General features: G+C 61.1%; 48 protein-coding genes, 2 tRNA genes and 1 pseudogene (1 of these 51 cut by a window edge). 32 read left to right on the forward strand and 19 right to left on the reverse strand.

The features are described 5' to 3' along the window. A pseudogene (locus C4J88_RS27985) lies at positions 1-19 on the forward strand (hypothetical protein); its annotated part reaches 35 nt to the left of the window's first position; the annotation flags it as partial. Positions 20-220: 201 nt separating this feature from the next. Beyond that, entirely contained in the window at positions 221-925 is a 705-nt protein-coding gene (locus C4J88_RS27990; protein ID WP_372238008.1) for a methyl-accepting chemotaxis protein, read from the forward strand. A gap of 81 nt (positions 926-1,006) precedes the next feature. On the opposite strand, the gene C4J88_RS02630 is transcribed toward C4J88_RS27990, so the two are convergent. The 3 genes from C4J88_RS02630 to C4J88_RS02640 form a co-directional block, all read right to left on the reverse strand. Beyond that, the gene (locus C4J88_RS02630) at positions 1,007-2,560 is read right to left on the reverse strand and encodes an iron ABC transporter permease (RefSeq protein WP_124406148.1); all 1,554 of its coding nucleotides are present in this window, start codon (positions 2,558-2,560) and stop codon (positions 1,007-1,009) included. Then, positions 2,560-3,585 carry an iron ABC transporter substrate-binding protein gene (locus tag C4J88_RS02635; RefSeq protein WP_124369395.1) on the reverse strand — a complete coding sequence of 342 codons (1,026 nt, stop codon included), beginning with the start codon at positions 3,583-3,585 and terminating at the stop codon, positions 2,560-2,562. The genes C4J88_RS02630 and C4J88_RS02635 overlap by 1 nt, the downstream gene beginning before the upstream one ends. 141 nt (positions 3,586-3,726) lie before the next feature. After that, a tRNA-Leu gene (locus tag C4J88_RS02640) sits at positions 3,727-3,813 on the reverse strand. Between C4J88_RS02640 and C4J88_RS27340 the strand changes: the two genes are divergently transcribed. After that, a complete protein-coding gene (locus C4J88_RS27340) occupies positions 3,788-3,958 on the forward strand; it encodes a hypothetical protein (protein ID WP_164485227.1) in 171 nt (56 codons plus the stop codon). The two genes, C4J88_RS02640 and C4J88_RS27340, sit on opposite strands and share 26 nt — an antisense overlap. An 8-nt stretch (positions 3,959-3,966) precedes the next feature. On the opposite strand, the gene C4J88_RS02645 is transcribed toward C4J88_RS27340, so the two are convergent. Continuing rightward, a tRNA-Leu gene (locus tag C4J88_RS02645) sits at positions 3,967-4,053 on the reverse strand. 225 nt (positions 4,054-4,278) lie between these two features. Between C4J88_RS02645 and rnr the strand changes: the two genes are divergently transcribed. From rnr to dnaB, 7 genes are all read left to right on the forward strand, one after another. Then, complete coding sequence (gene rnr, locus C4J88_RS02650) at positions 4,279-6,912, forward strand: ribonuclease R (RefSeq protein WP_124402897.1); 2,634 nt, start codon at positions 4,279-4,281, stop codon at positions 6,910-6,912. Then, the gene (gene rlmB / locus C4J88_RS02655) at positions 6,909-7,670 is read left to right on the forward strand and encodes a 23S rRNA (guanosine(2251)-2'-O)-methyltransferase RlmB (protein ID WP_124365632.1); all 762 of its coding nucleotides are present in this window, start codon (positions 6,909-6,911) and stop codon (positions 7,668-7,670) included. Before rnr ends, rlmB begins: the two co-directional genes overlap by 4 nt. A 309-nt stretch (positions 7,671-7,979) precedes the next feature. Beyond that, positions 7,980-8,402 (forward strand): 30S ribosomal protein S6, encoded by a 423-nt coding sequence (gene rpsF, locus C4J88_RS02660; RefSeq protein ID WP_003236224.1) that lies wholly within the window; start codon positions 7,980-7,982, stop codon positions 8,400-8,402. 28 nt (positions 8,403-8,430) lie between these two features. Further along, positions 8,431-8,661 carry a 30S ribosomal protein S18 gene (gene rpsR, locus C4J88_RS02665; RefSeq protein WP_002551829.1) on the forward strand — a complete coding sequence of 77 codons (231 nt, stop codon included), beginning with the start codon at positions 8,431-8,433 and terminating at the stop codon, positions 8,659-8,661. Positions 8,662-8,697: 36 nt separating this feature from the next. Continuing rightward, positions 8,698-9,591: a hypothetical protein gene (locus C4J88_RS02670; protein ID WP_124406149.1), complete on the forward strand. Its 894-nt coding sequence runs from the start codon at positions 8,698-8,700 to the stop codon at positions 9,589-9,591. A gap of 18 nt (positions 9,592-9,609) precedes the next feature. Continuing rightward, positions 9,610-10,056 (forward strand): 50S ribosomal protein L9, encoded by a 447-nt coding sequence (gene rplI / locus C4J88_RS02675; RefSeq protein ID WP_003171376.1) that lies wholly within the window; start codon positions 9,610-9,612, stop codon positions 10,054-10,056. 111 nt (positions 10,057-10,167) lie between these two features. Further along, positions 10,168-11,565, forward strand: coding sequence for a replicative DNA helicase (gene dnaB / locus C4J88_RS02680; protein WP_003188079.1), 1,398 nt, complete (start codon positions 10,168-10,170; stop codon positions 11,563-11,565). 6 nt (positions 11,566-11,571) lie between these two features. Here the strand turns inward: dnaB and C4J88_RS02685 are convergent, their stop codons facing one another. After that, positions 11,572-15,528, reverse strand: coding sequence for a dermonecrotic toxin domain-containing protein (locus tag C4J88_RS02685; RefSeq protein WP_124406150.1), 3,957 nt, complete (start codon positions 15,526-15,528; stop codon positions 11,572-11,574). A gap of 217 nt (positions 15,529-15,745) precedes the next feature. On the opposite strand from C4J88_RS02685, the gene C4J88_RS02690 reads away from it, so the two are divergent. From C4J88_RS02690 to C4J88_RS02725, 7 genes are all read left to right on the forward strand, one after another. Next, positions 15,746-18,049 carry a YgiQ family radical SAM protein gene (locus tag C4J88_RS02690; protein ID WP_012721927.1) on the forward strand — a complete coding sequence of 768 codons (2,304 nt, stop codon included), beginning with the start codon at positions 15,746-15,748 and terminating at the stop codon, positions 18,047-18,049. A 209-nt stretch (positions 18,050-18,258) separates the two neighbouring features. Continuing rightward, on the forward strand, positions 18,259-19,191 hold the full coding sequence (locus C4J88_RS02695; protein ID WP_124406151.1) for an NAD synthetase: 933 nt from the start codon (positions 18,259-18,261) through the stop codon (positions 19,189-19,191). Then, the gene (locus C4J88_RS02700) at positions 19,188-19,637 is read left to right on the forward strand and encodes a hypothetical protein (protein ID WP_124406152.1); all 450 of its coding nucleotides are present in this window, start codon (positions 19,188-19,190) and stop codon (positions 19,635-19,637) included. The genes C4J88_RS02695 and C4J88_RS02700 overlap by 4 nt, the downstream gene beginning before the upstream one ends. Positions 19,638-20,830: 1,193 nt before the next feature. Continuing rightward, positions 20,831-21,280, forward strand: a complete 450-nt coding sequence (locus tag C4J88_RS02710; protein ID WP_124406153.1) for a hypothetical protein — start codon at positions 20,831-20,833, stop codon at positions 21,278-21,280. 187 nt (positions 21,281-21,467) lie between these two features. Continuing rightward, complete coding sequence (locus C4J88_RS02715; RefSeq protein ID WP_124406154.1) at positions 21,468-24,758, forward strand: DUF2126 domain-containing protein; 3,291 nt, start codon at positions 21,468-21,470, stop codon at positions 24,756-24,758. Positions 24,759-24,918: 160 nt separating this feature from the next. Next, positions 24,919-27,405: a circularly permuted type 2 ATP-grasp protein gene (locus C4J88_RS02720; RefSeq protein WP_124406155.1), complete on the forward strand. Its 2,487-nt coding sequence runs from the start codon at positions 24,919-24,921 to the stop codon at positions 27,403-27,405. Then, on the forward strand, positions 27,405-28,295 hold the full coding sequence (locus C4J88_RS02725) for a transglutaminase family protein (protein ID WP_124406156.1): 891 nt from the start codon (positions 27,405-27,407) through the stop codon (positions 28,293-28,295). The genes C4J88_RS02720 and C4J88_RS02725 overlap by 1 nt, the downstream gene beginning before the upstream one ends. Positions 28,296-28,410: 115 nt before the next feature. Here C4J88_RS02725 and C4J88_RS02730 read toward each other — a convergent pair whose 3' ends face one another. Then, positions 28,411-28,593, reverse strand: a complete 183-nt coding sequence (locus C4J88_RS02730) for a hypothetical protein (protein WP_057724239.1) — start codon at positions 28,591-28,593, stop codon at positions 28,411-28,413. 89 nt (positions 28,594-28,682) lie between these two features. Further along, positions 28,683-28,856 carry a hypothetical protein gene (locus C4J88_RS27345; protein ID WP_164487707.1) on the reverse strand — a complete coding sequence of 58 codons (174 nt, stop codon included), beginning with the start codon at positions 28,854-28,856 and terminating at the stop codon, positions 28,683-28,685. 69 nt (positions 28,857-28,925) lie between these two features. Here C4J88_RS27345 and azu point away from each other — a divergent pair, with 69 nt between their 5' ends. Then, positions 28,926-29,372, forward strand: a complete 447-nt coding sequence (gene azu, locus C4J88_RS02740; protein ID WP_124406157.1) for an azurin — start codon at positions 28,926-28,928, stop codon at positions 29,370-29,372. A 125-nt stretch (positions 29,373-29,497) separates the two neighbouring features. On the opposite strand, the gene nadE is transcribed toward azu, so the two are convergent. The 3 genes from nadE to C4J88_RS02755 all read right to left on the reverse strand — a co-directional run bounded on the left by nadE (position 29,498) and on the right by C4J88_RS02755 (position 32,597). Further along, the gene (gene nadE / locus C4J88_RS02745) at positions 29,498-30,325 is read right to left on the reverse strand and encodes an ammonia-dependent NAD(+) synthetase (protein ID WP_124402907.1); all 828 of its coding nucleotides are present in this window, start codon (positions 30,323-30,325) and stop codon (positions 29,498-29,500) included. Positions 30,326-30,328: 3 nt separating this feature from the next. Continuing rightward, positions 30,329-31,543, reverse strand: coding sequence for a nicotinate phosphoribosyltransferase (gene pncB, locus C4J88_RS02750; protein WP_124361042.1), 1,215 nt, complete (start codon positions 31,541-31,543; stop codon positions 30,329-30,331). 166 nt (positions 31,544-31,709) lie between these two features. Continuing rightward, a complete protein-coding gene (locus C4J88_RS02755) occupies positions 31,710-32,597 on the reverse strand; it encodes a LysR family transcriptional regulator (protein WP_124406158.1) in 888 nt (295 codons plus the stop codon). A gap of 154 nt (positions 32,598-32,751) precedes the next feature. On the opposite strand from C4J88_RS02755, the gene C4J88_RS02760 reads away from it, so the two are divergent. The 9 genes from C4J88_RS02760 (at position 32,752) to C4J88_RS02805 (ending at position 43,806) form a co-directional block, all read left to right on the forward strand. Then, entirely contained in the window at positions 32,752-34,242 is a 1,491-nt protein-coding gene (locus tag C4J88_RS02760; protein WP_124406159.1) for an aldehyde dehydrogenase family protein, read from the forward strand. Positions 34,243-34,397: 155 nt separating this feature from the next. Beyond that, positions 34,398-35,681, forward strand: a complete 1,284-nt coding sequence (locus C4J88_RS02765) for an FAD-binding oxidoreductase (RefSeq protein ID WP_124406160.1) — start codon at positions 34,398-34,400, stop codon at positions 35,679-35,681. Positions 35,682-36,055: 374 nt separating this feature from the next. Next, complete coding sequence (locus C4J88_RS02770) at positions 36,056-37,192, forward strand: branched-chain amino acid ABC transporter substrate-binding protein (protein WP_124361046.1); 1,137 nt, start codon at positions 36,056-36,058, stop codon at positions 37,190-37,192. Between the two features lie 205 nt (positions 37,193-37,397). Further along, positions 37,398-38,312, forward strand: a complete 915-nt coding sequence (locus C4J88_RS02775) for a branched-chain amino acid ABC transporter permease (protein ID WP_048727385.1) — start codon at positions 37,398-37,400, stop codon at positions 38,310-38,312. Between the two features lie 2 nt (positions 38,313-38,314). Further along, the gene (gene livM / locus C4J88_RS02780) at positions 38,315-39,592 is read left to right on the forward strand and encodes a high-affinity branched-chain amino acid ABC transporter permease LivM (protein ID WP_124361047.1); all 1,278 of its coding nucleotides are present in this window, start codon (positions 38,315-38,317) and stop codon (positions 39,590-39,592) included. Next, positions 39,589-40,464, forward strand: a complete 876-nt coding sequence (locus C4J88_RS02785; protein WP_124361048.1) for an ABC transporter ATP-binding protein — start codon at positions 39,589-39,591, stop codon at positions 40,462-40,464. The genes livM and C4J88_RS02785 overlap by 4 nt, the downstream gene beginning before the upstream one ends. Beyond that, a complete protein-coding gene (locus C4J88_RS02790; RefSeq protein ID WP_124361049.1) occupies positions 40,461-41,177 on the forward strand; it encodes an ABC transporter ATP-binding protein in 717 nt (238 codons plus the stop codon). The genes C4J88_RS02785 and C4J88_RS02790 overlap by 4 nt, the downstream gene beginning before the upstream one ends. Before the next feature lie 772 nt (positions 41,178-41,949). Further along, positions 41,950-42,714 carry an SDR family oxidoreductase gene (locus tag C4J88_RS02800; RefSeq protein WP_124365649.1) on the forward strand — a complete coding sequence of 255 codons (765 nt, stop codon included), beginning with the start codon at positions 41,950-41,952 and terminating at the stop codon, positions 42,712-42,714. 186 nt (positions 42,715-42,900) lie between these two features. After that, positions 42,901-43,806, forward strand: coding sequence for a cation diffusion facilitator family transporter (locus C4J88_RS02805; RefSeq protein ID WP_124406161.1), 906 nt, complete (start codon positions 42,901-42,903; stop codon positions 43,804-43,806). A 109-nt stretch (positions 43,807-43,915) separates the two neighbouring features. Here C4J88_RS02805 and C4J88_RS02810 read toward each other — a convergent pair whose 3' ends face one another. The 5 genes from C4J88_RS02810 to ureE form a co-directional block, all read right to left on the reverse strand. Next, on the reverse strand, positions 43,916-45,016 hold the full coding sequence (locus C4J88_RS02810; protein WP_124406162.1) for an AGE family epimerase/isomerase: 1,101 nt from the start codon (positions 45,014-45,016) through the stop codon (positions 43,916-43,918). Between the two features lie 156 nt (positions 45,017-45,172). Further along, positions 45,173-45,745 carry a HupE/UreJ family protein gene (locus C4J88_RS02815; protein ID WP_124406163.1) on the reverse strand — a complete coding sequence of 191 codons (573 nt, stop codon included), beginning with the start codon at positions 45,743-45,745 and terminating at the stop codon, positions 45,173-45,175. Between the two features lie 20 nt (positions 45,746-45,765). Beyond that, the gene (ureG, locus tag C4J88_RS02820) at positions 45,766-46,380 is read right to left on the reverse strand and encodes an urease accessory protein UreG (RefSeq protein ID WP_017849719.1); all 615 of its coding nucleotides are present in this window, start codon (positions 46,378-46,380) and stop codon (positions 45,766-45,768) included. A gap of 22 nt (positions 46,381-46,402) precedes the next feature. After that, the gene (locus C4J88_RS02825; RefSeq protein WP_124406164.1) at positions 46,403-47,077 is read right to left on the reverse strand and encodes an urease accessory protein UreF; all 675 of its coding nucleotides are present in this window, start codon (positions 47,075-47,077) and stop codon (positions 46,403-46,405) included. Further along, on the reverse strand, positions 47,074-47,574 hold the full coding sequence (gene ureE, locus C4J88_RS02830; protein WP_124365654.1) for an urease accessory protein UreE: 501 nt from the start codon (positions 47,572-47,574) through the stop codon (positions 47,074-47,076). The genes C4J88_RS02825 and ureE overlap by 4 nt, the downstream gene beginning before the upstream one ends. Positions 47,575-47,913: 339 nt before the next feature. Here ureE and C4J88_RS02835 point away from each other — a divergent pair, with 339 nt between their 5' ends. Beyond that, on the forward strand, positions 47,914-48,411 hold the full coding sequence (locus C4J88_RS02835) for a C40 family peptidase (RefSeq protein WP_124406165.1): 498 nt from the start codon (positions 47,914-47,916) through the stop codon (positions 48,409-48,411). 4 nt (positions 48,412-48,415) lie between these two features. Here C4J88_RS02835 and C4J88_RS02840 read toward each other — a convergent pair whose 3' ends face one another. Both C4J88_RS02840 and C4J88_RS02845 read right to left on the reverse strand, forming a co-directional pair. Beyond that, positions 48,416-49,048: a TetR family transcriptional regulator gene (locus tag C4J88_RS02840; RefSeq protein ID WP_057702615.1), complete on the reverse strand. Its 633-nt coding sequence runs from the start codon at positions 49,046-49,048 to the stop codon at positions 48,416-48,418. A gap of 151 nt (positions 49,049-49,199) precedes the next feature. Further along, positions 49,200-49,571, reverse strand: coding sequence for a hypothetical protein (locus C4J88_RS02845; RefSeq protein WP_124361058.1), 372 nt, complete (start codon positions 49,569-49,571; stop codon positions 49,200-49,202). Positions 49,572-49,928: 357 nt separating this feature from the next. On the opposite strand from C4J88_RS02845, the gene C4J88_RS02850 reads away from it, so the two are divergent. Continuing rightward, positions 49,929-51,995, forward strand: coding sequence for an AsmA family protein (locus C4J88_RS02850; protein ID WP_124406166.1), 2,067 nt, complete (start codon positions 49,929-49,931; stop codon positions 51,993-51,995). 118 nt (positions 51,996-52,113) lie between these two features. On the opposite strand, the gene C4J88_RS02855 is transcribed toward C4J88_RS02850, so the two are convergent. Beyond that, a complete protein-coding gene (locus C4J88_RS02855) occupies positions 52,114-52,644 on the reverse strand; it encodes a bacterioferritin (RefSeq protein WP_124406167.1) in 531 nt (176 codons plus the stop codon). 236 nt (positions 52,645-52,880) lie between these two features. Here C4J88_RS02855 and C4J88_RS02860 point away from each other — a divergent pair, with 236 nt between their 5' ends. Continuing rightward, on the forward strand, positions 52,881-53,180 hold the full coding sequence (locus C4J88_RS02860; RefSeq protein ID WP_124361061.1) for a PsiF family protein: 300 nt from the start codon (positions 52,881-52,883) through the stop codon (positions 53,178-53,180). A 177-nt stretch (positions 53,181-53,357) separates the two neighbouring features. Next, entirely contained in the window at positions 53,358-54,371 is a 1,014-nt protein-coding gene (locus C4J88_RS02865) for an AI-2E family transporter (protein ID WP_124361062.1), read from the forward strand. Positions 54,372-54,495: 124 nt separating this feature from the next. On the opposite strand, the gene C4J88_RS02870 is transcribed toward C4J88_RS02865, so the two are convergent. Then, positions 54,496-55,764, reverse strand: coding sequence for an Hsp70 family protein (locus C4J88_RS02870; RefSeq protein WP_124406168.1), 1,269 nt, complete (start codon positions 55,762-55,764; stop codon positions 54,496-54,498). Positions 55,765-56,000: 236 nt separating this feature from the next. On the opposite strand from C4J88_RS02870, the gene C4J88_RS02875 reads away from it, so the two are divergent. Beyond that, positions 56,001-56,939, forward strand: coding sequence for a DnaJ C-terminal domain-containing protein (locus C4J88_RS02875; protein ID WP_124365658.1), 939 nt, complete (start codon positions 56,001-56,003; stop codon positions 56,937-56,939). Positions 56,940-57,038: the final 99 nt, after the last annotated feature.

Here is a 57,038-nt window from a genome sequence, read left to right on the forward strand (position 1 = left end):
CAAGCGGGTGCAAATCAGCAGCAAGGATGAGATCGGCGACATGGCGTCGGCGGTCAATCGCTTTGTGGATAAGTTGCAGCCCATCGTGCGCGAAGCGGGTGAGGTGGCCCAGCGCACCGGTGTGGAAATCGGCGCGATGACCTTGCGCAATGCGGGTGCCGACAAGGCTGCCGGTTTGCAGCGTGATGAAGTCGCCGAGAGCCTGCGCGCACTGTCGCAGATGGCCGATGAGGCCCAGGCCGAAAGCCATGCCATGCAGGCGGCGCTGCAACAGGTGGTGGAGATTCGCCAGGCGACGGATGAGAACTCACGCACGTCGGCCGAAGTTGGCAGTTTGATCGAAGCGTTGGCGGGGCAGGTGCAGGCGGGGTCCCAGGTCATTGAGCGCCTGGCCCAACAGAGTGAGCAGATTGAAGTGGTGCTGACGGTGATCCATGGGATCGCCGAGCAAACCAACCTGCTCGCCCTGAACGCCGCCATCGAAGCGGCGCGCGCCGGTGAAACGGGGCGCGGTTTTGCGGTGGTTGCAGACGAAGTGCGCGCACTGGCCAGTAAAACCCAAAGCTCCACCGGTGATATCCAGGCGCATATCGTGGCGTTGCAGCAGGGCGCGCGTGAGGCGGTGGACACCATCGGCAAAGCCGGGCGCCAAGCCAGTGAGGGCTTGCTGGTACTGCGCGAGAGCGTGCGTTTGCAGCAGACGGTGCAGGCTTCGGTGGAGCAGGTGCATGCGGCAATCGGCCTGGCGACACGCGCGGCCGAGCACCAGGCCCAGGGCGCGCATGCGGTGCGTGGGCGCGTCGAGGTGATCCACGCCCAGGCCGAGCGTGCTGCGCAGGCGGTGGTGGAAACTACGGCCAGTGGCAAGGTGCTGGACGGGTTGGCGGCGCAGTTGAAGGCGAGTTTGGGGCAGTTCAGGGCTTAGTGTTGCCTGTTCTGGCCAAGCCCCCTCCTACAGGTGAAATGCATTCAAAATGTGGGAGGGGGCTTGCCCCCGATAGCGGTCTCAGCGACTCAGATACATCCGCGTCGTCAGCAAATAAACCGGCAACCCCGACACCAGGATCAACAATGCCGCATAAGGCGCCGCCGCCGCAAACTCCACATTCGACGTATGCGCCCACACAGCAGTCGCCAAGGTGTTCAACCCAGTCGGACTCAGCAGCAAGGTCGCCGTCAATTCCTTCATCGCATCCAGAAACACCAGGGCAAACGCCGCACCCAATGCCGGGAAGATGATCGGCAGTGTCACCCGGCAAAACGCACTGAAGGGCGATGCCCCCAGCGTCCGCGCTGCCTCTTCCAGTTGGGGCGCGGCCTTGTTCAATGCCGTGCGTATCGGCGCCTGGGCCAGCGGCAGAAACAACAGCGCGTAGGCGATCAGCAGCAGCGCCGACGTTTGATACAGCGCCGGCACGTAATGCAGGGCGAAATACACCAGAGTCAGTGCAATCACCAGGCCGGGCAGGGCGTGCAGCAGGTAGGGCAGGCGTTCAGCCCAGATCGCCAGTCGGCCTTTATAGCGCACCACCAGCAAGCCTACCGGCACCGCCAACGCCAGGCACACCGCTGCGCCACCCAGGGACAGCGCCAGGGACGATAACAACGCTTCACTGATCTCGGCCACCGGAAACGCCGCCGATGAGCCCACGGCCAGCCAATAACCGAGCATCCCCAGCGGAATGCCGCTGCCGATGACTGCCAGCGCCAGGCAATACAGCTGACCGAGCGGCGCCCACTTGCCCAATTTCACCTGTTCGGCATGCCGCGCCGCGCCCTGGCCAATACGTACATGGCGGCCCTTGCCACGCATGCACAGTTCCAGCCACAGCAGGGTCAGGCACATCGCCAGGAGCACCGCCGAGAGCATCGCCGCATTGGCGTTGCTGAACTCCAGCTCGAATTGCTGATAGATCGCGGTCGTGAAGGTCTGCAAGCCGATGATCGACAAAGCCCCGAACTCCACCAGCATGTGCAGCGCAATCAGCAGCGCGCCGGCCACCAGCGAGGGCCACAACAGCGGCAAGGTGATGCGTCGAAACACGCCCCAGCGATTCAGGCCCAGGGTGCGCGCTGATTCTTCCAGGGCGGGATCAAGATTACGCAGTGTCGCGGCCACCGGCAGAAACACCAGCGGGTATTTGGACAGGCTCATCACCAGGATCGCGCCGCCGAGGCCTTCGAAGTTGGCGCTCAGCGACACCCAGGTGAAGCTGCTGACAAACGCCGGCACCGCAAACGGCAGACACAGGATCACCCCCCAGAGGCGCCGTCCAGGCAGGTTGCTGCGCTCCAGCAACCAGGCCAGGGACAGGCCGACCACGCCGCACACCACCGTCACGCCCACCATCAGCGCCAGGGTGTTGCGCAGCAGCCCGAAGACATAAGGTCGCCACAGCAGATGCACCGCCTGCGCCCAGCCAGCCTGCCAGGTCTTGAGCCCGACATAGGCCAGCGGCAACAGACTCAGGCCTACCAGGAATAGCACCGGCAACAGCAGCCAGATCGAAGGGCGTTTGCGCCGGGGGCGAAAACCTGCGGCGCTGAGCGATGGGTTCATCAGTTCAAGCCAACGTCACGTTCCAGGTCCAGGGCCTCTTCGGCATTGCCCAGGTCGGCGGGGGTGACTTTCGGCGGCTGCAGTTCGTTGAAAGGCTTGAGGCCGCGATTGGACTGCATGCCTTTGCGCAGCGGGTATTCAGCCGAGGTGTTGGTGATCACGCGCTGGCCTTCTTCACTGGCCATGAACGCCAGCAGTTGCTGGGCTTCCTTGGGGTGTTTGCTGGATTTCAGCGCGGCAGCCGAAGACACGGTAATCAGGCCGCCGGCATCGCCGTCGGTGAAATAGTGCAGTTGGGAGTCGAGGTTGGTTTTCTCTTTCTTCAAGGCAAACCAGTAATAGTTGTTCACCAGCACGGTGGCGACTTCGCCGTTTTCCACGGCTTTGAGCGCAACCATATTGTTGCTGTACACCTTGCCGAATGCGCGCAGGCCGGTCAGCCATTCTTCTGCGGCTTCACGCCCGTGCAGCTTGATGATAGCCACCGCCTGCTCCTGGAACGCACCGCTGGTGGGCACGAAGCCAACCTTGCCTTGCCACTCGGGACCGGCGAAATCCAGCACCGATTTGGGCAGGTCTTTTTCGGCAATCAGCTTGGGGTTGAAAGCGACGACGCGGGTGCGTGCGGTCACGCCCATCCAGTCACCGTTACTGCCGACATAGTCCTTGGGCAATACATCGAGGGTGCTGGCGTCGATCCTGGCCAGCAGGCCTTGCTCGCCCAGCTTGTTCAGCGGCGGTGATTCTTCGGTGTAGATCACGTCGGCAGGCGAGCGGTCGCCTTCTTCGACGATTTGGCTGGCCAGTTGATTGCTGCTGCCTTTGCGTACATTGACGTGAATGCCGGTCTTGGCTTCGAAGGCTTTGGCGAGTTCATCGCCGACTTCCTTGTGCTGGCCGTTGTACAGGGTCAGGGAGATCTTTTCGGCGCTATGGGCGGCGGGCGAGAGCAGGGTCAGGCCGAGCAGAGTGATGGTCAGGCCACGCAGAAGGGAGGTCTTGAGACGGGTATCGCGGATCATCATCCGGGGTTTTCCTCACTTGTAAGCTACAAATTCTTACAAGGATAAACGATAAACCTTCTCAAGTGCGCATGAGCAGGCCCCACCACCAAGTTTTAAACCCCAGAAACGAAAAAACCCGCTTTCGCGGGTTTGATCTGAATTTGGTGCCCAGGAGAAGACTCGAACTTCCACGACCTTGCGATCACCAGCACCTGAAGCTGGCGTGTCTACCAATTTCACCACCTGGGCATTATCAAGCAACGTTGCCGCTGTTGATGGGGCGAACTATACGGCGGGCTTTTTGATCTGTAAACCCCTGATTCAAAAAAATAAATCAGGTTTTACGTTAAGAATCAAAGACCTGAAACGAAAAAACCCGCTTTCGCGGGTTTGATCTGAATTTGGTGCCCAGGAGAAGACTCGAACTTCCACGACCTTGCGATCACCAGCACCTGAAGCTGGCGTGTCTACCAATTTCACCACCTGGGCAGCATCAACAACGTTGCCGTCGTCGATGGCGCGCACTATACGGAGCCCTTTTTCAGCTGTAAACCCCCGGTATGAAAAAAGCCTGGAAAATTCCCTCAATGGTCGTGCAAGGTATGCGTCGGTGGGCTACAAAGGGCTTTTAAACACTTGTTGATGCCTGAAATTTCCCGTTTCAATACGCGTATGCCAAACTAACCCGCATATAGACAAGGTGAAAACTCTCTAATGGCCGATTGGCAGTCCCTCGATCCCGAGGCCGCTCGTGAAGCGGAAAAATATGAAAACCCTATTCCTAGCCGCGAACTGATCCTGGCGCACCTCGCCGATCGGGGTTCGCCTGCTAGCCGTGAGCAGCTGGTTGAAGAATTCGGTCTGACCACCGAAGACCAGCTCGAAGCCCTGCGCCGCCGTTTGCGTGCGATGGAGCGCGACGCTCAGCTGATCTACACCCGCCGTGGCACCTATGCGCCGGTCGACAAGCTCGACCTGATCCTCGGCCGCATCGCCGGTCACCGGGACGGCTTCGGCTTCCTGATCCCGGATGACGGCAGCGACGACCTGTTCATGAGCCCTGCGCAAATGCGCCTGGTGTTTGACGGCGACCGTGCGCTGGCGCGTGTTTCCGGGCTGGACCGTCGTGGTCGTCGTGAAGGCGTGATCGTCGAAGTGGTGTCCCGTGCCCACGAGTCCATCGTCGGCCGTTACTTCGAAGAAGGCGGTATCGGCTTCGTCGTGCCGGATAACCCGAAGGTCCAGCAGGAAGTGCTGATCACCCCGGGCCGCAATGGCGCCGCCAAGGTCGGCCAGTTCGTCGAGGTGAAAATCACCCACTGGCCAACTGCGCGCTTCCAGCCCCAGGGCGACATCGTTGAAGTGGTCGGCAACTACATGGCGCCGGGCATGGAGATCGACGTCGCGCTGCGCACCTACGATATTCCTCACGTCTGGCCCGACGCTGTGCTCAAGGAAGCCGCCAAGCTCAAGCCGGAAGTTGAAGACAAGGACAAAGAGAAGCGCATTGACCTGCGCCATCTGCCGTTCGTCACCATCGACGGCGAAGACGCCCGCGACTTCGACGATGCGGTCTACTGCGAAGCCAAGCCTGGCAAACTGCGCCTGTTCTCCGGCGGCTGGAAGCTGTTCGTCGCGATTGCCGACGTGTCCAGCTACGTGAAGATCGGTTCGGCCCTGGATAACGAAGCCCAGGTGCGCGGCAACTCCGTGTACTTCCCTGAGCGCGTCATCCCGATGCTGCCCGAGCAGCTGTCCAACGGCCTGTGCTCCCTGAACCCGAAAGTCGACCGTTTGGCCATGGTGTGCGAGATGACCATCTCGAAAACCGGCGAAATGACCGATTACCAGTTCTACGAAGCGGTGATCCATTCCCAGGCGCGCCTGACCTACAACAAGGTCAGCACCATCCTGGAAACGCCGAAGACCAGCGAAGCCAAAGCCCTGCGTACCGAGTACGCCGACGTGGTGCCGCACCTCAAGCAGCTGTACTCGTTGTACAAAGTGTTGCTGGGTGCCCGTCATGTGCGTGGCGCGATCGATTTTGAAACCCAGGAAACCCGGATTGTCTTCGGTTCCGAGCGCAAGATCGCCGCGATCACCCCAACGACGCGTAACGACGCGCACAAGCTGATCGAGGAATGCATGCTGGCCGCCAACGTGGCCACCGCTGAATTCCTGAAAAAGCACGAGATTCCTGCCCTGTACCGGGTGCACGACGGCCCGCCGCCGGAGCGCCTGGAAAAACTGCGCGCCTTCCTCGGTGAGCTCGGCCTGTCCCTGCACAAAGGCAAGGACGGCCCGACGCCGAAGGACTACCAGGCTCTGTTGGCCAGCATCAAGGACCGTCCGGATTACCACGTGATCCAGACCGTCATGCTGCGCTCGTTGAGCCAGGCGGTGTACAGCGCCGATAACCAGGGCCACTTCGGCCTGAATTACGAGGCGTACACCCACTTCACCTCGCCGATCCGGCGTTACCCGGACTTGCTCACGCACCGCGCGATCCGCAGCGTGATCCATTCCAAGCAGAACACCCCGCACGTCAAGCGCGCCGGCGCCATGACCATTCCGAAGGCACGGATCTATCCGTACGACGAAGCGGCCTTGGAACAGTTGGGCGAGCAGTGCTCCATGAGCGAGCGCCGCGCCGATGAAGCCACCCGCGATGTGGTGAATTGGCTCAAGTGCGAATTCATGAAGGATCGCGTGGGCGAGTCGTTCCCGGGTGTGATCACCGCCGTGACCGGTTTCGGCCTGTTCGTCGAGCTGACCGACATCTACGTCGAGGGCCTGGTGCACGTCACCGCCTTGCCGGGCGACTACTATCACTTCGACCCAGTGCATCACCGCCTGGCGGGCGAGCGCACCGGGCGCAGTTTCCGCCTGGGTGACACGGTGGAAGTGCAGGTCATGCGCGTCGACCTCGACGAACGCAAGATCGACTTCGGTATGCCTGACAAGCCGGCCGAACCTGCGGGTCGCAAAAAGCGTGGCGGCGAAACCACCGCGCCGGCCAGCAAAGGCAAAGGGGCTCCTGCAAAAGCGGCGGCCGCCGAGCCCGCGCCGGCCAAGGCTGGTCGTCGTTCTTCGGCCAAGGAAAAGGCCCCGGAAGCCTATCGCCCAAGCGACGCAGCGGCGAAAAATGCCGAGCTGCGCAAGAGTCGCGAGTTGAAGCAGCAGTTGCTCAACGAAGCCAAAAGCGGTGGTAAAGCGGCGTCTGGGGGAAAGTCCCAAGGGGCGGAAAAACCGTCGAGCAAGCCCAGTAAACACCGTAAAGGCCCGCCCAAAGCGGGTTCGGCCCCCGCGAAAAGCGGCGGGTCGCGCAAACCTAAGGCCAAGCCATGAGTCTGGAAAAAATCTACGGCGTGCATGCCGTAGAAGCACTGCTGCGTCACCACCCCAAGCGCGTCAAGCAAGTGTGGTTGGCGGAAGGTCGCAGCGAGCCACGCGTGCAGGCGCTGGTCGAGCTGGCCAACCAGAACAAGGTTGCCATCGGCCAGGCTGAACGCCGTGAAATGGACGTATGGGTAGAAGGCGTTCACCAAGGCGTGGTTGCCGACGTCAGCCCGAGCCAGGTGTGGGGCGAGGCCATGCTCGACGAGCTGCTCGACCGTACCGAAGGCGCGCCGTTGCTGCTGGTGCTGGACGGCGTGACCGACCCGCACAACCTCGGCGCCTGCCTGCGTTCGGCGGATGCCGCCGGCGCGCTGGCGGTGATCGTGCCTAAAGACAAGTCGGCGACCCTCACGCCGGTCGTGCGTAAAGTCGCCTGCGGCGCGGCGGAAGTGATTCCTCTGGTGGCCGTGACCAACCTGGCGCGCACCCTGGAAAAGCTCCAGCAACGTGGCTTGTGGATTGTCGGCACGGCGGGGGAGGCTGAGGTCAGCATCTATGACCAGGACCTCACCGGCCCGACCATCCTGATCATGGGCGCCGAAGGCAAGGGCATGCGCCGCTTGACCCGTGAGCATTGCGATTACCTGGTGCACTTGCCGATGGCCGGTAGCGTCAGCAGCCTGAACGTTTCGGTGGCGACAGGCGTGTGCCTGTTTGAAGCCCAGCGTCAGCGCGGTGCGAAAGCGAAGGCCAAGCCCAAGAAGTAAGCCAGGCCTGGCCCGGATCAACATGTGGGAGGGGGCTTGCTCCCGATGGCGGTGAGTCAGTCACAACATCTGTAACTGAAACACCGCTATCGGGAGCAAGCCCCCTCCCACATTTGTTTTTGTGGTGTTTGGGGGATTGTTCAAATAATCACCAATCACCTTGCGCCGCTCCTTCCCCTTCTCTACAATTGCGCCCCTTGCCCACCTGGCAGGCACGCATGTGCCTCCCCTGCGGCAAGATCCATAAGTGTCATTCACTCCTTGTCTGACCGTTTTTGAGCGGCAGGCTACAACCCGTAAGGAGCATTCATGCGTCATTACGAAATCATCTTTTTGGTCCACCCGGATCAAAGCGAGCAAGTCGGCGGCATGGTTGAGCGTTACACCAAGCTGATCGAAGAAGACGGCGGCAAAATCCACCGTCTGGAAGATTGGGGCCGTCGTCAACTGGCCTACGCAATCAACAATGTTCACAAGGCTCACTACGTGATGCTGAACGTTGAATGCACTGGCAAGGCCCTGGCCGAGCTGGAAGACAACTTCCGCTACAACGATGCAGTGATCCGTAACCTGGTCATCCGTCGCGAAGAAGCCGTTACCGGCCAATCCGAGATGCTCAAGGCTGAAGAAAACCGCAGTGAGCGCCGTGAGCGTCGCGACCGTCCTGAGCACGAAGGCGCTGATAGCGCTGATAGTGATGACAGCGACAACAGCGATAACGCTGACGAGTAATCCACGGACCTTTTAAGGAGCCTATCAAATGGCACGTTTCTTCCGTCGTCGTAAATTCTGCCGCTTCACCGCTGAAGACGTGAAAGAGATCGATTACAAAGATCTCAACACTCTGAAAGCCTACGTATCCGAGACCGGCAAAATCGTTCCAAGCCGTATCACCGGTACCAAAGCACGTTATCAGCGTCAGCTGGCCACCGCTATCAAGCGCGCCCGCTTCCTGGCCCTGCTGGCCTACACCGACAGCCACGGCCGCTGAGACCGGGCAGTCGACAAGTAGTAAGGGATTGAATGCATGCGCGCCTTAGCTGAGTTCATCATGCGCGGTCGTATGCAGGCCACTCTGGTAGTGGCTGGCTGTGCGGCATTGCCGTTGCTTTATTGGTTGGGTGCTGCCGCAGGTTGCCTCGTGCTCCTGCGGCGCGGTTTGAAGGACGCCCTTGGCGTTCTTGCCCTGGGTTTGTTGCCGGCCTTGATCTGGTGGCTGCAAATGGGTGATCCACGGGTACTTCTGGTACTGCTGGGGTCATCGAGCCTTGCGTTGGTTTTACGCGCAAGTGAGTCCTGGGTCCGCACGCTGCTGGTCAGCGTGGCATTGGGATTGGTGTACTCAGTGATGCTTGGCGCGGCTTTCCGCCCGCAAATCGAGGCGCTGGCGCAGGAAATCGTCAAGATCCTGCCGCTGGCCCTCGGGGATCTCTACCAGCAGTTGTCGGTAGATGAGCGAGCGCGGTTTGCGTCACTGATTGCGCCGGTCCTGACCGGCCTGATTGCGGCTTTGTTGCAGGTTGTCAGCGTGCTGAGCCTGATTCTTGGGCGTTATTGGCAGGCGTTGTTGTACAACCCGGGTGGTTTTGGTCGCGAGTTTCGCAGTATCAGAATTCATGCGGGGCCGGCGATGTTGCTGCTGGCGTGCATGGTTGTCGGGCCGAACTTCGGTCCACAGATGGCCTTGCTTGCGCCGATTTGCAGCGTACCGCTGGTATTTGCCGGGCTGGCCCTGATTCATGGGCTGGTTGCGCGCAAGCGCCTGGCCAGGTTCTGGCTGGTGGGGTTGTACGTCACGCTCTTGCTGTTCATGCAGCTGATCTATCCGTTACTCGTGGTTTTGGCCATTGTCGACGGCCTGATTGATTTTCGCGGACGTCTAGCGTCGAAAGATGCCGATAGCGCGAACGGTGAAGGTTAAAAGTTAGAGGATTTTCACATGCAACTGATCCTTCTGGAAAAAGTCGCCAACCTGGGCAACCTGGGCGACAAAGTGAACGTTAAGGCCGGCTACGGTCGTAACTACCTGCTGCCATACGGCAAAGCCACCGCTGCAACCGCTGCCAACCTGGCTGCGTTTGAAGAGCGTCGTGCTGAGCTGGAAAAAGCAGCAGCAGACAAAAAAGCTTCGGCCGAAACTCGCGCTGCCCAACTGGCTGAGCTGGAAGTGACTATCACTGCCACCGCCGGTGACGAAGGCAAGCTGTTCGGTTCGATCGGCACCCACGACATCGCTGATGCACTGACCGCCTCCGGCGTTGAAGTGCAGAAGAGCGAAGTTCGTCTGCCGAACGGCACCATCCGCAACGTAGGCGAATTCGACGTAGCCGTGCACCTGCACGCCGAAGTTGAAGCCACCGTACGCGTTGTCGTGGTAGCAGCTTAAGCCGCACCTAACTGACTGGCACCTCGCGTGTCAGCCGGTTAACATCGGGCACGATCCTGTTTACAGGTCGTGCCTTTTGTTTTTCTACACACCCCTAAATTCCAAGTGGCCATGAACGAAATCTCCGCTCCTGAGCAATACGATCTGCAAACCGCTGCCCTGAAGGTGCCGCCGCATTCCATCGAGGCCGAACAGGCCGTGCTCGGTGGCTTGATGCTGGACAACAACGCCTGGGAACGCGTGCTGGATCAAGTCTCGGACGGGGATTTCTATCGTCATGACCACCGCCTGATCTTCCGTGCTATCGCCAAGCTGGCCGACCAGAACTCACCGATCGACGTGGTGACCCTGGCCGAGCAACTGGACAAGGAAGGCCAGACCTCCCAAGTCGGCGGCCTGGGTTACCTCGGCGAACTGGCGAAAAACACGCCGTCCGTCGCCAACATCAAGGCCTATGCGCAGATCGTCCGCGAGCGCGCCACCCTGCGCCAGTTGATCGGCATCAGCACTGAAATTGCCGACAGCGCCTTCAACCCCGAAGGTCGCACCGCCGCCGAGATCCTCGACGAAGCCGAGCGCCAGATCTTCCAGATCGCCGAAGCCCGCCCGAAAACCGGCGGCCCGGTCAGCGTCAACGACCTGCTGACCAAGGCCATCGACCGCATCGACACCTTGTTCAACACCGATGCCGCAATTACCGGTATTTCCACCGGCTACACCGACCTCGACGAGAAGACCAGCGGCCTGCAGCCGTCCGACTTGATCATCGTGGCCGGCCGTCCGTCGATGGGCAAGACCACCTTTGCGATGAACCTGGTGGAAAACGCCGTACTGCGCAGTGACAAGGCGGTGCTGGTGTACTCCCTCGAGATGCCAGGCGAATCGCTGATCATGCGTATGCTTTCGTCACTCGGCCGTATCGACCAGACCAAAGTGCGTTCCGGCCAGCTCGAGGATGACGATTGGCCGCGCCTGACCTCGGCGGTCAACCTGCTCAACGACCGTAAGCTGTTCATCGATGACACTGCCGGTATCAGCCCGTCCGAAATGCGCGCGCGCACCCGTCGCCTGGTGCGTGAACACGGCGACATTGCGTTGATCATGATCGACTACCTGCAGTTGATGCAGATTCCGGGTTCCAGCGGCGACAACCGCACCAACGAGATTTCCGAAATCTCCCGATCCCTCAAGGCCCTGGCCAAGGAATTCAACTGCCCGGTGGTGGCGCTGTCCCAGCTCAACCGTTCCCTGGAACAACGTCCCAACAAACGTCCGGTGAACTCCGACTTGCGTGAATCCGGCGCGATCGAGCAGGATGCCGACGTGATCATGTTCGTGTACCGCGACGAGGTGTATCACCCCGAAACCGAGCACAAGGGCATTGCCGAAATCATCATCGGCAAGCAGCGGAACGGGCCGATCGGCTTTATCCGCCTGGCGTTCATCGGTAAGTACACACGCTTTGAGAACCTCGCGCCGGGCAGCTATAACTTCGACGACGATGAGTAATCGGCTTCAGGCGTTTGCCTGGGGGAGCGGGCCGAACAGCGCCCTCACCGTGGGCTCGTTGTATTGGTAGTTCCAGCGCAACTCGGCGCCGGCAGGGATGTCTTCACTGGCAAAGAATGCACTGAGGAAAAAGTTGTCCCTGGGTTGCTCAGCAATCTGTGTCGTGACGTTGAACCGCGCAACCTCTACGTTATAGCCCGTGGATGCCTGCCTGACCGGCAGATTTGCTTCGTACTCAAAAATCGTATTTATTCGCGAAAGTACGTTGTCACCCGACAAAATGACCGGCTGTGGTGCAGCGGGAAGGGGTTCAAAAGGTTTGACGTCGATCAAATAGGGATCCTGCCGATAAGCCGCCACATAATACGGCACCAGTTCCCCGCCATAGACGCCGAGCGCCTCACCTTTTATCAACGGCTTCCTGCTTATGGCGGTCTGCTCGCCGATCATCACTGCCTCCTGCACACACTTTTGGTGGGCCGCAGTGAAGGGTGTCACTTCTAGTTTGTCTTCATAGAGGCGTGCAACCCGTTCATACCCTCCCCACTGCAAAAAAGGCAGGATCAGCTCCTTGCTGAAAGTTTGATCGGACGTGAGCGATTTGCTGCGGATTTGTATGCTTCTGATCCGCAATGGGCGACCTGTTAAATCGCGCAGGGGGTAGCGGCCATTGTTGGCGCGATCATAAATGCGTCGATAGTTCTGGCTGTGTTGATAGCTTCGTGTGGACCGCATGGTCTCCATCTCCTGCGGCGTATACAGGCTGTTGACCGTGCCTTCTTCTGCTGAGTCGTATTCGCTGGATGAGTGCGCCGACTCAAACTCGTCGCTGAGCTCCATCGGCTCTCCCGACGACGAAACAGCCGCTTGCATGCCACCCATCAACCCCTGGCTGCTCGGATCGATATCCCAGCCACCGGCGGTTTTCGCGCGCAGGTAGGGCCGGTAAGCCCTGAACGGGCTGCGGGCATCGATCAGTCGCCATTTCTGCCCTTCGGCTTTGACCTGAAAGTAGTTCCCGCCCTCCAGGACGTAATAGTGATAGCCACCGTTGGGCAGCGGGGCTGACTGATGGATACCATCAGCGCGCAGCGTCAGGCCTGCCGGGGCGGTTTGCGTGGCGAACAGTGGATCAAGCGCAATCCCGAGGGCCTGCACGGGCGCCGTTGGGGCTAGCCTGGCGAGCGGCGGCAGCGGCGGTTTGGCGATCATTGCCAGGCTATGCTGGTGGATGGCTTGTTTGAGCGTGCCTGTATTCGACTCACGCAAAAGCGCGCTGCGTTCGGCCTCGGTCAGCGTATGTTCCAGCGCGCTGAACAGCGTGCTCGGTGCATGCAGCTCTGTCGCCTCGGCGTCCTGCACGGCGTACTGTTCGCCCTGGCGGATCAGGATGTGACGCAGACTGTCCTGTTCGCTGCCAATATGTCCCAGCAGCGGGCCGCTGTTATCATTTTCGTACACCTCGATACGGCGTGCGCCTGGCCAGCCTGGCAACTGTTCCAGAGTGTGCAGCACCAGTGGCACGCTCTCGTTACTGCTCATCGAATCGAGAAAAATGCCTTTGTGGATGCGTGCGCTGCGCGCCACGTCGCGGTATTGGGTGGCCTCCCACTCTTGTGTTGACGGCAGTTTTTTCTCCTGGTGCAGGCGTTGCCGTTCCTGCGGGCTGAGGGTGGTTTCCATTTCTTCAAGGTGATGCTTGGACAGTTCGGGCATGGTTGGGCGAAGATCCTGTTCAACCTGGCTGACGGGTTCCTCGCCGTGGCTATCGAGCAACGAAAACAGGCGCTGGCGTTGTGCCGGAACGCTTTCCTGCAGGCGTGAGGCAAGGTTTTCGACCGGGGTGAAATAGTCGATGTACAGCGCAGGTAGCAATTGATTGAATTCTGCCCGCGGCATTTGCTCCTCCAGTGCATGCAGCAGTTCGCCTTTTCTGAAGCGTGAAGCGCTCACCTCGATCGCGTTGGCGCCGTTACCGTGGCTGATCAGTATCTGTTGCCGTTCGTCGACGATTTTCAGCCGCCGGGTCGCGGGCCATTCCGGCAATGCACACACCAAGTGAAACTGGATGAAGGGGGACTGCGGTGTAACCTTAGTGCCTTCGGCGCGATCGAGGTTGAAGTCGGCGATCTCCTGGTCCAGGTTGAAGTGCTTGATCGTGTCCCGCAGCAACGGCGGCGGCCTCAGCATGTCCTGATGGAGTTCGCGCAGGCCGGCGCTGTCCATGCCGCCGAGCAGCAGGATCGGCTCAACGGCGGGCTGTTTGATCGTGGCCCCGTCCGGGCCCAGGCGTTGGATCAGCTTGAGGTCGTCCCAGTCGGCGGGGGTCTCATGCTCGACGCGCCATCCGCCGACAGAGTTGCCCCGCACGGGCGGCGCGTAGGCGTCGGGGTCGGTGGGGTGGGACAACTGCCATTGCTGGCTATCGGGCGCCCGTTGCACGGCATGAACCTGATCATCGAGCTTCAGGTAATACCACTGCGCATGTTTATACAAACCCTGCTTATCCGCGACCAGGCCGTCGGGCAGCATCTTGGGATGCCGATAGGGGGTCAGGTCGGGGTTCCACAGGCGCAAGCCTTTGTTGGCCACGTGCACTTTCAGCAGTTTTACACCGAAGCCGGCGGTCTTGATCACGCCTGCGGTGGCGACTGCCATCGCGACGTCGTCCACCGCGTCGAGAAAGTCGTTCAAGGCCTCTTCGCTATCGCCGCGGCTCCAGGCGGCGAAGCCGTCATAGACGGTATTGAGCAGTTGCAAGGCGCTGACGGCCAACAGCACTTCACCGACGATTGGAATGAATGACGCGGCAAAAAAAAACAGTGACTTACCCAGTTCCAGATAGCCCTGCAGACGCTTCTGCCGGCTCACCAGGTCGACGTCGGCAGTGGGCACCGCCAGGATGCGTGCGTCATTCCTGATCTGGATGATGCGTTGCGTAGCCATGTCCTGAAACACATGCGTACGGACCGGGGTCAGGCTGAGCGTGCTCACCAGGCTCGGGCGCGCATTCAGCGACGGTCGCGGGGCCAGATGCAACAGGCTGTCCTGATGTTGCAACGGTACCAGGCGAGTGAAAAAAGCCAGGTACTGCGGCTGTTCCAGGCGTTCGGCCAGGCCGTGGTAGAGATCCTCCCAGGTTGGATGCAGGCGAAACGCCGCGCTGGGGTCCTGGGGTGTGTAGAGAACCATCGGCAGCCCGATCGCCGACGCCTGAATCACCATGACATTGGGCAGAACAACATCCTGGAGGGTCAAAAGGCTGCACCGTATGTCGATGTTATTTCCAGTGGTCTGGAGGCTGCGCAGCTGCAGAAACTGCCAGGTGGTGAACGCCTTCTGCAGGTAGGCGATATGCAGTGCGACCCCAAAGGCAAGCTGCTCTTGACTGGACAAGAGTTGCATGACCTCGGCGGCGGTACGGGACGTGCCGGAGTTGGGCGCGGGTTCAAGCACGTTATCGATATGCGCGAGGTACTGGCTGCCGATATCCAGGTTGCGGCAGACGCTGGCGAAGCGTGTCGCAGCAATAATGCTCAGCACTTCGCCGGTGGGGCCGGGATTGTAAATGGCGGTGCCTGTTTCCATGCCGCCGGTCTCGGCTTCGGTCGCTTCGAAATTCTGCAGGGCCGCTTCCAGCAGCGTCTGCCGGGTGGTGCGGGCGTGTGTACGGATCAGGCCCAACAGGTGATGGTTTTTCCATTCGCGGGACAGGATGGCGTTTTCATCGTCCTGCAAACCGAAAAACTCGGTTCGCAGGGTCTGGCGTAACAAAGGCCGGGCAAACTCCTCGGGGTTCTGCAGTTCATCCATCAGGGCCTTGAGGTCGTGCCTGGCCTGATTGCTGCTGATCAGGTCGCGGCGAAAATCGGCGAGCTGCGAAGCCGGCGCCTGGGTCAGCCAGGCCGGTAAGTTGGATTTGATGAATGCCTTGTGGGGCGATTGTGGCAAGGGACTGCTCATGGGCTAGGCCATCCGGAGTGATGATTGACCTGCCGCAGATTACCCATGGAATTTTCGATCAACGGTTAACGGATTAGCCCCAGTGCCTTTTATAAAGGAGCTTAGTTTGCGGGCCCGCGAGCCTATGGCTTAAAAGCCGACCGCCATCGTCGGAATTGGTCAAAATTTGTGCTATATTCCGCGCCCGCGATTTTTCATCTCAACACCGGTCACCGTCATGCAAACAGCCAAGCCGTTATTTGACTATCCCAAGTACTGGGCCGAATGTTTCGGTCCTGCGCCATTCCTGCCGATGAGCAGGGAGGAGATGGATCAGCTTGGCTGGGATTCATGCGACATCATCATCGTCACCGGTGATGCCTACGTTGACCATCCGTCGTTCGGCATGGCGATCATCGGCCGGCTGCTGGAGTCCCAGGGCTTTCGCGTCGGGATCATTGCCCAGCCAAACTGGCAGTCCAAAGACGACTTCATGAAGCTCGGCGAGCCGAACCTGTTTTTCGGCGTCGCGGCCGGCAACATGGACTCGATGATCAACCGCTACACCGCCGACAAGAAAATCCGTTCCGACGACGCCTACACCCCAGGCGGCATGGCCGGCAAACGCCCGGACCGCGCGAGCCTGGTGTACAGCCAGCGCTGCAAGGAAGCCTACAAGAACGTGCCGATCGTGCTCGGCGGCATTGAGGCCTCCCTGCGCCGCATCGCCCACTATGACTACTGGCAGGACCGCGTGCGCAACTCGATCCTGATCGACGCCACCGCCGATATCCTGCTGTATGGCAACGCCGAGCGCGCGATTGTCGAAGTCGCCCAGCGCCTGTCGTGGGGCCACAAGATCGAAGACATCACCGATGTGCGCGGCACCGCGTTCATTCGTCGTGATACTCCGGCCGGCTGGTACGAAGTGGACTCCACGCGCATCGACCGTCCGGGCAAGGTCGACAAGATCATCAACCCGTACGTCAATACCCAGGACACCCAGGCTTGCGCTATCGAGCAAGAGAAAGGCCCTGTCGACGATCCGGAAGAAGCCAAGGTCGTGCAGATCCTGGCCAGCCCGCGCATGACCCGCGACAAGACCGTGATCCGCCTGCCGTCGGTGGAAAAAGTCCGTGGCGACGCGGTGCTCTACGCCCACGCCAACCGCGTGTTGCACCTGGAAACCAACCCAGGCAACGCCCGCGCCCTGGTGCAGAAGCACGGTGAAGTGGACGTGTGGTTCAACCCGCCGCCCATTCCCATGACCACTGAAGAAATGGACTACGTGTTCGGCATGCCGTACGCCCGCGTACCGCATCCGGCGTATGGCAAGGAGAAGATTCCGGCCTACGACATGATCCGTTTCTCGGTGAACATCATGCGTGGCTGCTTCGGCGGCTGCACCTTCTGCTCGATCACCGAGCACGAAGGCCGCATCATCCAGAACCGTTCCGAAGAGTCGATCATTCGCGAGATCGAAGAGATCCGCGACAAGGTGCCGGGCTTTACCGGGGTGATTTCCGACCTCGGCGGCCCGACCGCGAACATGTACCGCATCGCCTGCAAGAGCCCGGAAATCGAATCCGCGTGCCGCAAGCCGTCGTGCGTGTTCCCCGGCATCTGCCCGAACCTGAACACCGACCACTCGTCGTTGATCCAGCTGTACCGCAGCGCCCGTGCGTTGCCGGGTGTGAAGAAAATCCTGATTGCCTCCGGCCTGCGCTATGACCTGGCCGTCGAGTCGCCGGAATATGTGAAAGAGCTGGTCACCCACCACGTGGGTGGCTACCTGAAGATCGCCCCGGAACACACCGAGGAAGGTCCGCTCAACCAGATGATGAAACCGGGCATCGGCAGCTATGACAAGTTCAAGCGCATGTTCGAGAAGTACACCAAGGAAGCCGGTAAGGAACAGTACCTGATCCCGTACTTCATCGCCGCCCACCCCGGCACCACCGATGAAGACATGATGAACCTGGCCCTGTGGCTCAAGGGCAACGGCTTCCGCGCCGACCAGGTGCAGGCGTTCTACCCGTCGCCGATGGCTACCGCCACCGCGATGTACCACTCGGGCAAGAACCCGCTGCGCAAGGTCACTTACAAGAGCGACGCGGTGACCATCGTCAAAAGCGAAGAGCAGCGCCGTCTGCACAAGGCGTTCCTGCGCTACCACGACCCCAAAGGCTGGCCGATGCTGCGTGAAGCGCTGACCCGCATGGGTCGCGCCGACCTGATCGGGCCGGGCAAGGACCAACTGATCCCGCTGCACCAGCCGTCCACCGACAGCTACCAGAGCGCCCGTCGCAAGAACTCGACGCCGGCCGGCAGCCATAAGGTCGCCAAGGAAACCACCACCAAAATTCTCACCCAGCACACCGGCCTGCCACCCCGTGGCAGCGACGGCAGCAATCCGTGGGACAAGCGTGAGCAAGCCAAGGCAGCGGCCCAGGCACGGAACAAGCAGGCGGCGAAGGAACGTACCGATGCGGCGAAGGGCAAAGGCGGCAAGCCTGCGCGCAAGCCGGTTGTGCCGCGTTGATCGCAGCTTAAATATGCAGAACGCCAGCCTCGTGCTGGCGTTTTGCTTTCTGGCCGGTGGTGAGCCTGTTTGGTAAGGTGGCGCCCATTGAAGCGCTATCGGGAGCAAGCCCCCTCCCACATTTGAATGTATTCACACATCCAAGTGTGGGAGGGGGCTTGCCCCCGATAGCGTCAGTCCAGTCACCCCCTTCAAGGAAGAGCACCTCCATGAGCAACCCCCTGCTCACCATCGGCATGGACTCCAACCGCTCCCAGTTCATGGCGCGCCAGCGTATTGAAAGCCAGATCAACCTGCCGCGCCTGTTTGCGGCCATCGACGCCGATCCAGGCATCGTTGGCGCAGGCGTTGTCTACATCGACGCCGACTTCAACGTCATTACCCTGCGCGAATTCAGGCCCATCTGCAGTATCAAGCCCAAGCGCATCATTTTACGCGAGGCGCAGAAGTACATTTCGCCTGCCCAGTTTGTGGAACAAGTAAAGACAGACCCCCGTGAAGGGCGCCTCCAGAAGGAGGCATTTGATATGGGTCTTTCCTGCGGCGCAGCGGTGATCGGTTGGATCGTGGTGTTCAGCGGCAGCGTCGCCGTTCCGTTCACAGCCGGTGCCAGCGCTTTTGTCGTGGGCATTGGCATTACGGCGGCGCTGGCCAGCAGCGCCCAATGCGGGTTTGGTGTTGCGCGTACCTATAACGAAGTGCTTGACCCAGATGCCAACGACCGCATGGACGACGCCGAATGGTATGGCGCGGTTTCACCCATCCTGGATGCGGCCTCGCTGGTGGGTATTGGCACGGGGGCCTTGACCACGGTTAGGCTGCTCAAGGCCAACAAGGCCGCCGCGTTGGGTAAGAGTTGGTATGAACTGCTCAAGGGCCTGAGCCGTCAGGAGCGCAAGAAGTTGACCAAGGAGTTGCTCAGCCTGCGCGATCCGAGCCTGACGCCCAAGTTACTCAAGCTGCAGCAGCGCGCCGGCAAGCTGACCAAGAGCTACAGCTCCACCGAAATCCGTCACGCCACCCTGACCCAATTGAAAGATGCGCTGGGCGGCCTATTGGGTATCACCGGTAGCTATCGAACAGGGCATGTCGGTACGGCCAGCACCATTGCGATCGGCTTGTACGAGGATTTGACCGAATGAGCGGCTTCCCCGATATGCGCAGTTTTCTCGCCCGTTATTTCCCGGTGTTCATGGGGACTGTTTTCATGGCGATCTTCTCCGGCTCAGTTGCCGTTTCCACGGCGGGCGTGACCTATTTGCGTGGGGTAGAGCCAGCGCTCAAGTCCAATTATTCCGGGGCTGCGATCCTGCTGCTGGTGGCGGTGCTGGTGTTTGGCAACGTGATGATCGCGCGTGGCTATCCCTGGGCGGCCAGGCTGGTGGCGGGATACCTCGGCGCTTGCCTGTTGTTCGTCTTGCCGATGATTCAGTACGACCTCAATCGCCTGGTGTACGGCTCGGCGGTGTTATTCCCTCTGCTGGGGTTGCTGTTGCTCAACAGCAAGCGCCATCGCGAAATGCGTCAGCGGCTACTTGAAATACGGCGCCTGCGACAAGCCGTCGGCGCCAGGCACAAGGCCCCATGACTGCATAGGTATCTACATAACTGTGTAGCAGCCTACGGTAATCACGATGCGAAGCGAGCCGCTCTTGCTTGTGATCTTGCTTTTGATCTAGGCGCCCCGTTAAACCACGCTGGCCGGAATTCGATATTGATTTGGGGGGTAAACCGGCAGGGATGCCGGTTTAGCCGCCCCGCGCCATGGATGGCGCGTGGCGGCGGACCCCCAAATCAATGTCGGATTACGGGCACACCGAGCCCTAAGCGAGGTGCCGAGTGGTGGGGCAAGAGCGTTTTGCTTACTTTTGCGCTTTTCAAAAGTGAGCCGCCGTAAGGGCGGAACCCATAGCAGCCGTTACCGCAGCAACGGATATGTACTCGCCTTGATCCAACATCTTGGTCGGCTGTCAGGCCGCTATCGGGAGCAAGCCCCCTCCCACATTTGGATCGCGCGGCATCAGTCAGATAGCTATAGGCCGCCAGCTCGCCACGGGAGCAAGCTCCCTCGCCACAGGTTCAGGGCTACGCCAAAGTGTGTAGATACCTACGGCTATCGAGGGCAAGTCCCCTCCCACATTTTGAATGTATTCACACATCCAAGTGTGGGAGGGGGCTTGCCCTAATGCCAGTCAGTTAAGGCTTTTTGTAGGAGCGAGCTTGCTCGCGAAAAACTCACAGGCACCGCGTTTATTCAGGCAGCACGCGTTATCGTTGACGTTTTTCGCGAGCAAGCTCGCTCCTACAGACGGTGGTGTACGCTTAACTGACTGGCATTAGGGCTTGCCCCCGATAGCGTCAGTTCAGTCACCCCCTTTCAAGGACGAGCCCCCATGAGCAACCCCCTGTTCAGCATCGGCCGACACAATTCGCTCAACATGTGATGAGCACCCCAGAGAGTCCAGGCTGATCGGCGAGGCCGTGAACACCGGGATCTCCTGTCTGGGTGCTGTCATCAGTTGGGCTGCGATTGCCAGCGGTACCCTCCTGGTGCCGTTCAGTGCGGTCGCTAGTTCCGTCGTCGTGGTGATAGGGTAGGCGGCGGGCGCGAGTTCGCTGCAATGCATCAATGGCTTGCCCGCACAACGCTTGAGGTGGCAGGCCCGAGGTCAACGATTGGCAGATCAAGGACGCCCTGAGCGCAGTCGTAGGGTTCGGCGGGAGCGCCTACTCCGGAAACGTCAATACCATCGCGATCGGGCTGTACGAGGAAGTAAAAGAATGGGCGAATTGATGACGCTCCGGGACTTTTTCAGGCATTACTTTCTGACGTTTCTGGGCGGCGTATTTGCGGCGTATTTTTCATTGGCGTTGGCCGTGGCGCTGGCGTTCGTCACCTATTTTGATGATGCGCCCCTTGCTCAAGTCGGGCTCAAGATCATGCTGGCCGGGGCGGTGTTCACGCTGCTGACGGTGCATAGCAACTTTATGATCTTGCGCGGCAAACCCTCTTGGGCATGGTTGATGGTCGGTATTTACGTCGCTTGCCTGCTGTTTGTGTTGCCGATGATCCAATACGGCCCTCATCGTGTTCTTTATGGGTTGGCGCTGGTTTTTCCACTGTTCGGGCTGCTGATACTCAACAGCAAGGGGCAGCGCGAGATGCGAGCCAAACTCGTTGAAATTCGCCACCTGCGCCAAGCCCTCGGCGCCAGGCACAAGGCCCCATGACTGGGTAGATTCACCACCTCCCTCCAAGGGTTCGCCACAAATATGTGCGGCGGTCGCACCATGGCACGTACGATGGCGTCGTTTTGGTGCTGTACTGCACCGGGCCCCACGATAAAGCGCAATGACTGCCGCTCTGGCATAAGTCTTGCGCGCGTTGTGCCCATGCCCTGGCTCGCAGGAGGCCGCCGTGTCGATTCATGTCGCGTTGCACCACGTTACGCATTACCGCTACGACCGCGCCGTCGAACTCGGCCCGCAGATTGTGCGCTTGCGCCCGGCTGCCCACAGCCGCACGCGGATTTTGTCCTATGCGCTGAAAGTGCTGCCCGAGCAGCATTTCATCAACTGGCAGCAGGACCCCCAGGGCAACTACCTCGCGCGCCTGGTGTTTCCGGAAAAGACTGACCAACTGCGCATCGAAGTCGATCTGATCGCCGAGATGGCGGTATTCAACCCCTTCGACTTTTTCCTCGAGCCCTACGCCGAGAACATCCCTTTCAGCTACGCCGCCGATGAGCAGCGCGAGCTGGCGCCTTACCTCGAAACCTTGCCACTGACGCCGAAGTTTGCCGCCTACCTGGCCGGTATCGACCGCACACCGTTGCCGGCCGTGGATTTCCTGGTCGGGCTAAACCAGCGCCTGGCCGCCGATATCGGCTACCTGATCCGCATGGAACCGGGCGTGCAAACCCCGGAATTCACCCTGGAAAACGCCTCGGGCTCGTGCCGCGATTCGGCCTGGCTGCTGGTGCAACTGCTGCGCAACCTGGGGCTGGCGGCGCGGTTTGTCTCTGGCTACCTGATCCAGCTCACCGCCGACGTCAAAGCCCTCGACGGCCCTTCCGGCACCGAGGTGGATTTCACCGACCTGCACGCCTGGTGCGAAGTGTATTTGCCCGGCGCCGGCTGGATCGGCCTGGATGCCACCTCCGGGTTGTTCGCCGGTGAAGGGCATATCCCGTTGGCCTGTAGTCCAGATCCATCTTCCGCAGCCCCGATCAGTGGCTTGGTGGAACCGTGCGCGTGCGAATTCACCCACGAAATGTCGGTAGAGCGGATTTGGGAGGCCCCGAGGGTCACCAAGCCCTACACCGAAGATCAATGGCTGGCGATCCAGGCCCTGGGCCGGCAGATCGATGGTGACCTGCTCAGGGACGATGTGCGCCTGACCATGGGCGGCGAACCGACGTTCGTGTCCATCGACGACCCCGACGGCGCCGAGTGGAACACCGCCGCCCTGGGGCCGGACAAGCGCCGCTTGTCCGCTGAACTTTTCCAGCGCCTGCGCAAGCACTACGCGCCCCAGGGCCTGGTGCACTTCGGCCAGGGCAAGTGGTACCCCGGCGAGCAACTGCCGCGCTGGTCGCTCAACTGCTACTGGCGCCGCGACGGCGTGCCGATCTGGCACAACAGTGCGCTGATCGCCGATGAGCAAGCAGACTATGGTGCGGATGGCCCGTTGGCCGGGCGCTTCCTGGCCAGCGTTGCCGAACGCCTCAAGCTGCCGGCGCGCTTTGTGTTTCCGGCGTTCGAAGACAATTTCTACTACCTGTGGCGCGAAGGCGCGCTGCCGCAAAACGTCACTGCCCAGGACCCGCGTTTAACCGACGACCTGGAACGCGAACGCCTGCGCAAAGTCTTCGGCCAAGGCTTGGATAAAATCATCGGCCAGGTGCTGCCGCTGGCGCGCACCGCCGCCAATGATCGCTGGCAGAGCGGGCGCTGGTACCTGCGCGACGATCACTGCCGCCTGGTGCCCGGCGATTCGCCGTTGGGTTATCGGCTGCCGTTGGCCTCGCAGCCTTGGGTGACGGCAGCGGAATATCCGTTCGTGCATCCGACCGACCCGAATCAGGATCAACCGCAACTGCCGACCACCGCGCAATTGCAAAGCCATGGCGAGCCCGCGCCGAGTGAAGAGCGTGTGCCACAGCTGGATGAATCCGCCGACTGGCTGACCCGCACCGCGCTGTGTGCCGAAGCACGGGAAGGGCGCCTCTATCTCTTCATGCCGCCGCTGGAGCGCGTGGAAGACTATCTGGAGCTGGTGACGGCCATCGAGGCCACCGCTGAAGAACTGCATTGTCCGGTGTTGCTGGAGGGCTATGAGCCGCCGGCCGATACGCGCCTGAGCAACTTTCGCGTCACGCCGGACCCTGGCGTGATCGAGGTCAACGTGCAGCCATCCGCCACGTGGGACGAGTTGGTGGAACGCACCGAGTTTCTTTACGAAGAGGCGCGGCAAACCCGCCTGACCACCGAGAAATTCATGATCGACGGTCGCCACACCGGCACCGGCGGCGGCAACCATTTCGTGTTGGGCGGCGCGACACCCAAGGACTCACCGTTCCTGCGCCGGCCCGACCTGCTGCGCAGCCTGATCAGTTACTGGCACAACCATCCATCGCTGTCCTATCTGTTTTCCGGTCTGTTTATCGGCCCGACATCCCAGGCACCCCGGGTGGATGAAGCGCGCAACGACGCACTGTATGAGCTGGAAATCGCCTTTGCGCAAATGCCCGCGCCGGGCGAAGAATGCCCGCCCTGGCTGGTCGACCGGCTGCTGCGCAACCTGCTGATCGACGTGACGGGCAATACCCATCGTGCCGAGTTCTGCATCGACAAGCTCTATTCCCCCGACGGCGCCACCGGCCGTCTGGGCCTGTTGGAACTGCGCGCGTTTGAGATGCCGCCCCATGCGCGCATGAGCCTCACCCAGCAGTTGCTGTTGCGGGCGCTGGTCGCGCGTTTCTGGCGTGAGCCTTATGCGCCACCGAAGCTGGCGCGCTGGGGCACCGAACTGCATGACCGTTTCCTGCTGCCGCACTTTATCGAGCAGGATTTCGCGGATGTGATCGCGGAGCTCAACGCCGCCGGTTATCCGCTGCGCGCCGAGTGGTTTGCCGCGCACCTGGCGTTCCGTTTCCCCAAGGTCGGCGACTATGCCGTCAGTGGCATCGAACTGGAACTGCGCCAGGCCCTGGAACCCTGGCATGTGCTGGGCGAGGAGGGTGCGGTGGGCGGCACGGTACGTTATGTGGATTCTTCCTTGGAACGCCTGCAGGTGAAATTGAGCGGCTTGCCGGCGCAACGCTATCTGCTGACTTGCAATGGCATCCCGGTGCCGCTGCAGCCCACCGGCCGCGTCGGCGAGTTCGTCGCCGGCGTGCGTTACCGCGCCTGGCAACCGTCCAACTGCCTGCAACCGACCATCGCGGTGCATGCGCCGCTGGTGTTCGACCTGCTGGACACCTGGATGCAGCGTTCGCTGGGCGGCTGCCAATACCACGTGGCCCATCCGGGCGGGCGCAATTACGACAGCTTGCCGGTGAATGCCAATGAAGCCGAGAGCCGGCGGATGGCGCGGTTTTTCCGCTTGGGGCATAGTCCAGGCAAGCTGGATGTGCCAACTGTAGTGGTGAACGATGAATTGCCAATGACCCTGGATTTACGCCGCTTCCCCAATAAAAATGATTGAATGCGATCCAAATGTGGGAGGGGGCTTGCTCCCGATGGCGCAGCATCAGCCGATACATGAGTTGACTGATTCACCGCCATCGGGAGCAAGCCCCCTCCCACAGGGGATTTGCAGTGTTTGTTGAGTTAACCTGACTTCCCTTGCCTCTGCCGAGCGTTCCATGTCCGATTTGCTCGACCGTTACCCCCTGACCCCAGGCACCTATCACGAACTGCTGGATGACAGCGGCGCAGTGCGGGCCCATTGGCAGCGCCTGCTCGACCACCTGCAACGCAGCACGCCGGCCCAACTGGCCCAGCGCCAGGCATTGCTGACCCGGCAGATTCAGGAAAACGGCGTGACCTACAACGTCTACGCCGACCCCAAGGGCGCCGATCGTCCGTGGGAACTGGACCTGTTGCCCCATGTGCTGGCTGCTGATGAGTGGCAGCACCTGTCGGCCGGTATCGCCCAGCGGGCGCGTCTGCTCAATGCCGTCCTCGCCGACCTCTATGGCCCGCAGCGCCTGATCAAAGAAGGCCTGCTGCCCGCCGAGCTGGTCTTTGGCCACAACAACTTTCTCTGGCCGTGCCAGGGCATCCAGCCGCCGGACGGGACCTTTCTGCACCTGTTCGCCGTGGACCTGGCCCGCACGCCGGATGGTCGCTGGTGGGTGACCGCCGACCGAACCCAAGCCCCGTCGGGCGCCGGCTACGCCCTGGAAAACCGTACTATCGTGTCCCGCGCCTTCCCGGATCTGTACCGTGACCTGCAGGTGCAACACCTCACCGGTTTCTTCCGCACCCTCCAGGACACCTTGGCCCGCCAGGCGCCCGGCGATGACCAGCCGCCGCTGATCGTGCTGCTCACGCCGGGGCGCTTCAACGAAAGCTATTTCGAGCATCTCTACCTCGCCCGTCAGCTCGGTTACCCGCTGGTGGAAGGCGGCGACCTCACCGTGCGCGACAGCACGGTGTTCCTCAAAACCCTCAGTGGCCTGCGCCGCGTCAACGCGATCATGCGTCGCCTGGACGACGACTTTTGCGACCCCCTGGAGCTGCGCACCGATTCGGCCCTCGGCGTACCCGGCCTGCTCGATGCCGTGCGACAAGGCAATGTGCTGGTGGCCAATGCCCTGGGCAGTGGCGTGCTGGAGTCGCCGGGGCTGCTCGGTTTCCTGCCGAAGATCAACGAGTTTTTATTTGGTGAACAACTGATCCTGCCGTCCATCGCCACCTGGTGGTGCGGTGAGGCGCCGGTGCTGGCCGAGGCGCTGGAAAAGCTGCCGCAGTTGCTGATCAAACCGGCATTCCCCTCGCAGAGTTTCGCCCCGGTATTCGGGCGCGACCTGAATGCCGAACAACGCCAGGCCCTGGCCGAACGCATGCGCGCGCGGCCCTACGCCTACGTCGCCCAGGAGTTGGCGCAGCTGTCCCAGGCGCCGGTGTGGCACACCGTGGATGACCACTTGCAACACCGCGCCATCGGCATGCGCGTGTACGCCGTGGCCAGTGACGACGGCTACCGCGTACTGCCCGGCGGCTTGACCCGCGTGGCCGCCGACGCCGACGCCGAAGTGGTGTCGATGCAGCGCGGCGGTGCGAGCAAGGACACCTGGGTACTCGGCGAGCGTGCCCCCGGTGGCGAGCAATGGCGCGCCCAGCGCGCGATCGGCGCACACGACCTGGTGCGCCGCGATCCGTATCTGCCGTCACGCGTGGTAGAAAACCTGTTCTGGTTTGGGCGTTATTGCGAGCGCTGTGATGACAGCGCGCGCTGGCTGCGTATCGTGCTGGCGCGCTATGTCGACGGCGACGATCCGTTGGCGCTGCAGGCGGCGGTGGAGCTGGGTGAGAGCCTGCGATTGTTGCCGGATGAAGGGGCGCTTCCCGAACGCTTGCTGGCCGCGTTGCTCGGCGATGATTGGCCGTCGAGCCTGCGCGCCAATCTGCAGCGCTTGCAGTGGGCGGCGTCCCAGGTGCGCGGCAAGTTGTCCCGGGAAAACTGGCAGGCCCTGGTGGAACTGCAACGCGAAGCCATGGAGCTAGAGAGCGAAACCCCAGACTTCGGTCAACTGCTGGATTTCCTCAACCGCCTGGTGATGTCCCTGGCGGCGCTGTCGGGGTTTGCCCTGGACGATATGACCCGCGATGAAGGCTGGCGCTTCTTGATGATGGGGCGGCGTATCGAGCGCCTGCAGTTTCTCAGCAGCAGCCTTGCCGCGTTCCTGCGCGGTGTGGCGGTATTCGATCAGGCGGGGTTGGAGTGGTTGCTGGAGCTGGGCAACAGCAGCATCACCTACCGCTCGCGTTACCTGGCAGTGCCGCAACTGATTCCGGTGCTCGACCTGCTGTTGCTCGACGAGCAGAACCCCCATGCGGTGCTGTTCCAGCTGAAACTGGTGAGCCGTACCCTGCGGCGCTTGAACGATGATTTCGGCGTGCCACGGGAAACCGGCCTGGGGCCGTTGGTGGAGCAGTTGGCGCGCTTTGACCTGGGGTGCCTGGAGAACCCGCTGTTCGGCGAAGCCAGCGTGCGCGCCGCGTTGGACGGCCTGGCCGACCTGCTGCAAGCGGTGGCCGATGAGAGCGGGCAAGTGTCGGATCGCCTGGCCTTGCGTCACTTTGCCCATGTGGATGATGTCAGCCAGCAAACGGTGTCGGTGTGATGAGTGCGCGCTATCAGATTTTCCATGACACCCATTATCACTATGACAGCCCGGTGTCCCTGGCCCAGCAGCTGGCGCATTTATGGCCGCGGCCCTGTGCGTGGCAGCGCTGCACCTGGCAAACCCTGGATATCAGCCCGCAGCCTTCTTCACGCCGCGATGAACTGGACGTGTTCGGCAACCCGATCACGCGCGTGGCGTTCGAGCGGCCCCATGATGAACTGCTGGTCAATGCCGGGCTGACCGTGGAAGTGCTGGCGCGACCCGCGTTGGACTTCCGGCAATCGCCGCCGTGGGACCGCACCCGTGACAGCCTCACCTACAGCAGCCAACCGCTGTCGCTGGAGGTGATCGAAGCCTGCCGCTACCGCTTCGAATCGCCTTACGTGCATCTGAAAAAAACCTTCGTCGAGTTCTCCGAAAGCTGCTTCCCGCCTGGCGCGCCCTTGTTGATAGGCGTGCAGGCATTGATGCACAAGATCTTCAGCGAATTCACCTTTGATGCCGAAGCCACGCAAGTTGCCACGCCGCTGGTGGAAGTGCTGGAGCGCCGTCGCGGCGTGTGCCAGGACTTCGCCCACCTGATGCTCGCCTGCCTGCGTTCGCGGGGGCTGGCGGCACGCTATATCAGCGGCTACCTGCTGACCCAGCCACCGCCCGGCCAGCCACGGCTGATCGGCGCCGATGCGTCGCATGCATGGGTGTCGGTGTTCTGCCCGGAGTCGGGCTGGGTAGACTTCGATCCAACGAATAATGTGCAGCCGGCGCTGGAGCACATCACCCTGGCGTGGGGCCGGGATTTTTCCGATGTGTCGCCGTTGCGAGGGGTGATCCTGGGAGGAGGGAGCCATGACCCGGAGGTGCGGGTGACGGTGATGCCGCTGATGTAACGGGATCGTTCCCACGCTCTGCGTGGGAACGCCTGCGGTGAAGCTCAGCGTCACTGTGCGCCGGGACGCGAAACGTCCAAGGCTGCATTCCCACGCAGAGCGTGGGAACGATCAATTATTCAGCCGGGTCTTTCGGGGTTTCAGTCTCGTCTGCTGCCACTTCACCTTCCGCATCCGGGTTCAGTGCACCTGCTTCTTCATCTGCAGCGGCTTTCTTGCGTTGCAGCTTTTCCTCTTTCTTCTGTTCCTTGGCCAAGTCTCTCTGACGTTTGGCGAAGGAGTAATTAGGTTTGGCCATGGGCGATCCTCTAGGGTACGAAGGTGAGGGTGGGCGGCGCGCGGCTGCCTTGGGTGGCTATGGTAGCAGCTTAGCAGCGCGCTTGGCCTTCACTTACCGCTGGCGTAGGCGGCCAGCAGGCTGTTGAACAGTTGATTGAGATGCATGGCTCGGGCTCCAAGGGTGATGGGCCGATCATATTCAGTGGCTGCGAGGTTGGCTTGTAGATTGTGTTGATCAGTCTGATAGCCTAAAGTTGTATACAATCTGTTGATGCAGATCATAAGAACTCACGCCTGATTGAGGCACCCTTGTCGCAATACGCGTTATTCAACCCTGCCTTGGAGATTCACATGTTCGCCAAACTCGTTGCTGTTTCCCTGCTGACTCTGGCTAGCGGCCAGTTGCTTGCCGCAGAGTGCAAGGTCACTGTCGACTCCACCGACCAGATGTCGTTCAACACCAAAGAAATCACTATCGACAAGAGCTGCAAGCAGTTCACCGTTGAGCTGACTCACTCCGGCAGCCTGCCGAAAAACGTCATGGGTCATAACTGGGTGCTGACCACCAAGGCCGACATGCCTGGCGTTGCCGCCGACGGCATGGCCGCCGGTATTGACAAGGACTACCTGAAAGCAGGTGACGACCGCATCATCGCCCACACCAAAATCATTGGTGCAGGCGAGAAAGATTCGGTGACCTTCGATGTGTCCAAACTGGCCGCAGGTACGGATTACGCGTTTTTCTGCTCGTTCCCGGGCCACATCTCGATGATGAAAGGTACTGTGGTCGTCAAATAAGACCGCGTTATCGTTCATCGGGGGCAAGCCCCCTCCCACATTTGAATGTATTCACAAATCAAAGTGTGGGGGGGGCTTGCCCCCGATGGCATTCTGACAATCAACGCAAAACTCTCTGCCTCACCTCAAGGCGCAAATGGCATCACGCGCTTGTGCTCAGTCTTGCGATACGTCTCGCAGATAATCCTGAACGCCTCCTCACGCACCGGCTCACCGTGCAGGAACGCATCGATCTCGGCATAGGTCACGCCATGTGACGCTTCGTCCGGCTTGCCCGGCGACAGGTCTTCCAGGTCGGCCGTCGGCACTTTCTCCACCAACGACTCCGGCGCGCCGAAATGTCGCGCAATCGCCCGTACCTGGTTTTTCACCAGCCCGCTCAGCGGCGCCAAGTCGCAGGCGCCGTCACCGAACTTGGTGAAAAAGCCCATCACCGCTTCCGCCGCATGGTCGGTACCGATCACCAGCCCACCGGCCGCGCCTGCGATGGTGTACTGCGCGACCATACGCATGCGCGCCTTGGTGTTGCCCAGCACGAAGTCGCGGGAGGCCACCGGTTTGCCCTCGAACGCCGCCACTTCATTGGCCAGGGCTTTGACCGCCGGGCCGATGTTGACGGTGTGGCGCTCGTCCGGCTCGATGAAGTCCACCGATGCCTGGGCTTCGTGTTCGTCGAACTGGGTTTCGTAGGGCAGGCGCACGGCGATAAACCGAAAGGCCTCGTCGCCGCTGCTGGCGCGCAGTTCCTGCACGGCGCGCTGAGCCAAGAGGCCTGCGGTCAGGGAGTCGACACCGCCACTGATGCCCAGTACCAACGACTTGAGCCCGGAATTGCGCAGGCAGTCCTGGATAAAAGCCACGCGCCTGGCGACTTCTGCCTCAAGGGCGGCCTGGTCTTTGAACGGCGCTTGCACCTTGAGCTGCTGCGCAATCTCACGCTGTACGGCTTGCATGATTCACTCCTTGCTGGATAGGGCAGGTACTTTGAAAACGTGACGCAAATAGGCGACGAAATTGGGGTCGGTGCAGTGGGTCTTGCCCGCTTCATCGGAAATCTTCGCGACGGGCTGGCCATTGCAGGCGGTCATTTTAAGCACGATGCTCATCGGTTCCACCCCTGGAATATCACAGGTCAGGTTGGTGCCGATGCCAAAGCTCACATTGATCCGACCGCGCAGCGCACGGAAAATCTCCAGGGCCTTGGGCAGCGTCAGGCTGTCGGAGAACACCAGGGTCTTGCTCATCGGCTCGATGCCGAGCTTGTGATAGTGGGCGATGGCTTTTTCCGCCCACTGCACCGGGTCGCCGGAGTCGTGGCGCAGGCCATCGAACAGCTTGGCGAAGTACAAATCGAAGTCGCCGAGGAACGCGTCGGTGGTGATGCAGTCGGTCAGGGCGATGCCCAGCAGGCCACGGTACTCGCGGACCCAGCAATCGAGGGCGGCGATCTGGCTGTCGATCAGGCGCGGGCCGAGTTGTTGGTGGGCCATGATCCACTCATGGGCCATGGTGCCCAACGGCTTCATATCGAACTCGCGGGCCAGGTGCACGTTGCTGGTGCCGACAAAACGCCCGGGGAAGTCGTGCTTGAGCACGCTGACCACTTCCTCCTGCACCCGGTACGAGAAGCGCCGACGCGTGCCGAAGTCGGCCACTTGCAACTCGGACAGCTCATCGCTGCTGGCGTTGGCGGTCAGCCAGTCGAACTTGCGGTACAGCTGCTCGCGGGCCTGTTCCAGGATCACGGTCTGGTAGCGGTAGCGGTTACGCACTTCGCTGACGATGGCCAGCATCGGCACTTCAAACAGGATCACATGCAGCCACGGCCCGCGCAGGCGGATAAACAGCTCGCCGTTCTCGATACCGGTCTGCACGTAGCGCAGGTTGAAGCGGAACAGCCCGAGAAAACGCAAGAAATCCGGCTTCATGAAGCTGATGCGCTCCAGGAAACCCAATTGGTCCGGGCTCAGGCTCAGCTCGGCGAGGCGCTCGATCTGGTAGCGGATCTCCGCCAGGTAAGGGCGCAGGTCTTCGCTGTTGCGGCAACGGAACTCCCATTCAACTTCCACGTTCGGGTAGTTGTGCAGCACCGCCTGCATCATGGTCAGCTTGTAGAAGTCGGTGTCGAGCAGGTTCTGCACGATGCGATCGGCAAACACACTCTCGCTCATAACGGGAATCTCCAGACGGGTCGGCGAGGGGCGCCGGCCTTTACGCTCAATTGAGGAAGGGGGCTAGTGGCGCATAGACCTGTGGGGTTTTGCCAGTGATTTTTTTGGTGTGGCTACTGGCCTCATCGGGGGCAAGCCCCCTCCCACATTGAAATGCATTCCAGAATCAGACCTGCTCCAGCATCCATTTCACAAATTCGCGCACCTTGGGCACCTCCGCCGAATGCTCCGGATATGAGAGGTAATACGCATCCTGGCTCGGCATTGCATGCTGCCAGGGAATCACCAGCTTGCCGTCGGCCAGTTCCTCTTCCACCAGAAAGCGCGGCAACAGCGCCACGCCGCAGCCGACTTGCGCTGCGCGAATGCACATATAGAAGGTGTCAAAGCGCGGCCCGTGATAACTGTGCTCGGTGTGGAAACCCTGGCTGGCGAACCAGTCATGCCAGCCTTGGGGGCGTGAGGCGTTTTGCAGCAGCACCAGCTCGCTCAGTTGGGTGGGGTCGGTGAACGGCGCTGCCGGCAGGCTCTCCGGGGCGCATACGGGGATGAGTTCTTCGCTGAACAGCTTCAAGCTTTCGGTGCCGGGGCGTGAACCCTGGCCGAAGTAGAACGCCATGTCGGCCTTGCCTTGCAGCAGTTCGTCCGGTTCCTGTTCGTTGCACAGGTCCAAATGAATCTGCGGGTGGCGCAGGCCCCAGCCCTTGAGGCGCGGCACCAGCCAGCGCGCCCCGAAGGTGTAGGGCGTGGACACGCGCAGTACTTCGGTTTCGCCGCCGTAGGAACGCAGGTAGTGGGTAGACATCTCCACTTGGGTGAGAATCTTGCGCACCTCTACCAGGTACAGATCGCCCGCCGGGGTCATCTGCAAGCGGCGCCGCACCCGGCGAAACAGCAGGTGTTGCAGCAACTCTTCCAGCTGCGCCACCTGTTTGCTCACCGCGCTTTGGGTGAGGTTCAGTTCCTCGGCGGCGCGGGTAAAGCTCAGGTGGCGGGTGGCGGCTTCGAAACACTGCAGGGCGGTGATCGAAGGCAAATGTCTTTTGTTCAGCACGGCATGCCTCTTTTTATTCTTTGCATGAATAAACGGAATGATATCTCGCCTAATCGTCGTTTGTTGGCAAGTCTTGGGCCAGCTACAAATGAGGCCTGGATCGCCGCGCCGGTTGCGGCGCACATTTTTCTGCTTTTGTTTGAAGGAGTGACCCATGGTTGCCGCATTGCTTGACCGTCTAGGGGTAAACCCGGCGCTGTACCAGGCGGGTACCCAGCCCGTGCATTCGCCGATCGATGGCAGCCGTATCGGCAGTGTGCACTGGGAAGGCGCCGCCGAGGTGGAGCAGCAGGTCAGTCGCGCCGAGCATGCATTCGACGCTTGGCGCAAAGTGCCGGCCCCGCGTCGCGGCGAGCTGGTGCGTCAGTTGGGCGACATGTTGCGCCAATACAAGGCCGACCTTGGCGAGCTGGTATCCTGGGAAGCCGGCAAGATCACCCAGGAAGGCCTGGGGGAAGTGCAGGAAATGATCGATATCTGCGACTTCGCCGTCGGCTTGTCACGCCAACTCTACGGCTTGACCATCGCCTCCGAGCGCCCCGGCCACCATATGCGTGAAACCTGGCACCCACTGGGCGTGGTCGGCGTGATCAGCGCGTTCAACTTCCCGGTGGCCGTGTGGGCGTGGAACACCACGCTGGCGCTGGTGTGCGGCAATGCGGTGATCTGGAAGCCGTCGGAAAAGACCCCGCTCACCGCGCTGGCCTGCCAGGCGCTGTTCGAACGGGTGTTGAAGAATTTCAAGGATGCACCGCAGTATCTCAGCCAAGTGATTATCGGCGGCCGCGATGCCGGCGCCGCGCTGGTGGATGACCCGCGTGTGGCGCTTATCAGCGCCACCGGCAGCACGCGCATGGGCCGCGAAGTGGCGCCGAAAGTCGCCGCGCGCTTTGCCCGCAGCATCCTCGAACTGGGCGGCAACAATGCGATGATCCTCAGCCCCAGCGCTGACCTGGACATGGCCGTGCGCGCCATTTTGTTCAGTGCGGTCGGCACCGCCGGCCAGCGGTGCACCACCCTGCGCCGGCTGATCGCCCATGAGTCGGTCAAGGCCGACATCGTCACCCGCCTCAAGGCCGCCTACGCCAAGGTGCGCATCGGCCACCCGCTGGAAGGCAACCTGATCGGTCCGCTGATCGACAAGCACGGCTTCGACAACATGCAGGACGCCCTGGAGCAAGCTCTGAGCGAGGGCGGCAAGGTGTTCGGCGGCAAGCGCCAGCTCGAAGACCAGTTCCCCAACGCCTACTACGTGTCGCCGGCGATTGTGGAAATGCCCGAGCAGAGCGACGTGGTGTGCACCGAGACCTTCGCGCCGATTCTGTATGTGATCGGCTACACCGACTTCGCCGAGGCCCTGCGCCTGAACAACGCGGTGCCACAAGGCTTGTCGTCATGCATCTTCACCACCGATGTGCGCGAAGCCGAGCAGTTCATGTCGGCGGTGGGCAGTGACTGCGGGATTGCCAACGTCAACATCGGCCCGAGTGGCGCGGAAATCGGTGGTGCGTTTGGCGGTGAGAAGGAGACGGGCGGCGGGCGTGAGTCGGGCTCGGATGCGTGGCGCGGGTATATGCGGCGCCAGACCAATACCGTGAACTACTCGCTGGAGTTGCCATTAGCTCAAGGCATTACATTCGACTAAAGCCGCAGTGATGATGATCGTTCCCACGCTCCGCGTGGGACTGCATCCTGTGACGCTCCGCGTCACGACGTTAAAGCGGACGCGGAGCGTCCAGGGCTAAATTCCCACGCAGAGCGTGGGAACGATCGGTGGTGGGTCCATCCCGGAGTCTGGCAATGCCTTTACGCGAAACATGTTTGTGGGAACACCTCACCCCGAGCCGGCCGGATCGCGCTGCGCTCAAAGGCGAAATCAAGGTGGATGTGTGCGTGATCGGTGCCGGCATCACCGGTTTGTCGGCGGCCATTCACTTGCTGGAACAGGGTAAAAGCGTCGCGGTGCTGGAGGCTCACCGCACCGGCCATGGCGGTTCGGGGCGCAACGTCGGGCTGGTCAACGCCGGCATGTGGATCCCGCCGGACGAGATCGAAGCCGGTTTCGGCGAAGCCGTGGGCAGTCAGCTCAACCGCATGTTGGGCGCCGCGCCGTCGCTGGTGTTCGGCCTGATCGACAAATACGCCATCGATTGCCAACTGCGCCGCGAGGGCACTTTGCACATGGCGCACAACGCTCGTGGCGAGGCGGACTTGCGCAGCCGTGAAGCGCAATGGAAGCGCCGCGGTGCGCCGGTCGAGTTGCTGACCGGGCAGGCGTGCGAGCAGGCCACCGGCACCACGAAAATAGCCGCCGCGTTATTGGATCGACGCGCCGGCACCTTGAACCCGATGGCCTACACCAGCGGCCTGGCGAATGCGGCGGCCGGGTTGGGCGGGCAGTTATTCGATCATTCCCCGGTCACCCAGCTTGAGCGCCAGGGTGCAGACTGGCTGGTGCAGACCGCCCAGGGTGCGGTGCGGGCCGCACAGGTGGTGATCGCTTCCAATGCCTACACCGAAGGCGAATGGACCGAGTTGCGCCGCAATTTCTTCCCCGGTTATTACTATCAGGTGGCGTCGGCACCGCTCACCGACGACGCTGCCTCACGCATCCTGCCGGGTGGCCAGGGTTCATGGGACACGCGCCAGGTGCTGAGCAGCATCCGCCGCGATGCCGATGGCCGCCTGTTGCTCGGCAGCCTGGGCAACGGCAACCAGAAGCCGGCCTGGTTCCTCAAAGCGTGGGCCGATCGGGTGCAGCAGCACTACTTCCCGTATCTCAAGTCGGTGCAGTGGGAATACACCTGGACCGGCTGCATCGCCTTTACGCCCGATCACCTGATGCGTTTGTTCGAGCCGGCGCCTGGGCTGGTGGCGGTCACCGGCTATAACGGGCGTGGAGTGACCACCGGCAGCGTGGTCGGTAAAGCGTTTGCCGACTATTTGTGTCACCAGAATCCCCAGGCGCTGCCGATTCCCTTTACACCGATGCAGCCGCTGGCGGGCGCAGGCCTGCGCAGTTGCCTGTATGAAGCGGGATTCTCGCTGTATCACGCCGGGCAATGCCTGCGGATCGTGATCTGATCCGCGAAATAGCGCGCGGAAGCCGGCATTTTCTTAGCCGGCTACCCATCTGTATTGGTGCAAGTCGTAGCAATCGCGCACTGTAAATGTGCAGTTCCGTTACGCAGCTGGTTACAAGTAGTGGAGCTGTTGTTTATCCCTCCGGTTGCAGGTGCCACCGTTCGGGGTTGTACTTTTTTGGTGTGCCGGTTGCACCTGTCGGAGCTAGACGGTTGCACGTCCTGGCGAAAGGACTCGAAACGCCAGCAATAACAATGACACCGTGTCTTTTTGAAGAATAAAAAAGTAATGGCACGCGGCTTGCTCTGAGCTTTCAGTGAAAAGTTTGAATGCAAGTTGTCGTGCCAAAAATCAAAAATATCGGAGCACCACTCATGTCCCAGACGTTTTACAAGAAAGGTTTTCTGGCCCTCGCCGTTGCAGCGGCGCTGGGTGTTTCTACGTTTGTTCAAGCTGATGTGAAAATTGGCGTGGCAGGCCCGATGACGGGTGCCAACGCCGCTTTCGGTGAGCAGTACATGAAGGGTGCCCAGGCGGCAGCCGATGAGGTCAACAAGGCGGGTGGCGTCAACGGCGAAAAGATCGTGCTGGTGGCCGGCGATGACGCCTGCGAGCCGAAACAAGCGGTGGCCGTGGCCAACCGCCTGGCCGACCAGGACAAAGTGATCGGCGTGGTCGGACACTTCTGCTCCTCCAACACCATCCCGGCCTCCGAGGTGTATGACGAAGCGGGCATCATCGCAATCACCCCCGGCTCCACCAACCCACAGGTGACCGAGCGCGGCCTGGGCGCCATGTTCCGCATGTGCGGGCGAGACGACCAGCAAGGCATCGTCGCCGGCGACTACATCGTCGACGTGCTCAAGGGCAAGAAAGTCGCGGTCATCAACGACAAGGACACCTACGGCAAGGGCCTGGCCGACGCCACCGCTGCCCAGTTGACCAAGCGCGGCGTGAAGCCGGTGCTGGAAGAAGGCCTGACCCGTGGCGAGAAAGACTTCAGCGCCCTCGTCACCAAGATCCGCTCCCTGGGCGCCGACGTCGTGTACTTCGGCGGCCTGCACCCGGAAGCCGGCCCGCTGGTTCGCCAGATCCGTGAAGCCGGTTTGAAAGACGTCAAGTTCATGTCCGACGACGGCATCGTGACCGACGAACTGGTGGCGACCGCCGGTGGTGCGCAGTACGTGGACGGCGTCTACATGACCTTCGGCGCCGACCCGCGCCTGCTGCCGGACAGCAAGGCGGTGGTCGAGCAGTTCCGTAAAAACGGCACCGAGCCCGAAGGCTACACCCTGTACGCCTACGCCTCGATCCAGGCCCTGGCCGCCGGCTTCAACGGCGCCAAGTCGAACAAGGGCGAGGACGCAGCCAAGTGGCTGAAGGCTCACCCGGTTAAAACCGTCATGGGCGAAAAGGCCTGGGATACCAAGGGCGACCTGAAAATCTCCGACTATGTGGTTTACCAGTGGGACAAAGACGGTAAATACCACCAGCTGGAAAAGCAGAAGTAAGCCGAACTGAATGCGGCACCTCTGTAGGAGCGAGCTTGCTCGCGAAAAACCCGAGAGCGACGCGGGCATTCAGGATGCCCGCGTCATCGTTGACGTTCTTCGCGAGCAAGCTCGCTCCTACAGGGGATGTTGCCAAGCCTCTGTTTTCCTCCAGAAGCGCCGCACACCCACCGGTGTGCAGGTGCTCACCGCGTGAGATTGCGTTATGGATGGTATTTTCCTGCAGCAACTGGTCAACGGCCTGACCCTCGGGTCGGTCTATGGCCTGATCGCCATCGGCTACACAATGGTCTATGGCATCATTGGCATGATCAACTTCGCCCACGGCGAGGTTTATATGATTTCCGCTTACCTCGCGGCGATCAGTCTGGCACTGCTGGCTTACTTCGGCATCGAATCCTTCCCGCTGCTCATTCTCGGCACTCTGGTCTTCACCGTCGTCGTCACCGGCGTGTACGGTTGGGTCATCGAACGTGTCGCCTACAAACCGCTGCGTAACTCCACCCGACTGGCTCCGCTGATCAGCGCCATCGGTATCTCGCTGATCCTGCAGAACTACGCGCAGATCGCCCAGGGCGCCAAGCAACAAGGCATTCCCACCCTGCTGGCCGGCGCCTGGCGCGTCGATATCGGCACCGGGTTCGTGCAACTCACCTACACCAAAGTGTTCATCCTCGTGGCGGCCTTCGCCGGCATGGCGTTGCTTACCTACATCATCAAATACACCAAGCTCGGCCGCATGTGCCGCGCCACCCAGCAAGACCGCAAGATGGCCTCGATCCTGGGCATCAACACCGACCGCGTGATCTCCTACGTATTCGTCATCGGCGCCGCCATGGCCGCCCTGGCCGGCGTGCTGATCACCCTCAATTACGGCACCTTCGACTTCTATGCCGGCTTCATCATCGGCATCAAGGCGTTTACCGCAGCGGTACTCGGCGGCATCGGCTCCCTGCCTGGGGCGATGCTGGGCGGGATCATCCTCGGTATCTCCGAGTCGCTGTTCTCGGGGTTGATCAACTCCGACTACAAAGACGTGTTCAGTTTCTCCCTGCTGGTGGTGATTCTGATTTTCCGTCCCCAGGGCCTGCTTGGTCGCCCACTTGTGGCGAAGGTGTAAACATGTCTGCTGCCAAATCTATCGATATCAAGAAAAGTGTGGTCGATACGGTCCTCGCCGGGCTGATTTCGCTGATCGTGTTCGGCCCGATCGTCGGCGTGGTGCTCGACGGCTACAGCTTCAACCTGGAACCGGCGCGCGTGGCCACGTTGGTCGCCATCGTGATGGCCGGGCGCTTTGCCCTCAGCCTGTTCCTGCAAACCCCCAAGGGCGTGAAGATCCTGCAGGGTTTCGAAAGCAGCGGCTCCGGCGTGCACGTGCGGGCGCCGGACTACAAGTCGCGGCTGCGCTGGATCATTCCGGCGCTGATCGTGATCGCCATCGTGTTTCCGATCTTTGCCAACAAGTACCTGCTGACCGTGGTGATCCTCGGGCTGATCTACGTATTGCTCGGCCTGGGCCTGAACATCGTGGTGGGCCTGGCCGGTCTGCTCGACCTGGGTTATGTGGCGTTCTACGCCATCGGCGCCTACGGCCTGGCGCTGGGTTACCAATATCTCGGCCTGGGCTTCTGGACGGTGCTGCCGCTGGCCGCCATTGCGGCGGCGTTGGCGGGGTGCATACTCGGCTTTCCGGTATTGCGAATGCATGGTGACTACCTGGCCATCGTGACCCTGGGCTTCGGTGAAATCATTCGCCTGGTGCTCAACAACTGGCTGTCGTTCACCGGTGGCCCGAACGGCATGCCGGTGCCTTCGCCGACCTTCCTCGGCCTGGAGTTCGGCAAGCGTGCCAAGGACGGCGGCATCCCGTTCCACGAGTTCTTCGGCATCGATTACAACCCCAATATCAAGTTCATGTTCATCTACATCGTGCTGTTCCTGGTGGTTCTGGCCGTGCTGTACATCAAGCATCGCCTGACCCGCATGCCGGTCGGGCGTGCCTGGGAAGCCCTGCGCGAAGATGAAATCGCCTGTCGCTCCATGGGCCTGAACCACGTACTGGTCAAGCTCTCGGCGTTCACCATCGGCGCCTCCACGGCCGGCTTGGCCGGGGTGTTCTTTGCCAGCTACCAGGGCTTCGTCAACCCGTCGTCGTTTACCTTCTTCGAGTCGGCGTTGATCCTGGCCATCGTGGTCTTGGGCGGCATGGGCTCGACGGTCGGTGTGGTGATCGCGGCGTTCGTGTTGACCGTTGCGCCGGAACTGCTGCGCAGCTTCTCTGAATACCGCGTGCTGCTGTTTGGCGTGTTGATGGTGGTGATGATGATCTGGCGACCGCGCGGCTTGATCCGCATCAGCCGTACCGGTGTGACACCACGTAAAGGAGTGGCGCCATGAGCAAGGAAGTCGTCCTTTCCGTTGAACACCTAATGATGCACTTCGGTGGCATCAAGGCCTTGAGCGATGTGAGCCTCAAGGTGAAGCGCAACTCGATCTTTGCCCTGATCGGCCCCAACGGCGCCGGCAAGACCACCGTGTTCAACTGCCTCACCGGTTTCTACAAGGCCAGTGGCGGCAAGATCGAACTCAACGTGCGTGGCAAGCAGACCAATGTGATCCAGTTATTGGGTGAGCGCTTCCAGGCCACCGATTTCGTCTCGCCGAAAAGCTTTTTCAGCCGGGTGTACTACAAGATGTTCGGCGGCACCCATTTGGTGAACCGCGCGGGCCTGGCGCGGACCTTCCAGAACATTCGCCTGTTCAAGGAAATGTCGGTGCTGGAAAACCTGCTGGTGGCCCAGCACATGTGGGTCAACCGCAACATGCTCGCCGGTATCCTCAACACCAAGGGCTACCGCAAGGCCGAAAGCGATGCCCTCGACCACGCCTTCTACTGGCTGGAAGTGGTCGACCTGGTGGACTGCGCCAACCGCCTCGCCGGCGAGCTTTCCTACGGCCAGCAGCGCCGCCTGGAAATCGCCCGCGCGATGTGCACGCGGCCGCAGATCATCTGCCTGGATGAACCGGCAGCGGGCCTCAACCCTCAGGAAACCGAAGCCCTCAGCGCGATGATTCGCCTGCTGCGCGACGAACACGACCTCACAGTGGTGCTGATCGAACACGACATGGGCATGGTGATGAGTATTTCCGACCACATCGTGGTGCTGGACCACGGCAACGTGATCGCCGAAGGCGGGCCGGACGCAATCCGCAACGACCCGAAAGTGATCGCCGCCTACCTGGGCGCAGACGAAGAGGAACTCGTATGAACGGGCCTATCCTCGAAATGAAGGACCTGGACGTGTTCTACGGCCCGATCCAGGCCCTGAAAAAAGTCTCGCTGTACATCAACGAAGGCGAAACCGTCAGCCTGATCGGCTCCAATGGCGCGGGCAAATCCACGCTGCTGATGTCGATCTTCGGCCAGCCACGGGCCGAGTCGGGGCAGATTCTCTACAACGGCGTGGACATTACCCACAAGTCGTCCCACTACATCGCCTCCAACGGCATCGCGCAATCGCCGGAAGGGCGGCGGGTATTCCCCGACATGACCGTCGAGGAAAACCTGCTGATGGGCACCATCCCCATTGGCGACAAGTTCGCGCAGGAAGACATGCAGCGCATGTTCGAGCTGTTTCCACGGCTCAAGGAGCGGCGTAACCAGCGCGCGATGACCATGTCCGGTGGCGAGCAGCAAATGCTCGCCATCGCCCGCGCGCTGATGAGCCGGCCCAAGCTGTTGCTGCTCGATGAGCCCAGCCTGGGCCTGGCGCCGATCGTGGTGAAGCAGATCTTTTCCACCCTGCGCGAGCTGGCCTCCACCGGGATGACCATCTTCCTGGTGGAGCAGAACGCCAACCACGCCCTGCGCTTGTCGGACCGCGCCTATGTGATGGTCAACGGCGAGATTCGCCTGACCGGTACGGGCAAGGAACTGCTGGTGAATGAGGAAGTGCGCAACGCCTACCTGGGCGGGCACTGACTGCGCGGTACCCTGTGGGAGGGGGCTTGCTCCCGATAGCGGAGTGTCAGTTTCAGATGTGCTGACTGACAAAACGCTATCGGGAGCAAGCCCCCTCCCACATTGTTTTGTGTGATCCACAAGGCCTGCGCCAAATTGTGGAAAACAAATTCAGCTCCCCTCCAAAGCGCGACATATAGCCGCCGCAAATCCCTGTTTTGTCACAGTTTTGACTTGTCCCCATCCGCTGTGGAACCGGCTGTGGGTAAGGTGGGAGTAGCTGGCTGCAGGCCTCTGAAACCGTGGCTTGCAGCGGTGTGGTTAGTATTTGATCAGCCACTTTTTCGCGACCCTTCGAGGGGTTTGTCAACCTGTTTAAAGACACAGGTATATGACCGTTGCATGTCACTCCTGCCTGTGGATAAGTCTGTGACTAAACTCTGGAAAGACTGCCGCAGAGGCCGGAATGACTGGCCTGGAGCCATCGTCTAGATGTTCACCGGGGAAAACGCCTACATACGCCTCTGTCCAGGTCAAGCAAAAAACTTTCTAAAAGCTCCTGCAGGCCTTGTATCACGCGGCTCAAGGCGATTTGCACTTGCCCCCAAAGACTGTGGGCGCAGTTGTGGATAACCTGCGCGTATGTGGCTGCAGGCCCTGATCTGCATAGCTCTGCCCGGCGTGGTTAAAAAGTGATCAGGCGAGTAGGAAGATGCGCGCGTAGCGGTTGCCGCGAGGGCAGCGTAAGGGCATTCTGCTGGCAACTTTTCCCGTTGCCCGCAAGGAGACCACCATGTCCGACACGCTGTTTATTACTGGCGCCACTTCAGGTTTCGGTGAAGCCTGTGCCCGCCGTTTTGCCGACGCCGGCTGGAAACTGGTGCTCACCGGCCGGCGTGCCGAGCGCTTGAATGCGCTGGTCGAAGAGCTCTCCAAGCAGACCGAAGTGCATGGCCTGGTGGTGGACGTGCGGGATCGCAAAGGCATGGAAGACGCCATTGCCAACCTGCCGCCCTCGTTCGCCACGTTGCGCGGGCTGATCAACAACGCCGGCCTGGCCGTGGGCACCGACCCTGCGCCCAAGTGCAACCTCGACGATTGGGAAACCATGGTCGACACCAATATCAAAGGGCTGCTGACCACCACCAACCTGCTGCTGCCGCGCCTGATCGCCCATGGCCGTGGCGCCGGGATCATCAACCTGGGTTCCATCGCCGGTAACTACCCTTATCCGGGCAGCCATGTGTATGGCGGGTCCAAGGCGTTCGTGAAGCAGTTCTCGCTGAACCTGCGCTGCGATCTGCAAGGCACCGGTGTGCGGGTGACCAACATCGAGCCGGGCTTGTGCGAGAGCGAATTTTCCCTGGTGCGTTTCGGCGGTGATCAGGCGCGTTATGACGCGACCTACGCGGGCGCCGAGCCGATCCAGCCGCAGGATATTGCCGACACGATCTTCTGGGTGCTGAATACGCCGGCGCACGTGAATATCAACCGCTTGGAGCTGATGCCGGTGAGCCAGACCTGGGCTGGGTTTGCGATTGAGCGTGGGGCCAAGTAAGGCTCAACTGATTGTTCCCACGCTCCGCGTGGGAATACCGCCGGGGACGCTCTGCGTCGCGCTTTGCTGGTGACGCAGAGCGTCACACCATGCATTCCCACGCAGAGCGTGGGAACGATCAAAGGTACACTCCGCTCCTGAAAACCCTCCGCACTGTGCGGTTTAAAGGTTTTGACGGGAGGAAATGTGAGTAACCGAGGTGAGCAGGCACTGCTCAAACAATCGACCATCCTGATGTTCGCAGTTGCGATCGCCGGGATTGTCACGGGTGTGATATCCGGCGCCCAATCCATTCTGTTCGACGGCTTTTTCTCGCTGATCGCCACCGCCATCAAGGTGTTGATGCTGATCACGGCCAAGCTGATCGCCAAGAAAAGCAACGAGCGTTTCCAGTTCGGCTACTGGCACCTGGAGCCCATGGTGCTGTTGATCGAAGGCAGCTTTCTGCTGTTGATCGCCATCTATGCGTTTCTCAACGGCGTGTTCGGCATCATCAACGGCGGGCGCGAGATCGAGTTGGGGCTGGTGATCATTTATGCGGCGGTGTTTACCGTGGTGGAGTTCGCCTACTTCTTCTATGTGCGCTACCGCAATCGCACGCTGAAATCCTCGCTGATCCAGTTCGACAACATCAGTTGGCTGGTGGACGCGATGCTGTCGGTAGGCCTGTTGATCAGCTTTCTGGCGGCACTGCTGCTCAAGTCCCAGGGGTATGGCGAATGGGCGGTGTATGTCGACCCGCTGATCCTGATCCTGTTGGCCCTGAGCATGCTGGCACCGGCGTTCAAGATCCTGCGCCCGGCGTTGCGTGAGGTGCTGGGGATCGCCCCGGATCACCTGGACGACACCGTGCGCGAAGTGATGGACGCGGCCAAGGCCAGGCATGGTTTCGATGACTACGTGTCCTATGTGCAAAAGCACGGGCGGGCGCGGTTCATCGAAATCCATGTGGTGTTGCCGGCGGATTACCCGGTGGATAACGTCGCGACCCTCGACGGACTGCGCGAGGAGATATCCACAGGGCTCGGCACGCCGGATGCGGCTCGTTGGCTGACGATCAGTTTTACGGGGGATCGCAAGTGGATTGCGTGAAGTCAGTTAGACCGAGGTGAGGCCATCGGGGGCAAGCCCCCTCCCACATTTGAATGCATTCACAAATCAAAGTGTGGGAGGGGGCTTGCCCCCGATGAGGCCCTGAAGGTCAGCCCTGGTGCTGGATCAGCCCCTGATAGCAAGTAGCCAAATGGTAAGGGGTGGTCGACGGCATGTCCCGTCGGCTCACCGCACCCTGGGCATCCAGGCATTCGTGCCAGCCCTTGTCGTGCAGGAAGTTGTTCTGCAGCGCCAGCAACTGGCGTTGCAGCACCGCTCCGCTGCCGGGCCGCAAGGTCAACGCCCGCAGGTATTCAGCCTGCGCCCAGATACGCTGGGTGCCGTCGCGCACCGTGCCATCCACAGACAGCATGCCGCTGACCGCACCGCTTAACTTATCCACACCCTTTTGCTCAGCATAGGCAAACGCTCGCGTCAGTGAGGCATGCAGCGCTGTACCGCGCAGCACCTCTGACGACTCGAGCAAAAAGAACCACTCGAACTGATGCCCTGGCTCGAACCAGTTATCCACAGCGCCCAGGGGTTTTTCCATCATTACGCCGTGCTGGCGGTCGATAAAGCGCTTTTGCAGGGCGCCGGCCAAGTCCAGCAATGCGTCACGCGTGAGGGGATCGTCACGCACCGCCAGTGTGGCGAGAAAGCCTTCGGCCAGGTGCATCAGCGGGTTCTGCAAGGGGCCCGACTTGAGGCTTGACCAGTTGCGCTCCAGCACCGCTTCGTAGAGGCCGTCGCCGCTGGCGAAGCGTTCGGCGACCACGGCAAGCGCGGCATTGAGCACCGATTCCACCAACGGTTCACGCACCTTGGCCCAGTAATGGGCGCAGGCAAAGATGATGAAGGCGTGGGTGTAGAGGTCTTTGCGTTTATCCAGCGGCTGCCCGGCCGGGTCGATGCTGTAGAACCAGCCGCCGTGTTCGGCGTCGTGGAAGTGCCGTTGCAAGGAGCGGAACAGTGTGGCGGCGCGTTCCTCGGCAAAGGCTGCACCGGGTTCGCCGATCAGGCTGGCGAACAGGTACAACTGCCGGGCGCAGGCCATGGCGCGGTAGCGTTGTGGGGGTAACGGCTGGTGATCGGCGTCCAGTGCCTCGTACGGCAGCGCCAGGTCGGCATTCCAGCCCGGGCCCTGCCAGAGCGGCACGATCAGGTTGTGGAAGTGCGTGAGCACGGAGTTCAAAAGAGGTTGGGGCATCGGCTGGCGTCGTCACGGCAGGGGTGTGGCGCGCATGGTATCAGGCTGATCGTTCCCACGCTCTGCGTGGGAATGCTTTTCATGACGCTCCGCGTCATGCGTAGGAACGCGGAGCGTCCCCGGCTGCATTCCCACGCGGAGCGTGGGAACGATCTATCAGCCCGCCAACAACCAGACCCCAGTCGCCGCCGACGCAGCCCCGGCCACCCGCACCAACGGTGCCGCCGCCGCTGGCAGCAAACGTACCACCGCATAGCCCGCCGCGTGCAGCGCCGCAGTTGCGCCGACAAACCCCGCCGCATACGCCCAGGGGCTGGACATGTCCGGCAGTTCCAAGCCATGGGCCACGCCGTGAAACAGGGCAAACAACGCCGTCGCCGCCACCGCCACGAACAACGGCGGCCGTACTACCAGCGCCACCGCCAGGCCCAGCGCCAGCACCGACGCGGCGATCCCGCTTTCCAGCGCCGGCAGTTGCAGGCCTTCAAACCCCAGCATGCCGCCAATCAACATGGTGCCGGCGAAGGCGCAAGGCAGGGCCCAGCGTGCATTGCCTTTTTGCTGCGCCGCCCACAACCCGACCGCAACCATGGCCAGCAAGTGATCGAGACCGCCCAGCGGGTGGCTGATGCCGGCAACCAGGCCATTGTCGCCGTGACCCGGGTGAGCAAACGCGAGGGCGGGGGCCAGCAGCAACGTGGCGGCGGCGAACAGTTTCTTGAGGTTCATACACAGGCTCCGTAGGGGGATCAGGCAGCGGTCAGCAGGCCTTGGCGTTCGATAAAGGCGACGATTTCATCCAGGCCGACGCCGGTTTTCTGGTTGCTGAACACAAAGGGTTTGCCATTGCGCATGCGTTGGGTGTCGCTGTTCATCAACTCCAGCGAGGCACCCACCAGCGGCGCGAGGTCGATCTTGTTGATCACCAGCAGGTCGGATTTGCAAATACCGGGCCCGCCCTTGCGCGGGAGTTTGTCGCCGGCGGACACATCGATCACATAGATGGTCAGGTCTGACAGCTCGGGGCTGAACGTCGCCGACAGGTTGTCGCCGCCGGACTCCACCAGAATCAGGTCCAGGCCGGGAAAACGCCGGTTGAGTTGGTCCACCGCCTCCAGGTTGATCGAGGCATCTTCGCGGATGGCCGTGTGCGGGCAGCCGCCGGTTTCCACGCCGATGATGCGCTCCGGCGCCAGGGCCTGGTTGCGCACCAGGAAATCAGCGTCTTCGCGGGTGTAGATGTCGTTGGTGACCACCGCCAGGTTGTAGCGGTCGCGCAGTGCCAGGCACAGGGCCAGGGTCAGGGCGGTCTTGCCGGAGCCTACCGGGCCGCCGATGCCGACGCGCAGGGGTTGTGTGTTCATGTCAGGTTCTCCAAAAACAGTCTCAGGAACGGAACAGGCGGCTGTACTGGCGTTCATGAGCCATGCACGCCAAAGACAGGCCAAAGGCGGCGCTGCCCAGATGATCGGGTTCGATGCGGTCGGCCTCCTGCTGGGCCTGTTGCAACAGCGGCAGCAGCTCGCTGGTCAGGCGCTGCGCGGCTTGCTGGCCCAGGGGTAGGGTTTTCATCAGCACGGCCAGTTGATTTTCCAGCCAGCTCCATAGCCAGGCGGCGAGCGCGTCGTCGGCGCTGATTGCCCAGGCCCGCGCGGCCAGCGCCCAGCCGAGGGCGAGATGGGGTTCAGGGTGTTGGGCAAGAAAGTCACGGGCGGCGGCGTCCAGTTCCGGCAAGCCATTGAGCAGTTGTTGCAGGGAGTAGCCCATCTGCCGGCTCTCCTGATACAGCTCGCGGGTTTCGCGGCTGGCACGGTGTTCTTCACACAGCTGCGCCAGGCGTGGCCACGCCTGTTCAGTGGCCGCGCGGCAATGGGCGAGCAGCAGCGGCGCTTCGAAACGCGCGAGGTTGAGCAGCAATTGATCGCTGATCCAGCGCCGCGCGCTGGCGGCATTGTTGACGCGGCCGTTGTCCACGGCCATTTCCAGGCCCTGGGAATAGCTGTAGCCACCAATCGGCAACTGCGGACTGGCTAGGCGCAACAGCGCCCAGGCTGGGTTCATAGACGCACGCCGAACTGATGCAGTTTGGGCGCGTAGTTGAAGGCTTCATCGCCATGCCGCGAATGATGATGGCCACCGCCGTAGGCCCCGTGTTCAGGCTGGAAGGGCGCCTCAATGGTGTGCACGTCGGCGCCCAGCTGCTCAAGCATGGCCTTGAGCACATAGTCATCGAGCAGGCGCAGCCAGCCATCGCCGACCTGCAGGGCCACATGGCGGTTGCCAAGGTGATAGGCGGCGCGGGTCAGTTCAAACGCGTTGCGGCAGGTGACGTGCAGCAGCTGTTCAGGGCGCGCGCAGACACGTACGACGCGCCCGTCTTCAGCTTGTAGGAATTCGCCATCATGCAGCGGCGGTTGCCCACGCTCCAGAAACAGGCCGACGTCTTCACCCTCGGCACTGAAACAGCGCAGGCGGCTTTTGCTGCGGGCTTCGAAGTTCAGCAGCAGTTCGGCGGCCCAGAGGGCTTGCGGGGCGATTCGGCGGTGGATCACCAGCATCAGAAAGCTTCCGGCTATGAGCGATAAGGGAGCTAGAGCAAGGGGCTTGCCAACCCGGCAGGCGCGTAGGAATTTCCTGTCAGCAGGGCGCGAGCGCCACAAGGCAGGGCATTCGCTGAGTGCAACTGTGTTGCGATTTGGTGCGCTCGAACAGGTTTTAGCACCGAAAAAGGGCATTTTGCGTGGTGAACGGCCGTGTGTTGCATGAAACTTCTTTCATCCAATTCTTCGTGGCGTTTTTAAGGATTTTTCCCACAAGGCCATGGGAATCGGCCTTCGTGGAGTTACACGGGGGTTGTTTAAGATTCGCGCCGTGTTTAATTCACTGCGATGTTCATCATGTTCAAGTCACTTATCTGTTCCGTCATTGTCAGCCTGTCGTGCCTTATCTCATCAGCCTCGGCCACTCTTCAACAGCCGCCCACCTTTGTTTCCAAGCCCGCATCGTCCTCGGTCGACGATGTGATCGACCGGGCCCATCAATTGCTCGGCACACCCTACAAGTGGGGCGGTACGTCTACCGAGCAAGGGTTCGATTGCAGCAGTTTCCTGGTCTATCTGTTCAAGACCGAAGCGAATATTCAGCTTCCGCGCACCACGGCTGCGATGCACCGTTCCACCGCCGCGACCATCAAGCGCAATGCGTTGAAGCCGGGCGACGCGGTCTTTTTCAAAGGCAACGGGCAGGGGCGGGTAAGTCACGTCGGGCTGTATATCGGCGAAGGCAAATTCATCCATTCACCGCGTACCGGCAAAAATGTGCGTATCGATTCGTTGAGCAATACCTATTGGAGCAAGAACTACACCACGGCCAAGCGCTTTCATACGGCCGGCTGAGGCATTACTCGGTACTGCCCAGGCCTTGCCAATGCTTGAGGCCGATAAAGATGAAGCGCAATTGCTGGGTGATCTTCGCCTGGGGCGTGAGATGGGCAGGCAACGCGTGGGCGGGTGGGTCGATGATGTCGGGCAGGGTGGCGAACACGCTTTTGACGATGAGGTCGGCCATTACGTGCAAACCTTCGGCATCCAGGTGTTGCAGCTTGGGCATCAGCGTGAGGTCGGCCGCCAGGTCGCGGGTGATGTCTTCGCGCAGGGCGCCGATGGCCTGGCGCACTGCCAGGCAACCGCCATATTGTTCGCGGGCCAGGAACAGGAACTGGGAACGGTTGGCCGAGACCACATCGAGAAAGATCCGCACAGACGCATCGATGATCCCGCCCATCACGAATTCGTTGTGGCGCACCAGGCGAATCGTGGCGCGGAAGGTCTGGCCGACTTCACTGACCAATACGAGCCCAAGCTCGTCCATGTCGGCGAAATGGCGATAGAACCCGGTAGGCACGATACCCGCTGTCTTGGCCACTTCGCGCAGGCTCAGGCTGCCAAACCCACGGCCACACTCCATCAGATGGCGGGCAGCGTCCATCAAGGCGAGGCGGGTCTGTTGCTTCTGTTCGGCGCGGGGCAGCATGAGCGGATGGGCTTTGTCGGCGAGTACAGCGACGCACTCTAGCAAAACCGCTTTGCCGGCGTCGAACTTGGCGGGGGCGAGACGTGACGCGGTCTATATAAAAGCGAAAGCCCGATCGACAGACCGGGCTTTTTTCTGGGCCACCATGGGCTTAGCTCTGTGCTTGATGCAGTTCTTCCAGACGGTCGGCACCGCCTTCGGCAAGACCTTGGGTGTAGGCGCGATCATTGGCTTGTTCAGCGCCGCCTTCTACCAGACCTTTTTCTTGCAGGCGGTCGTTGCCACCTTCGGTCAGGCCTTCGGTGTAGGCGCGTTTGTTGGCCTGTTCCGAACCGTTTTCAGCGACAGCGCCTTTAGCGTAATCACGATTTTCGTCTTCTTGCGAACCGCTGCGCGCCAGGGTCTGGCTGGACTGCACGGCTTGGGCTTTGTTCTGTGGGGTGGCCTGTTCGGCGGCTGGCAGGGCAAAGGCACTGGAAGCCAGGATGGATAACAGGACGGTAGCGAGTACTTGGCGTTTCATGAGGGTTGCTCCTTGGGAGGGCGATAAAGTGGGTACAGGGCTAATGCTACTCTTGATAAGTCGATATAAAAGTTCATAAAGACAATGGTAATAATCAACAGAATTGATTGTTCCCACGGGAGGCTCTAGAACGCGCCTCTCAAGCACGCGGTTTTGCACCGGGGTGGGTATTTTCGACACGAACCTGGGTAACAATGGTGCGTCGTTGATGATCAACCTTGTCGGATTGATCAGGAAAATCGGTTTTTTCGGCTAAATCGGCCGTTGCGTTAAACCCCCAGGCACTTTGCCAGTCGTAGTCCTATAAGCTGTGTCAAAGGCTGTTGCCCAGCCAGTCGTATTCAGGAGCCCTGTGCAATGACGCGCACTCGAAAAATTGTCGCTTGGAGCTGCGCCAGCTTCGTTCTGTTGATTGCCATCGCGGTATTGGTCCTGGTGTTCTTCGACTGGAACCGCATCAAGCCCCCCCTCAATGCCAAGGTCTCCGAAGAGTTGCACCGCCCGTTCGCCATCAATGGCAACTTGGCGGTGGTGTGGCAGCGTGAGCCCGACGAAGGCGGCTGGCGCGCATGGGTGCCGTGGCCCCATGTGATTGCCGAAGACCTGAGCCTGGGCAACCCCGACTGGTCCAAGCAGCCGCAGATGGTCACGCTGAAGAAAGTCGAGTTGCGTATTTCGCCATTGGCCTTGCTGGCACAACGTGTGGTGATTCCGCGTATCGACCTCACCGAACCGAGCGCCGACCTGCAGCGCCTGGCGGACGGCCGGGCCAACTGGACCTTCAAGTTCGACCCCAAAGACCCCGACGCCGAGCCTTCCAGCTGGGTGGTGGACATCGGCGCCATCGGCTTCGACAAGGGCCACGTCACCCTCGACGACCAGACCCTCAAGACCCGCCTCGATGTGATCATCGACCCGCTGGGCAAACCGATTCCTTTCGGTGAAATCGTCGGTGACGCCGATGCCAAAAAGGCCTTGGAGAAAGGCTCGGCGCCGCAGGACTATGCGTTCGGCCTCAAGGTCAAAGGCCAATACCATGGCCAGGCGCTCGCCGGCACCGGCAAGATCGGCGGGTTGCTCGCCTTGCAGGACGCGGCCAAGCCGTTCCCGCTGCAGGCCCAGGTCCAGATCGCCGACACCAGCATCGCCCTGGCCGGCACCCTGACCGACCCGCTCAACCTCGGCGCCCTCGACCTGCGCCTGAAGCTGTCGGGCAGCAGCCTCGGCAACCTCTACCCGTTGACTGGCGTGACATTGCCCGATTCGCCGGCGTACTCAACCGACGGTCATTTGATCGCCAAGCTGCACGAAGCCAGCGGCGCTTCATTTCGTTATGAAAACTTCAACGGCAAGATCGGCAACAGCGACATCCACGGCAACCTGGCCTACGTTGCGAGCCAGCCACGGCCCAAGCTCAGCGGCGCGCTGGTGTCCAACCAACTGCTGATGGATGACCTGGCACCCTTGATCGGCGCCGACTCCAACGCCAAGCAGAAAGCCCGTGGCGGCGAAAGCAAACAACCGGCCACCAAAGTCTTGCCGGTTGAAGAGTTCCGCACCGAGCGCTGGCGCGAGATGGATGCCGACGTGGAATTCACCGGCAAACGCATTGTGCACAGCGCCGACCTGCCTTTCACCGACCTCTATACGCACCTGGTGCTCAATGATGGTGAGCTGAGCCTCGAGCCCCTGCGCTTCGGCGTGGCCGGCGGCAAACTCGATGCGCAGATCCGCTTGAACGGCCGCACCACGCCGATGGAAGGCCGCGCGAAACTCACGGCGCGTAACTTCAAGCTCAAACAGCTGTTCCCGACCTTTGAACCGATGAAAACCAGCTTTGGTGAACTCAACGGCGACGCCGATATTGCCGGGCGCGGCAACTCCGTGGCAGCACTGCTGGGCACGGCCAACGGTGACTTGAAGATGCTGATCAACGACGGCGCCATCAGCCGTGGCCTGATGGAAATCGCTGGCCTTAACGTGGGCAACTACGTGGTGGGGCGCCTGTTTGGCGACAAGGAAGTGAAGATCAACTGCGCGGCGGCGGACTTCGGCATCAAGACCGGTTTGGCGACGACACGCTTGTTTGTGTTCGATACCGAGAACGCGATCATCTACGTCGATGGCACAGCGAATATGGCGACCGAGCAGTTGGACCTGACCATCACGCCGGAATCCAAGGGCTTTCGTCTGTTCTCCCTGCGCTCGCCGTTGTATGTGAACGGGCCGTTCATCAAGCCCAATGCCGGGGTGAAAGCCATCCCCCTGGCGCTGCGCGGCGCGGGCATGGTCGCCCTGGGTGTGATCGCCGGCCCGGCTGCCGGGTTGCTTGCACTGGTCGCCCCAAGTGGCGGCGAGCCGAATGCGTGCGCACCGTTGCTGCAACAGATGCGAGAAGGCAAGGCGCCGAAAACCGTGAAGTAATAACGAAATGTGGGAGGGGGCTTGCTCCCGATAGCGGTGTATCAGCCAATCAATCTTTGACTGAAACAATGCTATCGGGAGCAAGCCCCCTCCCACAGGGGTATTGCGGTGTTGCGGGTTACAGACCCTGCAGAATATCCGCCATGTCATCGGCGTGTTCTTCTTCCTGGGCCAGGATCTCTTCGAAGATGCGACGGGTAGTCGGGTCTTTATCGCCGATGTACTGAATGATCTCGCGATAGCTGTCCACCGCGATGCGCTCGGCCACCAGGTCTTCGTAGACCATTTCCTTCAGCGAATTGCCCGCCACGTATTGTGCGTGGGAATTCTTCGACAACAGGTCGGGGTTGAACTCCGGCTCGCCGCCCAGTTGCACGATGCGTTCGGCGAGTTTGTCGGCGTGTTCGGCTTCCTGGGTGGCGTGCTCCAGGAACTCGTCGGCGGCGACGCTGGCTTTCAGGCCGCTGGCCATGAAGTAATGACGCTTGTAGCGCAACACGCAGACCAGCTCTGTGGCCAGCGCTTCGTTGAGCAGGCGGATGATTTCTTCGCGGTCGGCGTTATAGCCTTCGGTCACGGCACCGTTTTCGACGTTCTGGCGGGCGCGGCTGCGCAGGGTCGTAACGTCAGTCAAGTGTGCTTCAGTCATCTCAATCTCCTGGGGCTAATCCGGTTTTACGCCACGCTCTGCCGGCGTGATCGCTCCAGGTTGTGAGTCGCGCAAAGGGCGAAAAGTTTTATCGGATTTAACCGGATGTGTCATGAGCACTCCGTGTACTGGCATCGCGGCGACTGGAATATCCATGGCCGGTGAAGTTGTAACGAGTTTTGACTACACTGCGCTGTAGGCCGCGCCCTTCGGCACGGTAACCGGGAGAAAACTCCATGAAGATGCTGCGTATTCCGTTGATCATGATGAGCCTGCTGCTGTGTTCCCAAGGTTTTGCCGCCACCGCCCAGCAAAACAAAATGACCACCTGCAATGCCGAAGCCTCTACCAAGACCCTCAAGGGCGACGAGCGCAAGGCCTTCATGAAGACCTGCCTGTCGGCCCCCGCGGCCAACGACGCCAAGACCCTGACCCCGCAGCAGCAGAAGATGAAGGATTGCAACGCGTCGGCGAAAACCAAGGCGTTGGCCGGTGATGCGCGCAAGACCTTCATGAGTACTTGCCTGAAGAATTGATAGCCCCAGGCCATAGAAGGCTGCGACACTCGTACACAGCCCCCCTGTAGGAGCGAGCTTGCTCGCGAAGAACTCAATTACCCCCGCGTTTATTCAGAATAAACGCGTTATCGTTGGCGACCTTCGCGAGCAAGCTCGCTCCTGCACATCCTTTAACGCCGTTCGTTTTGAGGCTGTATGCCAACGTTTTCTCAGCGTCATGTGTTGTTGCTGTCCAGCTACATCATCATTTTCGGCGGGTTGCTGCTGGTGCTGCCGCTGAAACTGCTGCCCAGCCTGCTGGCTGGCCTGTTGGTCTATGAACTGGTCAACATGCTTACGCCCCAGCTGCAGCGCCTGATCGAAGGGCGGCGTGCGCGCTGGCTGGCGGTGGCCTTGCTGGGTACCTTGATCGTCAGCGTGCTCACGCTGATCTTCGCCGGCGCGATCAGTTTCCTGCTGCATGAAGCGGAAAACCCCGGCGCCTCGCTGGATAAATTCATGCATGTGGTCGACCGCGCACGCGGCCAGTTACCGCCGTCCATCGATGCCTATCTGCCCGCCAGCGCCGCCGAATTCCGCGTTGCCATCGGCGACTGGCTGAGCAAACACCTGAGCGAACTGCAACTGGTCGGCAAAGACGCGGCTCATATGTTCGTCACCTTGCTGATCGGCATGGTGCTCGGCGCGATCATCGCCCTGCAGCGCGTGCCCGACCTGACCAAGCGCAAACCCCTGGCCGCCGCGTTGTTCGACCGCCTGCACCTGTTGGTCCAGGCGTTTCGCAACATCGTCTTCGCCCAGATCAAGATCGCCGCGCTCAACACCGCCTTCACCGCCGTGTTCCTCGCCGTGGTGCTGCCGCTGTGCGGCATTCACCTGCCCCTGACCAAAACCCTGATCGTGCTGACCTTCTTGCTCGGCCTGCTGCCGGTAATCGGCAACCTGATGTCCAACACCCTGATCACGATTGTCGCGTTGTCGCTGTCGATTTGGGTCGCGGTGGCGGCGCTGGGGTATTTGATCGTGATTCACAAGGTCGAGTACTTCCTCAACGCGCGCATCGTCGGCGGGCAGATCAGTGCCAAGTCGTGGGAGTTGTTGTTGGCGATGCTGGTGTTCGAGGCCGCGTTCGGCTTGCCGGGGGTGGTGGCGGGGCCGATTTATTATGCGTATTTGAAGAGTGAGCTGAAGCTCGGTGGGATGGTTTAGGTTTTGTGTTGCCTGGGCTGACGCCATCGGGAGCAAGCCCCCTCCCACATTTTGACCGTGTTCACAAATCAAAGGTGGGAGGGGGCTTGCTCCCGATGGGGGCGCCGCAGATTCAAGTTACAACTCAGTTGCCGTAACGTTTGCTGGCCTCAATCGCCAACCCACTGCCAATACTGCCAAAGATATTCCCTTCCACATGCCGCGCATTCGGCAGCATCGCCGAGATGCTGTGGCGCAGTGCCGGGATCCCGCTGGAACCACCGGTGAAGAACACCGTGTCCACCTGGGCCACATCCACCGAGGCGTCGTTGAGCAGTTGGGTCACGCTGTTGCGCACGCGCTCGAGCAGGCCATCAATGGCCGATTCAAACAGGTTGCGGCTCAGTTCCACGCTCAAGCCAGGCTCAACCCGGTCCAGCAACACCAGGCGGCTGTCTTCATGGGTCAGCTGGATCTTGGTCTCTTCCACTTCCATCGCCAACCAGTGCCCGGCACGCTGTTCGATCAGCTTGAACAGGCGGTCGATGCCGCCAGTGTCTTCGATGTCGTAGCGCATGCTGCCCAGGGCCAGCTGGGATTTCTGCGAGTACACCGAGTTGATGGTGTGCCAGGTAGCCAGGTTCATGTGGTGGCTGGTCGGCATGTAGGCGCCGCTTTTCATGCGGCTGCCGTAGCCGAACAGCGGCATCATGCCTTGCAGGCTGAGCTGCTTGTCGAAGTCGGTACCGCCGATGTGCACGCCACCGGTGGCGAGGATGTCGCTCTGGCGGTTGTCGTTGTGACGACGGTCCGGCGACAGGCGCACCAGGGAGAAGTCGGAGGTACCGCCGCCGATGTCGACGATCAGCACCAGCTCTTCTTTTTCGATGGTCGACTCGTAGTCGAACGCGGCGGCAATCGGTTCGTACTGAAACGAGATGTCCTTGAAGCCGATCTTGCGGGCCACGTCGACCAGGGTGTTTTCCGCTTCCTGGTCGGCCATTGGGTCGTCATCGACGAAAAACACCGGGCGCCCCAGCACCACTTCTTCGAACTCGCGGCCGGCGGTGGCTTCGGCGCGGCTCTTGAGCTGGCCGATGAACAGCGCCAGCAGGTCGGTGAACGGCATCGCCGTGCCCAATACGCTGGTGTCGTGCTTGATCAGCTTGGAACCCAGCAGGCTCTTGAGCGAGCGCATCAAGCGGCCTTCGTAGTTCTCCAGGTATTCGTGCAGCGCCAGGCGACCGTACACCGGGCGGCGTTCCTCGAAGTTGAAGAACACCACTGACGGCAGGGTGATCTTGTCGTCCTCCAGCGCGATAAGCGTCTCCTCGCCGGGGCGGATCCAGCCGACGGTGGAGTTGGACGTGCCGAAGTCGATGCCGCAGGCACGGGCTGGGGATGGGTTTTTCATGTCGATCGGGTTCCGGTTGCAAAACGGCCGCGCAGTGTATGCCAGTCGACGCCGGATGCGTAGGCCGACCATCCGTTAAATAGCGCTTGAAAGCGCGTGATTCGCCCCCACATCTGGTGCATACGGCAAGTGCCTGTAAAACTCCGACGCACCCCAGGCCGCAAGACTCAACACGTGCAAACCAGCGCACCTTGTGTCCGGGCTGTGCGATCTCGTTTAAGGATGGTGAACCACCGATGGATTTCAAAGACTACTACAAGATTCTGGGTGTCGAGCCGAGCGCCGACGACAAGGAAATCAAAGCCGCCTATCGCAAGCTCGCGCGCAAATATCACCCGGACGTGAGCAAGGAAAAAGACGCCGAAGCCAAGTTCAAGGACGCGTCTGAAGCCTATGAAGCCCTCAAGAGCGCTGACAAGCGTGCCGAGTACGACGAGCTGCGCAAATATGGCCAGCACGGTCAGCCGTTCCAGGGGCCACCTGGCTGGCAGAGCCGTGGCGGCTTTGGCGGTAGCGCGGGCACTGAGGATTTCTCGGACTTCTTCAGCTCGATCTTCGGCTCGCGCAACGACGGGTTCGGCGGCGGCCAGCGCCGCCCTGCCGGACGCAAGGGCCAGGACGTAGAGATGCAGTTGTCGGTGTCCCTCGAGGAGACGCTGTCCACCGAGTCCAAGCAGATCAGCTTCCAGGTGCCTCAGTACGACGCTTCTGGCCGGCACGTGAGCAATACGGTCAAGAACCTGAACGTGAAGATCCCGGCCGGTGTGGCCGACGGTGAACGCATCCGCCTCAAGGCCCAGGGCGCGCCCGGAATTGGCGGCGGCGCCAACGGTGATCTGTACCTGATCATCAAGTTCGCGCCCCACGCCAAGTTCGAAGTGGATGGCGAAAACCTGGTGATCAACCTGCCGCTGGCGCCGTGGGAATTGGCGCTGGGCACGGAAGTCCCGGTGCCTACGCTGACCGGCAAGATCAACCTCAAGGTGCCCGCCGGCAGCCAGAACGGCCAGCGCATGCGCGCCAAGGGCCACGGGTTGCTGAACAAGGCTGGCCAGCGTGGTTTCCTGTTCGTGCAGCTCAAGGCGGTGATGCCGCCGGCAGGTAGCGACGAGGTGAAAGCGTTGTGGCAGGAGCTGGCCAAGAAAGCCAACTTCAACCCGCGCGAGAACTTCTAAGCTGCCTTAATGTAGGAGCGAGCTTGCTCGCGAAGATCGTCAACGATAACGCGTACAACCTGAATAAACGCGGCGTCCTTGAGTGCTTCGCGAGCAAGC

Origin of the sequence: Pseudomonas sp. R4-39-08, assembly GCF_003852275.1 — a bacterium.
Lineage (GTDB): Bacteria > Pseudomonadota > Gammaproteobacteria > Pseudomonadales > Pseudomonadaceae > Aquipseudomonas.

What these genes read in the sequence shown, in the direction of transcription:
- C4J88_RS27990 (WP_372238008.1), top strand. Translation starts at nt 221, where the DNA reads ATGGCCGATGAGGCCCAGGCCGAAAGCCATGCCATGCAGGCGGCGCTG.
- C4J88_RS02630 (WP_124406148.1), bottom strand. Translation starts at nt 2,560, where the DNA reads ATGAACCCATCGCTCAGCGCCGCAGGTTTTCGCCCCCGGCGCAAACGC.
- C4J88_RS02635 (WP_124369395.1), bottom strand. Translation starts at nt 3,585, where the DNA reads ATGATGATCCGCGATACCCGTCTCAAGACCTCCCTTCTGCGTGGCCTG.
- rnr (WP_124402897.1), top strand. Translation starts at nt 4,279, where the DNA reads ATGGCCGATTGGCAGTCCCTCGATCCCGAGGCCGCTCGTGAAGCGGAA.
- rlmB (WP_124365632.1), top strand. Translation starts at nt 6,909, where the DNA reads ATGAGTCTGGAAAAAATCTACGGCGTGCATGCCGTAGAAGCACTGCTG.
- rpsF (WP_003236224.1), top strand. Translation starts at nt 7,980, where the DNA reads ATGCGTCATTACGAAATCATCTTTTTGGTCCACCCGGATCAAAGCGAG.
- rpsR (WP_002551829.1), top strand. Translation starts at nt 8,431, where the DNA reads ATGGCACGTTTCTTCCGTCGTCGTAAATTCTGCCGCTTCACCGCTGAA.
- C4J88_RS02670 (WP_124406149.1), top strand. Translation starts at nt 8,698, where the DNA reads ATGCGCGCCTTAGCTGAGTTCATCATGCGCGGTCGTATGCAGGCCACT.
- rplI (WP_003171376.1), top strand. Translation starts at nt 9,610, where the DNA reads ATGCAACTGATCCTTCTGGAAAAAGTCGCCAACCTGGGCAACCTGGGC.
- dnaB (WP_003188079.1), top strand. Translation starts at nt 10,168, where the DNA reads ATGAACGAAATCTCCGCTCCTGAGCAATACGATCTGCAAACCGCTGCC.
- C4J88_RS02685 (WP_124406150.1), bottom strand. Translation starts at nt 15,528, where the DNA reads ATGAGCAGTCCCTTGCCACAATCGCCCCACAAGGCATTCATCAAATCC.
- C4J88_RS02690 (WP_012721927.1), top strand. Translation starts at nt 15,746, where the DNA reads ATGCAAACAGCCAAGCCGTTATTTGACTATCCCAAGTACTGGGCCGAA.
- C4J88_RS02695 (WP_124406151.1), top strand. Translation starts at nt 18,259, where the DNA reads ATGAGCAACCCCCTGCTCACCATCGGCATGGACTCCAACCGCTCCCAG.
- C4J88_RS02700 (WP_124406152.1), top strand. Translation starts at nt 19,188, where the DNA reads ATGAGCGGCTTCCCCGATATGCGCAGTTTTCTCGCCCGTTATTTCCCG.
- C4J88_RS02710 (WP_124406153.1), top strand. Translation starts at nt 20,831, where the DNA reads ATGGGCGAATTGATGACGCTCCGGGACTTTTTCAGGCATTACTTTCTG.
- C4J88_RS02720 (WP_124406155.1), top strand. Translation starts at nt 24,919, where the DNA reads ATGTCCGATTTGCTCGACCGTTACCCCCTGACCCCAGGCACCTATCAC.
- C4J88_RS02725 (WP_124406156.1), top strand. Translation starts at nt 27,405, where the DNA reads ATGAGTGCGCGCTATCAGATTTTCCATGACACCCATTATCACTATGAC.
- C4J88_RS02730 (WP_057724239.1), bottom strand. Translation starts at nt 28,593, where the DNA reads ATGGCCAAACCTAATTACTCCTTCGCCAAACGTCAGAGAGACTTGGCC.
- C4J88_RS27345 (WP_164487707.1), bottom strand. Translation starts at nt 28,856, where the DNA reads ATGATCTGCATCAACAGATTGTATACAACTTTAGGCTATCAGACTGAT.
- azu (WP_124406157.1), top strand. Translation starts at nt 28,926, where the DNA reads ATGTTCGCCAAACTCGTTGCTGTTTCCCTGCTGACTCTGGCTAGCGGC.
- nadE (WP_124402907.1), bottom strand. Translation starts at nt 30,325, where the DNA reads ATGCAAGCCGTACAGCGTGAGATTGCGCAGCAGCTCAAGGTGCAAGCG.
- pncB (WP_124361042.1), bottom strand. Translation starts at nt 31,543, where the DNA reads ATGAGCGAGAGTGTGTTTGCCGATCGCATCGTGCAGAACCTGCTCGAC.
- C4J88_RS02760 (WP_124406159.1), top strand. Translation starts at nt 32,752, where the DNA reads ATGGTTGCCGCATTGCTTGACCGTCTAGGGGTAAACCCGGCGCTGTAC.
- C4J88_RS02765 (WP_124406160.1), top strand. Translation starts at nt 34,398, where the DNA reads ATGCCTTTACGCGAAACATGTTTGTGGGAACACCTCACCCCGAGCCGG.
- C4J88_RS02770 (WP_124361046.1), top strand. Translation starts at nt 36,056, where the DNA reads ATGTCCCAGACGTTTTACAAGAAAGGTTTTCTGGCCCTCGCCGTTGCA.
- C4J88_RS02775 (WP_048727385.1), top strand. Translation starts at nt 37,398, where the DNA reads ATGGATGGTATTTTCCTGCAGCAACTGGTCAACGGCCTGACCCTCGGG.
- livM (WP_124361047.1), top strand. Translation starts at nt 38,315, where the DNA reads ATGTCTGCTGCCAAATCTATCGATATCAAGAAAAGTGTGGTCGATACG.
- C4J88_RS02785 (WP_124361048.1), top strand. Translation starts at nt 39,589, where the DNA reads ATGAGCAAGGAAGTCGTCCTTTCCGTTGAACACCTAATGATGCACTTC.
- C4J88_RS02790 (WP_124361049.1), top strand. Translation starts at nt 40,461, where the DNA reads ATGAACGGGCCTATCCTCGAAATGAAGGACCTGGACGTGTTCTACGGC.
- C4J88_RS02800 (WP_124365649.1), top strand. Translation starts at nt 41,950, where the DNA reads ATGTCCGACACGCTGTTTATTACTGGCGCCACTTCAGGTTTCGGTGAA.
- C4J88_RS02810 (WP_124406162.1), bottom strand. Translation starts at nt 45,016, where the DNA reads ATGCCCCAACCTCTTTTGAACTCCGTGCTCACGCACTTCCACAACCTG.
- C4J88_RS02815 (WP_124406163.1), bottom strand. Translation starts at nt 45,745, where the DNA reads ATGAACCTCAAGAAACTGTTCGCCGCCGCCACGTTGCTGCTGGCCCCC.
- ureG (WP_017849719.1), bottom strand. Translation starts at nt 46,380, where the DNA reads ATGAACACACAACCCCTGCGCGTCGGCATCGGCGGCCCGGTAGGCTCC.
- C4J88_RS02825 (WP_124406164.1), bottom strand. Translation starts at nt 47,077, where the DNA reads ATGAACCCAGCCTGGGCGCTGTTGCGCCTAGCCAGTCCGCAGTTGCCG.
- ureE (WP_124365654.1), bottom strand. Translation starts at nt 47,574, where the DNA reads ATGCTGGTGATCCACCGCCGAATCGCCCCGCAAGCCCTCTGGGCCGCC.
- C4J88_RS02835 (WP_124406165.1), top strand. Translation starts at nt 47,914, where the DNA reads ATGTTCAAGTCACTTATCTGTTCCGTCATTGTCAGCCTGTCGTGCCTT.
- C4J88_RS02840 (WP_057702615.1), bottom strand. Translation starts at nt 49,048, where the DNA reads ATGCTGCCCCGCGCCGAACAGAAGCAACAGACCCGCCTCGCCTTGATG.
- C4J88_RS02845 (WP_124361058.1), bottom strand. Translation starts at nt 49,571, where the DNA reads ATGAAACGCCAAGTACTCGCTACCGTCCTGTTATCCATCCTGGCTTCC.
- C4J88_RS02850 (WP_124406166.1), top strand. Translation starts at nt 49,929, where the DNA reads ATGACGCGCACTCGAAAAATTGTCGCTTGGAGCTGCGCCAGCTTCGTT.
- C4J88_RS02855 (WP_124406167.1), bottom strand. Translation starts at nt 52,644, where the DNA reads ATGACTGAAGCACACTTGACTGACGTTACGACCCTGCGCAGCCGCGCC.
- C4J88_RS02860 (WP_124361061.1), top strand. Translation starts at nt 52,881, where the DNA reads ATGAAGATGCTGCGTATTCCGTTGATCATGATGAGCCTGCTGCTGTGT.
- C4J88_RS02865 (WP_124361062.1), top strand. Translation starts at nt 53,358, where the DNA reads ATGCCAACGTTTTCTCAGCGTCATGTGTTGTTGCTGTCCAGCTACATC.
- C4J88_RS02870 (WP_124406168.1), bottom strand. Translation starts at nt 55,764, where the DNA reads ATGAAAAACCCATCCCCAGCCCGTGCCTGCGGCATCGACTTCGGCACG.
- C4J88_RS02875 (WP_124365658.1), top strand. Translation starts at nt 56,001, where the DNA reads ATGGATTTCAAAGACTACTACAAGATTCTGGGTGTCGAGCCGAGCGCC.